The sequence below is a fragment of the Singulisphaera rosea genome (assembly GCF_054877945.1).
On sequence record NZ_JBTYIP020000006.1, the window covers coordinates 344,972 to 402,642 of the forward strand.

At 65.2% G+C, this 57,671-nt stretch carries 34 protein-coding genes and 1 riboswitch (2 of these 35 running past the window's edge); of the genes, 17 read left to right on the top strand and 17 right to left on the bottom strand.

Annotation, left to right across the window (positions count from 1 at the left end; translation table 11 throughout):
- Positions 1-344 carry the start of a serine/threonine-protein kinase gene (locus tag ACYOEI_RS14220; protein WP_462850164.1) on the bottom strand. 2,116 nt of this gene lie to the left of the window's left edge, so 344 of the gene's 2,460 nt are visible here — the first part of the coding sequence; the start codon lies at positions 342-344; its stop codon lies beyond the left edge, outside the window.
- Between the two features lie 968 nt (positions 345-1,312).
- On the opposite strand from ACYOEI_RS14220, the gene ACYOEI_RS14225 reads away from it, so the two are divergent.
- On the top strand, positions 1,313-1,897 hold the full coding sequence (locus ACYOEI_RS14225; RefSeq protein ID WP_462850165.1) for an RNA polymerase sigma factor: 585 nt from the start codon (positions 1,313-1,315) through the stop codon (positions 1,895-1,897).
- A gap of 146 nt (positions 1,898-2,043) precedes the next feature.
- Complete coding sequence (locus ACYOEI_RS14230) at positions 2,044-5,658, top strand: protein kinase domain-containing protein (protein WP_462850166.1); 3,615 nt, start codon at positions 2,044-2,046, stop codon at positions 5,656-5,658.
- A 111-nt stretch (positions 5,659-5,769) separates the two neighbouring features.
- Here ACYOEI_RS14230 and ACYOEI_RS14235 read toward each other — a convergent pair whose 3' ends face one another.
- The gene (locus ACYOEI_RS14235; RefSeq protein ID WP_462850167.1) at positions 5,770-7,284 is read right to left on the bottom strand and encodes a sulfatase; all 1,515 of its coding nucleotides are present in this window, start codon (positions 7,282-7,284) and stop codon (positions 5,770-5,772) included.
- Positions 7,285-7,640: 356 nt separating this feature from the next.
- Entirely contained in the window at positions 7,641-8,798 is a 1,158-nt protein-coding gene (locus ACYOEI_RS14240) for a DUF1559 family PulG-like putative transporter (protein WP_462850168.1), read from the bottom strand.
- 735 nt (positions 8,799-9,533) lie between these two features.
- On the opposite strand from ACYOEI_RS14240, the gene ACYOEI_RS14245 reads away from it, so the two are divergent.
- Entirely contained in the window at positions 9,534-10,043 is a 510-nt protein-coding gene (locus ACYOEI_RS14245) for a hypothetical protein (protein ID WP_462850169.1), read from the top strand.
- 180 nt (positions 10,044-10,223) lie between these two features.
- Positions 10,224-10,730 (top strand): hypothetical protein, encoded by a 507-nt coding sequence (locus ACYOEI_RS14250; protein ID WP_462850170.1) that lies wholly within the window; start codon positions 10,224-10,226, stop codon positions 10,728-10,730.
- A gap of 112 nt (positions 10,731-10,842) precedes the next feature.
- On the opposite strand, the gene ACYOEI_RS14255 is transcribed toward ACYOEI_RS14250, so the two are convergent.
- Both ACYOEI_RS14255 and ACYOEI_RS14260 read right to left on the bottom strand, forming a co-directional pair.
- Entirely contained in the window at positions 10,843-11,160 is a 318-nt protein-coding gene (locus ACYOEI_RS14255; RefSeq protein WP_462850171.1) for a hypothetical protein, read from the bottom strand.
- 364 nt (positions 11,161-11,524) lie between these two features.
- Entirely contained in the window at positions 11,525-11,671 is a 147-nt protein-coding gene (locus ACYOEI_RS14260; RefSeq protein WP_462850172.1) for a hypothetical protein, read from the bottom strand.
- 698 nt (positions 11,672-12,369) lie between these two features.
- Here ACYOEI_RS14260 and sctB point away from each other — a divergent pair.
- Positions 12,370-12,954 (top strand): type III secretion system translocon subunit SctB, encoded by a 585-nt coding sequence (gene sctB, locus ACYOEI_RS14265; RefSeq protein WP_462850173.1) that lies wholly within the window; start codon positions 12,370-12,372, stop codon positions 12,952-12,954.
- A gap of 144 nt (positions 12,955-13,098) precedes the next feature.
- Here sctB and ACYOEI_RS14270 read toward each other — a convergent pair whose 3' ends face one another.
- Entirely contained in the window at positions 13,099-13,419 is a 321-nt protein-coding gene (locus ACYOEI_RS14270) for a transcriptional regulator (RefSeq protein ID WP_462850174.1), read from the bottom strand.
- Positions 13,406-13,963: a hypothetical protein gene (locus tag ACYOEI_RS14275; RefSeq protein WP_462850175.1), complete on the bottom strand. Its 558-nt coding sequence runs from the start codon at positions 13,961-13,963 to the stop codon at positions 13,406-13,408. Before ACYOEI_RS14275 ends, ACYOEI_RS14270 begins: the two co-directional genes overlap by 14 nt.
- Before the next feature lie 540 nt (positions 13,964-14,503).
- Here ACYOEI_RS14275 and ACYOEI_RS14280 point away from each other — a divergent pair.
- The 3 genes from ACYOEI_RS14280 (at position 14,504) to ACYOEI_RS14290 (ending at position 17,702) form a co-directional block, all read left to right on the top strand.
- Positions 14,504-16,315, top strand: a complete 1,812-nt coding sequence (locus ACYOEI_RS14280) for a sialate O-acetylesterase (RefSeq protein ID WP_462850176.1) — start codon at positions 14,504-14,506, stop codon at positions 16,313-16,315.
- Positions 16,316-16,710: 395 nt separating this feature from the next.
- On the top strand, positions 16,711-17,160 hold the full coding sequence (locus tag ACYOEI_RS14285) for a hypothetical protein (RefSeq protein ID WP_462850177.1): 450 nt from the start codon (positions 16,711-16,713) through the stop codon (positions 17,158-17,160).
- A gap of 233 nt (positions 17,161-17,393) precedes the next feature.
- Positions 17,394-17,702: a hypothetical protein gene (locus ACYOEI_RS14290; RefSeq protein WP_462850178.1), complete on the top strand. Its 309-nt coding sequence runs from the start codon at positions 17,394-17,396 to the stop codon at positions 17,700-17,702.
- 479 nt (positions 17,703-18,181) lie between these two features.
- On the opposite strand, the gene ACYOEI_RS14295 is transcribed toward ACYOEI_RS14290, so the two are convergent.
- Together ACYOEI_RS14295 and ACYOEI_RS14300 are read right to left on the bottom strand one after the other, a co-directional pair.
- Positions 18,182-20,200, bottom strand: coding sequence for an amino acid permease (locus tag ACYOEI_RS14295; RefSeq protein ID WP_462850179.1), 2,019 nt, complete (start codon positions 20,198-20,200; stop codon positions 18,182-18,184).
- 126 nt (positions 20,201-20,326) lie between these two features.
- Positions 20,327-20,472, bottom strand: a riboswitch (cyclic di-AMP (ydaO/yuaA leader).
- A 112-nt stretch (positions 20,473-20,584) separates the two neighbouring features.
- A complete protein-coding gene (locus ACYOEI_RS14300) occupies positions 20,585-21,652 on the bottom strand; it encodes an isocitrate/isopropylmalate family dehydrogenase (RefSeq protein WP_462850180.1) in 1,068 nt (355 codons plus the stop codon).
- 324 nt (positions 21,653-21,976) lie between these two features.
- Here ACYOEI_RS14300 and ACYOEI_RS14305 point away from each other — a divergent pair, with 324 nt between their 5' ends.
- The 4 genes from ACYOEI_RS14305 to ACYOEI_RS14320 all read left to right on the top strand — a co-directional run bounded on the left by ACYOEI_RS14305 (position 21,977) and on the right by ACYOEI_RS14320 (position 26,817).
- The gene (locus ACYOEI_RS14305) at positions 21,977-22,561 is read left to right on the top strand and encodes a hypothetical protein (protein ID WP_462850181.1); all 585 of its coding nucleotides are present in this window, start codon (positions 21,977-21,979) and stop codon (positions 22,559-22,561) included.
- Positions 22,562-22,774: 213 nt separating this feature from the next.
- Complete coding sequence (locus tag ACYOEI_RS14310) at positions 22,775-23,791, top strand: diacylglycerol/lipid kinase family protein (protein ID WP_462850182.1); 1,017 nt, start codon at positions 22,775-22,777, stop codon at positions 23,789-23,791.
- 126 nt (positions 23,792-23,917) lie between these two features.
- Complete coding sequence (gene kdsA, locus ACYOEI_RS14315) at positions 23,918-24,760, top strand: 3-deoxy-8-phosphooctulonate synthase (protein ID WP_462850183.1); 843 nt, start codon at positions 23,918-23,920, stop codon at positions 24,758-24,760.
- 332 nt (positions 24,761-25,092) lie between these two features.
- Positions 25,093-26,817 carry a hypothetical protein gene (locus tag ACYOEI_RS14320; RefSeq protein WP_462850184.1) on the top strand — a complete coding sequence of 575 codons (1,725 nt, stop codon included), beginning with the start codon at positions 25,093-25,095 and terminating at the stop codon, positions 26,815-26,817.
- 309 nt (positions 26,818-27,126) lie between these two features.
- Here the strand turns inward: ACYOEI_RS14320 and ACYOEI_RS14325 are convergent, their stop codons facing one another.
- Positions 27,127-28,476: a DUF3386 family protein gene (locus ACYOEI_RS14325; RefSeq protein WP_462850185.1), complete on the bottom strand. Its 1,350-nt coding sequence runs from the start codon at positions 28,474-28,476 to the stop codon at positions 27,127-27,129.
- 95 nt (positions 28,477-28,571) lie between these two features.
- Positions 28,572-29,390, bottom strand: a complete 819-nt coding sequence (locus ACYOEI_RS14330) for a hypothetical protein (RefSeq protein ID WP_462850186.1) — start codon at positions 29,388-29,390, stop codon at positions 28,572-28,574.
- Between the two features lie 424 nt (positions 29,391-29,814).
- On the opposite strand from ACYOEI_RS14330, the gene ACYOEI_RS14335 reads away from it, so the two are divergent.
- Complete coding sequence (locus ACYOEI_RS14335; RefSeq protein ID WP_462850187.1) at positions 29,815-30,597, top strand: hypothetical protein; 783 nt, start codon at positions 29,815-29,817, stop codon at positions 30,595-30,597.
- 200 nt (positions 30,598-30,797) lie between these two features.
- Here the strand turns inward: ACYOEI_RS14335 and ACYOEI_RS14340 are convergent, their stop codons facing one another.
- Complete coding sequence (locus ACYOEI_RS14340; protein WP_462850188.1) at positions 30,798-31,886, bottom strand: hypothetical protein; 1,089 nt, start codon at positions 31,884-31,886, stop codon at positions 30,798-30,800.
- Positions 31,887-32,106: 220 nt separating this feature from the next.
- Here ACYOEI_RS14340 and ACYOEI_RS14345 point away from each other — a divergent pair, with 220 nt between their 5' ends.
- The 3 genes from ACYOEI_RS14345 (at position 32,107) to ACYOEI_RS14355 (ending at position 37,153) form a co-directional block, all read left to right on the top strand.
- A complete protein-coding gene (locus ACYOEI_RS14345) occupies positions 32,107-33,537 on the top strand; it encodes a leucine-rich repeat domain-containing protein (RefSeq protein WP_462850189.1) in 1,431 nt (476 codons plus the stop codon).
- A 122-nt stretch (positions 33,538-33,659) separates the two neighbouring features.
- Positions 33,660-35,786, top strand: coding sequence for an MGH1-like glycoside hydrolase domain-containing protein (locus tag ACYOEI_RS14350; RefSeq protein ID WP_462850190.1), 2,127 nt, complete (start codon positions 33,660-33,662; stop codon positions 35,784-35,786).
- An 818-nt stretch (positions 35,787-36,604) separates the two neighbouring features.
- Positions 36,605-37,153, top strand: a complete 549-nt coding sequence (locus tag ACYOEI_RS14355; RefSeq protein WP_462850191.1) for a hypothetical protein — start codon at positions 36,605-36,607, stop codon at positions 37,151-37,153.
- Between the two features lie 268 nt (positions 37,154-37,421).
- Here ACYOEI_RS14355 and ACYOEI_RS14360 read toward each other — a convergent pair whose 3' ends face one another.
- From ACYOEI_RS14360 to ACYOEI_RS14380, 5 genes are all read right to left on the bottom strand, one after another.
- Positions 37,422-38,909 (bottom strand): hypothetical protein, encoded by a 1,488-nt coding sequence (locus tag ACYOEI_RS14360; protein WP_462850192.1) that lies wholly within the window; start codon positions 38,907-38,909, stop codon positions 37,422-37,424.
- Between the two features lie 288 nt (positions 38,910-39,197).
- Positions 39,198-41,843 (bottom strand): VWA domain-containing protein, encoded by a 2,646-nt coding sequence (locus tag ACYOEI_RS14365; protein WP_462850193.1) that lies wholly within the window; start codon positions 41,841-41,843, stop codon positions 39,198-39,200.
- On the bottom strand, positions 41,843-43,747 hold the full coding sequence (locus ACYOEI_RS14370) for a VWA domain-containing protein (RefSeq protein ID WP_462850194.1): 1,905 nt from the start codon (positions 43,745-43,747) through the stop codon (positions 41,843-41,845). Before ACYOEI_RS14370 ends, ACYOEI_RS14365 begins: the two co-directional genes overlap by 1 nt.
- Positions 43,744-44,622, bottom strand: coding sequence for a DUF58 domain-containing protein (locus ACYOEI_RS14375; RefSeq protein ID WP_462850195.1), 879 nt, complete (start codon positions 44,620-44,622; stop codon positions 43,744-43,746). The genes ACYOEI_RS14370 and ACYOEI_RS14375 overlap by 4 nt, the downstream gene beginning before the upstream one ends.
- Positions 44,623-44,829: 207 nt before the next feature.
- Positions 44,830-45,837 carry an AAA family ATPase gene (locus tag ACYOEI_RS14380; protein WP_462850212.1) on the bottom strand — a complete coding sequence of 336 codons (1,008 nt, stop codon included), beginning with the start codon at positions 45,835-45,837 and terminating at the stop codon, positions 44,830-44,832.
- Between the two features lie 460 nt (positions 45,838-46,297).
- Between ACYOEI_RS14380 and ACYOEI_RS14385 the strand changes: the two genes are divergently transcribed.
- Positions 46,298-57,671 carry the 5' portion of a DUF1583 domain-containing protein gene (locus ACYOEI_RS14385; protein ID WP_462850196.1) on the top strand. The gene runs 302 nt beyond the window's last position, so the window shows 11,374 of its 11,676 coding nt (coding positions 1-11,374); the start codon lies at positions 46,298-46,300; its stop codon lies beyond the right edge, outside the window.

Below are 57,671 nucleotides of genomic sequence, written 5' to 3' on the forward strand. Positions count from 1 at the left end.
GCCACCTGTCCGCAAATCCTTAGTCGATCCTCCAGCGGCAGGAATCGCCAACGGGAAGCGAAGACCGACCCGTCCACTTCCTCCATGACGAGGAAACAGGTCCCTTCCGACTCGCCGAAGTCATACAGACGCACGATCTTGTCGTGAACCAGCCGGGCGAGAATCTGGGCCTCGAGGCGGAGTTTCTCGGCAACTTCCTCGTCGCCGCGATCCTTGAGCAGCTTGATCGCCACCGTTCGTCCAAGCACGCGGTCGGTGGCCCGGTAGACGGTCCCCATACCGCCTTGCCCAAGCTCCGTTTCCAGGACGAACCGCTCGTTGAGCGTTGCGCCGACACCGATCACTTGATTTCCCCCTCGGATGCAGAGAAGTCGTCAAGAGCCGAGTGGCGCCAAGATAACATCTGCACGATTCACATGCGAATAGAAAGGCCTTCTCGCACCGCCCCGAGCCTGGCGACGAGCCTGGATGTCGAATTCCAGGACGTTCCGAAGCAAGGTCGGCCGTTCCCCGGCCGGTACCCGAGTGAGGTAGGTCGTGATCGCCGGACGACCCTTCTGCCAGTCGGCAGTAAAGCTCACACAGACGGCCGTCGCCCGGTCGAGCGGAGTGGTCGTGGAGTCGCTAACCGCGGCAACATGCTCGATGATCGGGTCAATCCGGCGGTAAGCGATATCGAGAAGCCTCGACAGTCCTCAACCGGCAATCGGGCGAAATCTCGGTTTTTATAAAAAGAGATTCGGCTCAACAAATTCTTGAACGGGCGTTCCTGGCGCGGCTTGGCGAAAAAGAGCTGTCAATAAAGCTCGAAATCCCCGGCGTTTTCCGGGGTGATGGGGTTTGCAACACAAACCCACGACCCGGCGCACGCGAGAATTTCGAGAGAATCCCACGATACGAGCCCACCTGGGTTCTCGCAAGCGTCGCATCGATGGGGCACTTCATGAACCAACGAAGGCTCTGAAGTCGTCGTCGCGCGGTCGCCACTCATTCGGCGTCCTTGAGCCGTGCCTGGACCCACTCGGAGGCGGGCAGGGGTTGTCGAGATTAGTCGCGGGGCGGGAAGAGTCGTCTCCAGGGTCGCACGATCGGACCATCTCCGGCCGGGTCGGGGTCCAGCAGGGATCGACCGGGTGAGTACGCGCTACGGTCATCAAAGGATCGATTGAGTAATGATTCTTATGGGCCTAGTAACGTCAAGGTTTAAGATCAAGATTGCATTGTATGTCTTTTGTGTCCTGGATCGGGTAGTCTGCCAGGAAGACGTGATCGCGGCTTCCGTCCCATCGCGATTCAGACCTCGAGAGGGCGAATGGCCGAAACCTCAGCCACCTTGCTGGAACGCCTTCAAGATCGGTCCGACTTTGTCGCTTGGCAGAGGCTCGTTCACGTCTATTCCCCTTTGATAAGCAACTGGCTCCGCGCCCTCGCGGTCCCCGCCGTGGACGTCGACGACCTCACGCAGGAAGTTCTCGAGGTTCTCGTCCGCGAGGTATCTCGTTTCCGGCACAATGGGCGCACGGGAGCGTTCCGCGCCTGGCTGCGGACGATTGCGGTCAACTGCCTCCGACAGTCCTTGCGATCTCGACGTCCTCAGCTTACTGGGCCCGTCGGCTCTGGCATCAACCCGTGGCTGGATCAGCTAGAAGACCCCTCCAGCGACCTGAGCCGGCGCTGGGACCGAGAGCATGATGCGTTCGTCCTGCAACGCTTGCTCGACCTGATTGAACCCGACTTCCAACCGACCACCTGGCGTGCCTTTCGGATGCAGGTGATCGACGGTGCCTCGGCCGAGACCGCGGCGGCCGAATTGGGCCTGACCATAAACGCGGTCTTGATCGCGAAGTCTCGCGTGTTGAGTTGTTTGCGACGCAACGCCGAGGGGTTCGTCGACTGATTTCTCTCCCACCGTGAAAGGATCGCGGTCCCTCGCGCATTCTCTCATCGGAGGACGGAGCGAGGCACGCGCCCCGACTGTCGGCACAGCCTTGAAGACAGGATCGCTCGCGTGTGCTGCTTCTCCCGATGCACGGAGCCCTTCTCATGCCGGACGTCAAGTCGATGCACCCGCCTGCCGACCGCCTTTCGGCTTATGCGCAAGGCCGCCTCGATGAGCCGGAGATGAACGAGATCGAGGAGCATCTTTCCGGATGCGACTCGTGTTGCCTCTGGATTCGCGACCAGCCGGAGGACTCTCTGGTCGCGAAGCTCCGAGTCCGCGGCGCCACGACGGCCTCGGTTCCCGATCCGTCGGAAGGGTTGACAGTCGCTCCGACTCTGGGCTTTCACGTCCCGTCGTCGTTCGTGCTTGGTCGCTCCCCCGTTATCGCCTCTCACGACCAACCGTCGATGACCGGGATCCCCAAGGAGTTGTGCGACCATCCTCGCTATCGGGTCGTCGCCACTCTGGGGGCGGGGGGGATGGGCGTCGTCTACCGCGCCGAGCACAAATTGATGGACCGCCCAGTCGCCCTCAAGGTCATCCGTGGCGACCTGCTGGACAATGAGGCGCTGGTCGAGCGATTTCGCCGCGAGGTCAGGGCGGCCGCACGCCTGGTCTCGCACCCCAACGTCGTGGCCGCCTATGACGCCGAGCAAGCCGGGGAGACGCACATCCTGGTTATGGAGTTCGTCGAGGGGATCGACCTGGCTCGAATGGTCGATCGTCGCGGGCCTTTACCGGTCGGCGAGGCGTCCGAGTACGCTCGCCAGGCTGCACTCGGGCTTGGGCACGCCTTCGAGGACGGGATGGTCCACCGCGACATCAAACCGCAGAATCTGATGAGGACGACCCGCGGCCAGATCAAGATCCTCGATTTCGGCCTGGCCCGATTCGCCAGCGAGGTCGGTTCTCAAGCCGGGATGACCGTCGAGGGCATGATCCTGGGCTCGCCCGACTACATCGCCCCCGAGCAGATCGATGACCCGCATTCCGCCGACGTCCGGGCCGACATTTACAGCCTTGGCTGCACTCTCTATTTCCTCCTCGCTGGTCAGCCGCCCTTCCCCCAACGTCGCCTTGTCCAGAAGCTGGTGGCCCACGGGGAGAAGACGGCGAGACCGCTCACTGAGGTTCGCGACGACATGCCGCCGGAGCTCGCGCAGACCGTCGAGCGGATGATGGCCAAGGATCCTGGGCAACGGTTCCAGACTCCGGACGAGGTGGCCGTGGCGCTGGCTCCGTTCGCCGACGCCCAGGCGGCGCGAGCCGCCGCGATGGACCGCGAATCACCGGCGGACGCCTATGCGAGCACCCTGACCCTGGCACCCTCGCCGCTCGCCGAGATACGGGGCAATGCGGCGACGGCCACGCAAGAAGCCCTTCCCGGCGCCAGCCCGCGGTGGCCCTGGCTTTGGATCGCCGTGGTCCTGGCGATGCTGCCCATCCTGGGGGCAGCGTTCCAGGCGCTGGTCACCTACCGCATCCAGACGGAAACCGGCGAGTTGATCATCGCGTCCGATGATCCCGGCATCGCGGTGATGGTCACGCAAGGCGGCCGGCACGTCGCGATCATCGACCCCAAGACCAAGGGCCGAATCGAGCTGAAGGTGGGCCGCTACGACTTGGAGCTCGTCGACGGCCTCGATGGTCTCAAACTTTCGACCGATGCATTTACCCTCAAGCGAGGGGAAAAGACGGTCGTCACCGTGCGGCGCGAACCGCCGGTGTCGGCCCCGAAGCCGCGGCCGGAATCCGGCCTGCTCGCGGGCGCCGGCGCCGAGGAAGTCGGCGAGATCGCCCGGTTTGAAAGCCCGCATGACTTCGTCAATTTCCCGTTTCTGGTTCCCGACGGCCGCCACGTGCTCTACGCGACTTCCGGCGAGCTGCAGGATAATCAATGGCTCCCAGGCACGGACCCCGCCCTCTGGTTCGGCGACCTGGCCGATCCGAAGAACCCTCGCAAGTTCACGAGCCAAGCCCCGTTGAACGCCCTGGCGCTCTCGCGCGATGGCCGCGTCGCGCTCACGACCTCTTCTGACCAGAGCCTCCGGATCTGGGATGTCGAGACTGGAAAATCGCGGCGGGTCCGTCGCTCAGAGGTCAGTCTTGGCCAGGTCGCCTTCGCGCCCGATGAACACCATGCGGCCTACGTCCATGGCGACACAATCCGCTACTGCGACCTGGAGACGGGCGAGGAGTCGATGACGTTCCGGGGGCACTCCGGCGGGATTCGGTCCTTTGCGTTCTGCCCGGACGGCCGTTGGCTCGTGTCCGGAGGAGTTGACGACCACACGATCCGCGTCTGGAACGTGAAGACCGGGGAGGAAGTCCGAAAGATGAAGCATGGGCACGGCGTGATGGCCGTTGCCGCCTTTCCGGACAGCCGCCGAGTGCTGACGGCCAGTTGGGACGAGACAATCGGCGTCTGGGATTTGGAGACAGGCCAGCAGCTCCGGCGGATCTGCGGTGTTGCGGATAACTTCGGTGCCCGTGTCGCCATCGCGCCCGACGGTCGTCGCGCCTTGTTCGGGACCGAGCATGATCATGCGGTGCGACTCTGGGACCTGGAGACGGGTGAGGAGATCGAGCGCTTCGACGGACACACCGGTGATCCCTGGCACGTTTCCTTCGCGCCCGACGGCCGACGTGCCGTCTCCGGCTCCTCGGACAAGACGGCCCGCGTCTGGGCGTTACCGCCGGGACGGCCGCCCGGCCAAGAGCCTCCCCTCCTCGAGGTTGCCCATTTCCTTGGCCATGAGGATGTCGTTGAAACCGTGGTGGTCTCCCCGGACGGCCGACGCATCCTGTCCGGCTCCTTCGACAATACGATGATCCTCTGGGATCGAGAGAGCGCGCAACCGATCCGTCGTTTCCGCGAGCTTGGCGGGCAAGTCTACGGCGTTGCAATCTCGCCCGATGGCCGTCGGGCCCTCTCCGGAGGCAGCGACAATCTCCTCCGGCTCTGGGACCTCGATTCGGGTGAACTGGTCCGCAAGTTCACGGGTCATGCCGAGGCGATCCTGGCCGTGGCCTTCAGCCCCGATGGCCGGCTGGCCTATTCCACGAGTGGTGGACCGAACCCCTGGACCGACGGCTCGGACTCAGTCGTCCGGGTCTGGGACCTGGAGACTGGGGACCAAATCCGGGGGTTGGGAGGTCACAAAGGCCGGGTCGGCGGCCTGGACGTTTCCATCCACGGCCACCGGCTGCTCACCGGCGGTGACAAGACGTTGATTCTCTGGGACACCGACCTCAACGGCACCAAGGAATCTCGCCGATTCCAAGGGGACCAGGCCGTGATCGCCAATGTGGCCTTCCTGTCGGATGGTCGCCGAGCCGTCTCGGCCTGTTACGATCGGACGATCCGGCTCTGGGATCTTGAGGCGGGAACCGAGCTCAAGTGCTTCCGCGGGCACACGGACGAGGTCACCTGGGTGGCCGCCTCGCCCGATGGCCGCCGGCTGCTCTCGTCGGACTACCGAGGGCGAGATTTACGCCTCTGGGACGTCGAGTCCGGCAAGATGATCCGTCGGATCAACTGGAAGAACTCGCCTCCGACCCGCGGGACCTTCACCCCCGACGGCCGGCATGCCGTTTGGGCCGGGGGGGACGGAGTCATCAGGATGTATCGACTCCCGACAACCGATCCGGACAAGACCGGGCAGCCCGCGGCCCGGCCCGGCGAGACGGATGAAACTCGATCGATGGGTCGCTAACCTTTTTGTCGAAATTGTTTATTTTATGATTATTTAAATAAATCATGAAAGAGGAGATTCTGAAAGGGAAGCGCCGGGGCTCGCGGCCGGCGCTCCTTGGTTTTGGTGGGCTCAGGGATTCGTCAGGTTCGGCGACCACAACGGCCCGGGGCGAATCTCGGGCGTGCGGCCGGAGGGAGGGAACGTGGACTTCACGGCGGCGCGGAGTTGCTGCGAGAGCGTCTCAACCGTGGTCGCGTGCTCCGGCTTTTCGGCGAGATTCGTCAGCTCGCGCGGGTCGGCGTCGTGGTCGTACAACTCGCGGCCGTTGCGCCCCTCGTCCCATTCGGTGTAGCGCCATCGAGGTGTCCGGAGACTGTAGCCGAAGTAGCGACTGCTCGGGGGCTGGCCTCCAGCCTGTCCTCCGCCCGGGCCGGCCCCGCCTCGCGAGACCTGGGTGAGAGCCGAGCCTCGCCCTACGGTGTCGGGATCCTTGAGAATCGGCACGAGGCTCTGGCCCTGGAGGTTCGTGGGGTGCTCGACGCCGCACAACTCCGCGAGGGTCGGGTAGAGATCGACGTGAGAGACGGGAGTCTTCGCGGCCCGGCCCTTGGTCGCCAGGCCTGGTGCGGCGATCAAGAGCGGTACGCGGGCACTCTCCTCGAACAAGCTCATCTTCTGCCAGAGCCCATGCTCGCCCACGTGATAGCCATGGTCGCTGGTGAACACGATGATCGTGTTCTCGGCGAGCCCGAGGCGATCCAGTGCGTCGATCACGCGACCAACCTGGGCGTCCATGAAGCTGATGCTGGCGTTGTAGCCTTGCCGGGCTTCACGGCGCTTCGCGTCATCGAGGTTGTTGTCCCGCCTGGCGCTGAGGAGGGCAGGGGCGGGGATGTCGGCCTGGTCCTCTTTCACTCCCTGGACGACGGGCATCGTCGACTCGGGATGGAGGTCGAAGTACGCCTTCGGCGCGACGTAAGGCGTGTGCGGGCGGAAGAAGCCCACGGCGAGGAAGAACGGACGATCCTTCCGCCGGGCGAACCGTTCGAGGACCCATTCGGCGTCCTCGGCCATGAGGCCGTCGGTGTGGTCGCGGTCCCCCTTCGGCGAGGCGTACCAACTGAGCGTCGCCCCGAACTCGCCGGGCCTCAGTGAGACGATCCGAGGCTCCTCCTCGAGCCGGTCGACACCCGCCGGGTTCAACTCCAACTCCCAGCTCCCGGGGTCGTCGTGGCCGTTCGTGCCGACCGACATGGGGACGTTGTAGTGGAAGAGCTTGCCGATCCGCCCGGCGAAGTAACCGGCGTTGCGGAACGCCTGGGGCAAACTTCGTTGCGACGGGATCGTCTGCCGGAAGACCTGCCCGTTCGTCAAGATGCCCGTGCTGTTGGGATAGAGCCCGGTAAGCATTGAATTCCGGCTCGGCCCGCACAGCGGGAACGCACAGTACGCGCGGTCGAACCGCACGCTCCTGGCCGCGAGCCTGTCGAGGTTCGGTGTCTTCGCCAGCGGGTCGCCGTAACAGCCGAGCAAGTTGTTGAGGTCGTCGGAGATGAGGAACAGGACGTTCGGTCGCTGATCCGCTCCGGCCGCGGGAGCCGTCGACAGGCATAGCAGTAATAGCAAGGACCAACATCGTCGCATCGAACGAGGACTCCGAATAGCGGCTGACTCCGGGAGCGGGCGCGTCAGGAGCGACCACCCATCCTACGGGATTTCGATCCCGGGTCCGCACACACTTACCCCTATACCGGACAAGACGCATGGACGAGTCGGCCCAGAAGGACCGGGTTCCAGAGCCTGCTGGGGACGCTGTCCCGAAACCCGGTTATTCTTCAAAACCGGGTTTCTGACCCGCTCGATGGCGAAATCCCTTCGCGAGAAGTTGTCGCCAATCCCATAGAAACCCGGTACATCAGAAAAACCCGGGTTTCGGGGCACGGTTCTCGGGACAGACTGTTCAGGCAGGATTCATCCCGGTTCCCCGCTGGGATCGCCCTTCAAAAAGAGTCGGCGCTAATCACCTCGCCGCCGGCCCTGGTGCCGAGGGCCCAGTAGGTCCGGAGGTCGACCGTGCTCTTGATGAAGCGAACGCTGCCATCGGCGAAGGTGAAATTGGAGCCACCCGGATGGTTACTCGTCGAGTTGACAAACCCCGCGAGTCCCCAGGTGAACAGGGGGTCTCCCTGGCACGAGTTGAAGGCGTATTGCCGACTGTTGGGCGGGGTGATCGTGTTGAAGAGCGTTGTGCCCAGGTAGCCGGCCATCCAGGTGGCTCCGCTGTAACTGGCTCCGACCCGTACGTCGGTCGTGCCCGCATTGGCCTGGGCGTACGCGCCGCAAGCCGCCAGGGCCTGGACGACCTGCGGGTAAAGCGGGCTGGCGTCGGCCGAGACCACGCCGCTGACCTCGGGCACGCCCCCGAAGCTCGCCCGGCGCGTATCGGTGACCGCCGGCCCGACGGCTCCGATCAGATGCTCGGAGTAAGCGATGGTGTTGGACGTGCCGTCGGTCACGCTCGCCGCGTTGGTGGCGCGGGAGCCGTGCTGGATCGGGTCGTCAAAATGGAAGAGGCCCGTCGACTGTCGGATCGACACCGTTTGATTCACCGCCCCAACCGCCTCGACGGTCGTCCCCGTGCTGCCGACGTAGTTGCAGTCGAAGTCCATTCGGATATTGGTCAGGGTCGTGGGGGAGAGGCCGTCGGAGGGGCAGATGAATGAGGTCAATCGCGTGTAGAGAATCGTGGAATTGGTCCAGTACGCCAGGTTCAGGGCTTGAGCCGGGGCGAAGTTGAAGTTGATCGCGTTGTAGACCGTCTGCTGCTCCAGGTAGCCGAGGACTTGTGCATGGGCACTCCACGGGTTGCCCCCGTAGTTGGCACCCGGGGTCGTCTTCGCCCAGGACTGGGCGATGGGAAACGAGCCGTACGCCGAGTTGTAGTTATGCAGGGCGAGACCAAGCTGCTTCAGATTGTTCACGCATTGGATCCGTCGCGCGGCTTCACGCGCCGACTGCACCGCCGGCAGTAAGAGCCCGATCAGTACCGCAATGATCGCGATCACGACCAAAAGCTCGATCAGCGTGAACCCCTCGCGGCGCCGGCGGCGGAAGGGTGCGGCTGGCCTCGGCCTGCCGCCATGATGCAACGTCGACATTGAGAAAGACTCCAATCCAATCCGGGAGCCTCCGGCTAGTGCGGTCGGCAAAACCCGGCGATCGTCTCAACATGTCTCTCGTTGTCGAGTCGGCAGTACCCAGGCGTGGAGGCGGGCGGCCCTCTCCTCGCAGCCCCATTCTCTACAGGGTCGAACTCTCCCGTCAATATGGATATCGACTTTGTCGATCGATTTAATCAAGAAAAGGGTCTGTTTACTGAAGAATCTGCGAGGGACCACGTGGAAGAGTGGGACGGAGGAGATGCAACGAGGATGATTTCACAAGCTTTCCGCTGACAAGAGTTTGCGAGGCTCAGAGGGCACCAAGTGCTTGGACCTCCTTGGAAGTGGGCAGGTGTTGACAGGATGATGGGTCGTGGGGCGGAAAGAGCCGTCCCAAGCGTCGCACCACGTCCCCATTGGAGGATCTCCGGCGACGTCGGGGCCCTAGCGGGCGAGAGCAGAGATACGATTATCCATGGTGGTGAAGGAGGCGGTAGAGCCGGAGAAGATCTGGCGAGTTCCTTGATGCATCGATCGGACCGGTCCTTGCGGCCTAGTTCGGGGTCCCCAACAGGAAGGCGCGTGGGACGCGGCGATTGACGTAAAGAGACCGACTCGGAATTGGATATGGCCACGATAGCTGTGACTTTTTGTTGCGAGCCATAGATGATAGAGTTGGCCTGGATGAAGTCTCTTGAGCCTGAAAGTAACCGATGCAAGAAGGCAAGATACATGACTGTCCAGATCTCTGACAAACTGATGAACCTGTATTCGAGAGTCAATACAGACGGCTTGCGATTGTACGGTGTCATCCGCGGAGATCCACGCGATCCGTCAGATGGTTGGGGTGATGGCCCGGCATTCGCGGCAAAGCCGACACCACCAAATGAATCGGTGCTTTGCACGGGACTTTGGCGTCGATATGTGGCGACTTTCGTTCTGGAACGCGATGGTCGACTAAAGTTGGCGACCTTTGAATACTTGATAAGTGTCCGCGAATGGCAGAGGGAAGAGATTGATGAGTTGCTAGAAGGTGACTTCTGGATGGTTATGCGGCCGCATTTCAATGCGGACCGGATCTATATCCCTTTCCGTGAGAGCGTAGTCATCGAAGATCGAGACAGGTGGCTCACCGAAGAGCCTTATCTTGTGCGGAAGCATCGGCGTCTGGAGCGACGTCGCCAAAGGACTGCCAGACGCTTGAAGGAGGACCAGGAGGAGACCGGAGGACCAGAGACGTAGGGAGAGACACAGTGATACCAACGGGTGACGGTCGGATCCACCAGATGAGCACGCGCCATCGTCATCGGAAGGGCCTCCTGGACTGTTCTTCGGAACACTAACCACGCAGAAGCGAACCGTCAAATGATACGGATACTCGTTAGCGTTAGATTGCTGGTGCGGCGGTGGAAGGAGACGGCTGTGCCGACGGCTGGCGTAAGAGCGTTCTTTCGTGGCATTAAGCGGAGCGTAATCGCCGCAGCCGTCCTGTTGGCCTGGGACGGGGCGATGTTCGGAACATACCTTATGGCATCGGTCTTCTGCCCGATTTGGTTCCTTGTCAGTCTCCTGAAGAACGCGAACGAACGCCCTGGTTGGGGGCTTGCGCTGGTGAGGATCGGAATTCCCGCCTTTACCTTTGGGCTCTTGTGGGCCAACAGCGCCGTTCAGTTCGGAGTCGCCGAGTCGAACTCTCGACGAGTCATATTGGCTTGTGAGGAGTATCATGCCGCTAACGGCCGATTCCCCGAGAAGCTCGATGAACTCGTGCCTCAGTACATGAAATTTATCCCACGTGCGAAGTATTGCATGGCAGGCCACTTCGCATATCACAACTTTGGAGAGGCCAAGCTCTATTGGGTGGTTGTTCCGCCGCACCTCCGGAAAATTTACAACCTCGAGAGACGGAGTTGGAGCTACCTCGATTAGAGGCCCAACCAATCAAACCTCATTAGAGTGGTCGTTAGCCGGAGAGGAACTGCTTCGTGTGGTTAGGTGGCCCTCGTCCGCTGAATACACTGTATTCGGTCGCACGATCCTGTCACGGGACGATGGGGATTGCAGCCTCCTTCAGATAGCCATTGAGAAGTTCCTGTGGGTCCTTGTTCGTAACGATGTCCGTTACCTCATCGCCCTGAAAGACCTTGATCCAGGAGCACTGAAAACAGATGACATAGTCGACGGCCTTTCCGTCCCTTTCCGCCCGAAGCGCGTGCCGCGGCCAGAAGCAACGAGCAAAGCCGTGGTCGAGGTCCTGCGTACTTCGTCTCAGCGCTTGAATGACCTCCGATCGGCGTTCTGCAGACGCGATTTCTACCTTGCCGAGGACTGGGTAGCCGTGGAACGTTTCGACTTTCATCGGACGCTCTCGGGCTGAGTCATCCAGAGTGCCATCGATCGAGTAGAGAACAACCTTGCGAGCTGACGCCAGAGTTTTCAAAAAGATCGGCATGTCATCGAGGTTTGCCAAGGACGTTACCCGGCCATCCCCACCCTTATGAGAGTAGGAAATTCGTGGGCTCGTGTCGCCTGGTGTTATCGAAGAGGGCGCCTCGCCACCACATCCCGCTAGGCTTCCAAATAGAATTACGAGAGACGCTTGCCGGGTGTTGGCCATGTTAAGTTGCCGTCTGGTGTCTGGAAACTTGGGTGTCGTCACGCCCGACCAACCATCGATTGTACCAGAAACCGTCGTGACGACCCGGATCCACCGGAGCGCAAAGTTAGGCGCCCGGCCCGGCGACGCCGATGCCGCTACTCTCGCATTCCAGGACGAAGCGACCACCAGGGGCAACGACCAGCATCTCCCCGGTCGCGTAGTTCATCTCGGTGACGGGGATGGCCTGGCCCTCGATGGGGCCGATAGCCACACCTATGCCGCCTTCAGGGTATGCCAGTTCAATGCTTCGAGCAACGCGCTCCCAAGGTCTGAGTCGAGAACACGCCGCGCCCCGAGTGGGTGATGACGAGCAGGAAGTCACCGCTGAGATCGAAGCCTTCGGCAACTAGCCCCCCAATGTGAAGATAGCGTTCCATCAACATCCCTTCGACGACACCTAAGGAATCCCTGCAAACATCGTGGCTACTTCACGTGCGTATCCGAAGCCGCCGGAGGCGGACTTGCCGGCGGGCTTCGCGGAGGCACTCGACGCTACCACATTACAAGCCTGGCTTGATGCATCTGACTCGATGACTCCTCGGCTCGCCCTATCGTCAGGCCAGTACCGACCCGCTCCCGTCGCGCCTGCCGAACGACCTCGACCTTCTGGGCAGACGACGACCAGACTGATGAAAACGTCCTCGCGACTTACTTTAATTCTGCTGAGGTGCCAGAATTCGCTATCGGTCCGCACCTAGCCTACCCCAAGTCTCGTATTCCGCTCGGCCGTAATCAGGGTCGACCGTCCGTCGACACCCATGGTCACCAGTCACGCCGATTCTTTCAACCGACGTGGGCCGGAGGAGAAAGGTTGGGATTTCTTGACGTTGCAGGTCCGCGACCTATGATCCGTCAGAGTCCTCAAACGGCCGCGATATGACAGCATGGATGCGTGTCGACGATGGAGCCATGCCCGCCATGCCGATCCGCCGCTCTTCCTGCCTGACTCCGAGCGTCGAAAACATCGAACCTCGCCTGGCTCCGAGCGGCGTGAGCGGCCCAATCCTGGAATCGCTTGCAACGGACCGGTCCGCCTTACTCGAAGACGTCTACGCGATCATGGTGCTTTTCCACCAGGTAGCGCAGTCGCAAAGAGCAACGGCTCGCGAGGCCCGCGAAATAGCGAGGGAAGCTCAGAACAACGCGATCGATCAGCAAGTTGCCAAAATGCGGGAGGCTGCGAACTTGTCGCTCGCCTCAGGGATCGTTTCGGGGGTAACTCCCATCGCCAGCGGCATGGTGAACATCCGGCACTCTGCCCAACTGATTCGAACCGAGCACCTAAAGCACACTCCCCCGATTGAGTTCGACTACGCCTTGGCCCAGCTGGATCACCACATGGGGAAGACAAGCCGGGACCTCTCGAAGGTCGAGCCTCGAGCCTTACCGAACTTGACGCAGAACATGGAGGCGACGATGCAAGAGGTGAGAGACCGCATGGCTCAACTGGTCGCGGCCCAAAGGGCAACGCTGGAAACCATTACGAGAGGGTGACCCTAGCGGGTGTGAGCCCGGCAAGATCGACTTGCCGCCATTCCCACAAATTCACTTCTCGACTCCTGATAGGCTCATCCGAGCCTCTCATGTGCCCCGAAGAATGCGAGCAGCCATACAGAAAGCGGCAGCGGTCGAGTGCATTCAGCCCTCTCCGGAGGCACGCCCCATCGCGTCCAAGAGCTGCTGAAGGGTGTCGAGATAGCCGGCGAGGGCCTCTCTTCCCTTCTTGGTTAGAAGGTAGGTCGTTCTCGGGCGACGGCCGACGAAGGACTTCTCGGCCCTGACGTATTCCGCTTCTTCCAGCTTTTGGAGTTGCAGTCCCAGGCTCCCATCGGCCACGCCCAACCTCTTCTTCAGGGCGGTGAAGTCGTGAGGGCCATCGAGCTGGAGTGCCGTCAGCACACCCAGTCGCAAGGGGCCGTGAACGGTGGTATCGATCCCATTGAAGTCAATCGGTTGCATGGCTCCCCACCGCCTCCCGCAGTTGCGCCGACTGGATCGCGACGCCCGCGAGGTAACCCATGGCCATCAGGCCATGGGCGACGGGATAGCTGAAATGCCAGTCGAGGATCGGGAGCAGCATCCCGGCAAGCAGGGTCGAGAGGGCAAGGCCAAGGCAGTAGTACCGCTGCCTGCTCTTGAGAGCGGAACGGACAAGGATCAAGGAGAAGCTGAGGAGCAGACCGACGCTGCACGCATGCAGTGCGGCCGTCCGTGACGTCGCTATGGAGTGGCCGGCAATGCCCGCGATCAGATACCCCGATGCGGCGACCCACACGACGCCGTAGATGCTGATCGATACCGCGACTTGGGTCACGACCTCGTGGTCGAGGGCAGGAACGCGGCGGGATCGCAGGAACAACCCGACCAGGACCGGTACCATGACCGCAGCGGGCAAGGCCAGTTGCACCAAGTCCCGTTCGATGAGCAGGCTGACGACCGCCGCAACGGTCGCCGTGGTCGTCAGGAGGATGCCCACAGCCAACGTCCCCCTACCGAAGGGCATGTGCAGCCCCATCGCGCTCCGAATCACAGCGAGATCATCTCTGAGGCGACCGACTTCGTCGTCCGGCATGACTTGCCCCCAATGCGAACCTCGTTACTCAAATTTGTTGAGGACTCAACGTTCTTGAGTATAGGGCCTGCCATGGGGTTGTCAAGAGTGTCTCGTTGCGGCTTCAACCGAGCCGAACTGCGTCTAGGCGACCGACGGGCCGGTGGGGGGCACAGGAACGGAAAGTCAGGCCGTCATCGAGCAGATCACTACTGGTCTTCTATTCTGGTTGTGATGTATTCATGTGGGGTCAGAACTAGTTTCTAGTTTTTTCGGGGTGACATCCGGCTGAAACTCCAGGGATCACAATTAGTACAGCGGTCGAAAAGAAGGAGAGGTGTTGACCCCAAACGGCGTTTGCGAGCGGATCGAAGCCCTTTCACCCTCTCGGCGCTCGCCTTAGGATGAGGGGCGAGCGGTTTGAGCCGCAGGCGCCGGTGCCCCGAGCCCGGCCCGTGAGATGGAGAGCCTCCCAAAGGAGACGCAACCTCGATGATTTTCCGCCTTTCCACACGCCTCCGGCATGCGACCACGGCGCTCTTGCTGGGATCGGGCATCGTCCTTTCGTCGTCGCTCTTCTCGGCGATCGTCGAATCGAGGGCGATGGGTCAGGAACCTGCCAAGGAGAAGGAGGCTGAGCCGAAGAAGGACGAGCCCAAGCCCAAGGAGGAGCCGAAGCCCGAGGCTCCGAAGCCGAAGGAGGAGGAGCCGAAGCCCGAGGCTCCGAAGCCGAAGGAGGAGGAGCCGAAGCCCGAGGCTCCGAAGCCAAAGGAGGAGGCCAAGCCCAAGAAGACCACTCCCATTCAGGAGCCGGTCGCTGGGCGGGTCTACCAGCAGAACGATGAGGGACGGGCGGACATCGAGGTCGTCCTGGGAGAAGGGATCAATCCCGAGTCGGTCGTCAGCGTCACGCTCAGTACGGTCGGCAACAGGGGCGGGTTCCCTTCGCCGAACCCGGGGCTGGTTGGGGTCACGTATCGGGACGGTAAGCTTCGCAACGTCCCGACGGGTGGGCCTTACTCGGTCAACATCGTCCTGAAGAACGATAAGTCGGCCGGAGCCTTCGCCGGAGGGGCTTCCATGACGATGGGGGTCGCGCCGGTCTTCGTCGGGGACCTCTGGATCCTGGCGGGCCAGTCGAACATGGAAGGGGTCGGGGATCTGATCGACGTCACGCCCCCGTCCGACCGCGTGCAGCTCCTGGGGATGGACGGCGTGTGGGGGAAGGCCGAGGAGCCGCTCCACTGGCTGGTCGACTCGCCGGACCTGGTCCACTCGGGGAACCCGGACGACCGGGCGTCACGCTCGGTGTCGTTCCACAAGACTCGGACGAAGGGGGCGGGCCTTGGGTTGCCGTTCGGGGTGGCGCTGGCGTCGGCGACGAACATCCCGATCGGGCTCGTCGCCTGTGCTCACGGCGGGACGAGCATGGAGCAGTGGAACCCGGCGAAGAAGGGGGAGGGGGGGAGTAGCCTTTACGGCTCGATGCTCCGCCAGGTCAAGCTCGCCGGAGGGAAGGCCCGAGGGGTCCTCTGGTATCAGGGCGAGAGCGACGCCATGGGGGGCGCGGCGGCCGTGTATCCCAAGGTCTTCGCCGACTTCATCGCCGCCGTCCGCGAGGACCTCGGCCAGCCCGACCTCCCGTTCTACCTCGTGCAGATCGGCCGATTCGTCAACGGCAATGACCCGAAGGGCTGGAACGCCGTCCAGGACGCCGAGCGCCAGATCCCGGACCGCGTGGCGAACACGGCGGTCGTCGCCGCCGTCGACCTCGAGCTCGACGACCTGATCCACGTCGGCACGCCCGGCCTGAAGCGGCTCGGAAACCGCCTCGCGCAGATCGCCCTCCGCGAGATCTACGGCCAGGTTGGCGCCACCACCCCCACCTTCGACCGGGTGAACAAGCGGGGGGAAAGCTCCCTGGTGATCAAGTTCAAGGGGGTCAATCGCGCCCCGGCCCGACCCGGAATGGGGATGGGGATGGCTGGTCGTGGGCAGGGCCGAATCGTCGACGGCTCGATCGGCCTCGGGCAGGCCCCCGGGCAACCGCTCCAGGGGCTCCACCCGGCCCGGCACATCGCGGGCTTCTCGATCCGCAAGGAGGACGGGAGCGAGATCCCGCTCATCTTCGACGCGGCCGTCGGACTGTCGAACGACACCGTGGTCCTCAAGCTGACCGGCAAGGTCCCGCCCGGGGCCCAACTCTGGTACGGCCACGGGCTCGACCCGTTCTGCAACCTGACCGACGCGCTGGATATGGCCGTCCCCGTGTTCGGCCCGATCCCGCTCGACGACCTCAAGTGAAGTCAGTGACCGGATTCGGTTCGTCGCAAATGGCCCGGGCAGCCCCCATCTGGGTTGTCCGGGCGGCCATCTTTGTCGAAGCGCGGGTTCAGGGATCTTGCTTACGAGTCTGTCTGGATCGATTGTCATCAATGACCCGACACTGGGCTAAACTAAGGAGAGTGAAGCTTGTCCGCAGATGACGCAGATCGTCGCAGATGGAATTGAAGATATTCGACATTCTAATCTGCGTCTATCTGTGTCATCTGCGGATAGGCTCGCCGCCTTTTCTCCTGGGCCCATCCTTGGCTGATCTTGGCTCAATGTCGTGCCATCGTTATTCGTCAAGGTTGCGACCGCGGATTGTGATCGGAAAAATGGGATGACGTTTAAAATTAACAGATGTCGAGACGGCGATGGCTCCCGCGGGACAGCGTGATTTCAGCGCCGGACGCCTGACCCGGCATGCGCTGGAACGGTTCGTCGAGCGGTTCGGGGTCGAGCCGGGCGACGCCGAGCGTGATTTGCGTGCGGCCTTGAGTCGGACGCGACGGCTTGGCCGCAATGCCCGGAACGACGCGGTGGCCCTGCTGGCGTTGCATCGAGGACGGCCTTTCGTGGCGATCGCCCAGGGCTCGACGTGCCTGACCGTCCTGACCTGGCCGCAATTCGCCCCGCACCTTGGCGAATTCGGCCGACCCCGTCTCCCTCGGAAGTGGGGGCGACTCCTCCGACGCCTCGGTGCCCCCGAACTCGAAAAAACGACGGAGATAGGGAATTCTGAAGGGAATCTGGAAGAGTGGGCTGATGAGAAAAAATACGGAGGGTACGCTGAAGACGATGCGGACGATGTTCGATACCCATAGTACCGGGCGTCGCCCCGCCTGAGGATGGCGCGGGGGCGGCTATCACGATCGCCGGCTCGGTGTAAGTCGTGCTAAGACAAAGAATTCGGACGTAGCTTCACGGAGTATACCGTGAATCTTTATTTTTTCTAACGTCTTTGGGAAAACATATCCTATAGTAGTGGGTGACACACCCCAAATCGGCGACAACATCCAGGACAGGAGGTCCTTCCGGAAAGGAGCAAGTCCTCGCGATGCGAAAGCTATGGGTTCAGCGTGTCTTCGTCGGGCTGATCCTGGCCTTCCCTCTCCTCATGAGCGGGACTTGGACGCAGTCTCTGGGGCAAACTTCGGCGTTCCTGCCGATGATTCCCGCGGTGCTGGCGGTCGAGATGTTCCTCGTCGGTGGGCTGGTCCTCGGTCTGAGAGAGCGGCGCCGCTTGTTCGCGAACCTCGAGCTGGTCCGGGCAGGGATGGACAAATCGGCCCGGCGTCCTTCGGGGGCCTTGGTCGGCCCGATTGGAGTCGGGAAATCGCCCGCCTACCAGACGATCAAGCGTTGAGAACCTCGGGACTTGATCACGACGGCCCTGCCCGTGGCGGTCTTCCGCTCGGGTGGGGCTTGTTTCGTTGATGCCCATACCTCAGGCGCGATTCGTTGAGGGCGCGACAACGTCAACGCGTTCCTTGTTTGTTCGAGTCGAGGCGCGGTTCAGGGCACAGACCCTTCGAGTGGGATCTCTTTGATACAGGCTCGAAGCGCCAGCGAGTGAATCTTCCCTGATTTTCTTGCGACGAGATTCACTCGCTGGCGCTTCGGGCTTGTAAGATGTCGTGCGGCGGGCACTGTCTTGGTGGATGCAACCCGAGCGTGATCCGATCTAAGCGGCGAGCACGCCGAACTCGAACCATCCACTCCCACCTTCGCTCCACTCACTCATCGATTTCTCGCCCGAGCGGGCGACATTTTCGCCGAGAGATGTTTCGAGGTCATGGTGCAACCTCGCCCGGAACACGGCCGGGCGAAGTCGTCACGCATGGGTCAGGCGTGGATCAGGAGATCGATGTTCTCGGGGAGTTGTTCGGCGACGGCCTGGATGACGTCTCCCTTCATGGCCTTCCAGAGGGTTCCGCGTCGGGTCGTGCCGAGTAGTAGCAGGTCGGCGCCGTGGGTGACGGCCATGTCGAGGATGGCGTCGGGGATGTCTCGCGCGACCCCGTAGAGGAGCCGGAGCGGGACGCCGACGGTCTTCGCGTTTTCGCGGAGCCGGTCGAAGAGCGCCAGGGCCTGCTCGTCTTCGTCGAGCTTGGGTGGGGTCGTGGGGCCCATTGGCGTCACCGCGAGGTGGCGGATGAACAGGATGTCGAGCTCGGCCTGCCGGTTCTTGCATTCCTTGAGGGCGAATTCGATCAGCCTCGGGTTCCCCTGGGTGGCGACCATGATCCGTTCCTTCGCGGTATAGGCGCCGGCCTGGATCATCAGGGGGCGTTTCGGGGCGGTCGGGGCCGAGTGCTCGGCGGCGATGAGCGCGGCGCGGTAAGACTGGGTGCGGTAGCTCGCGTAGCCGGTGGTGGTGGCCACCCCGAGCATGAGCAAGAAGCCGAAGTCGGCCATCCGGATGACGACCGGGCCCGCCCCCGGGATTTCGTGGCGGTAGAGGACCTGCGTCGATTCGCCGAGGGTCAGCGAGAGGCCCAACTCGACGATCACCGCGGCGACTGCGAATGCGAGGTAGGCGTTGCGCGTCGACTTGGCGATCGGCACGGCGCGGTTGGTCACGACCGTGGCGATTCTGGCGGCGAGCCCCGTGACCAGCACGAGGAGTGCGAAGCTTCGGGCGTGCGGCTTGACGATGCAGATCGTGATCCCGATGCAGATCATGATGACCGTTAGGCTCATCATGAACACTCGTTCCCAAGTCTTGAGGGCGAGCTCCTTGTTCGTCGAGGTCGTCGCGAGGTTGATCGAGATCGCGCCGACGACGCCGATGGCGTACAGGCCGGAGAGCTTCTCAACGTTGGGAAAGAGCAGGACCACCAGCGCCGGGATGGCCGTCCCGACGACCAGGGGGAGGATCGGCATCCCGTAGCGGTTCAGGCCGCCGAAGGCCTTCGGTAGCTCCTTGTCGCGTGAGAGCATGAACTGGATCGAGACGACGCCGACGAGCGCGGTGTTCACCGCCGAGAAGAGCAGGATCGCGAAGACGATCGAGCTGACGGCGGCGAAGATCGGCCCGACGTATCGTGCGGCGATCACCTTGAGCATGTCGCCGGTGTGGAGGAGGTCGCCGGTCGGGCCGCGTTCGTAGAGGACCGAGTCGGGGAGGGCGTTCATTGCCGCCGCGAGGATCAGGTTCAGGATCACGATCTCGGTGAGGACCGGCAGGATCGCCCGCCTTGCGGTCTTCTCCACCGGCTGGACCATGATCCCGGTCATGTTGGCGACTGCCTCGACCCCTGAGAGGGCGAGGACAATCTCGGTGAAGCCGACCCAGGAGGTCCACATCCCCTTGTTGAACGGCGACTCGACCCGCATCTGCGAGACGTGCGGCAGACAGGCGATGCCGATGATGAGCGTCAGGATGATCGTCGCGACCGCCACGAGCATGGCGATCGTCCCGGTCTTGGTCGGGCCGAACTGGTTCAGCAGGCCGATGACGATGATCGTGAGGGCCGCGAAGACGGCGTCGAGCGGAAAGCCGAGGAACCTCAACTCGTGGACGCCGAGGTAGTGGAACCCGTCGAGGCACGACATCGAGGCCGTGACGACGTAGTCGGCGCAGAGGAGCAGTCCCCCGATCACGGCCAGGAGCTGCGACCGACGCTGCGCCGACGAGTAGACGCCGCCGCCGTCGGGGAAGAGGCGGCAGATGATCTCGTAGCTCCAACCGACGCCGATCATCAACGCGCACATCGCGACGATGTGCCAGAACGACGACCGTCCGGTGAAGGCGAACGCAAGTCCGAGGACGTAGAGTCGGCTGGTGCCCCAGTCGCCGAAGAGCATCGGCCCGGCGTGATACCAGTGCAATTCGCGCGGACGTTCCCCAGTGGTCAACATGTCGACCGTCATTTCCTTCCCGAGCATCGAGCGAACCGGATTCGGTTCGTACCGGGGAGTCTTCAGAGTGCAAGTGGGGCCGGCTTGACGAAGCCGGGAATCGCCGACCGAGAGATCGGCCGGCGGGAAAGTCCCCTCGGACGCCTACGAGGTTAGCTGTCGGGCTCGGAGCCGGAGGTGCCCCGTCGCGAGAGTCATGCCGCGATTCGCCCCAATAATTGAGTGGTTCCCCCGTTCCCCCGAATGTCGGTGGGATTCGGCGCTAGCACGGATCAGGTCCCCCGGGAACAAAAGCGAGGTGAATTAAAAGCAACCTCGATGCCAACGTCAAGAGACGCCGCGAGGCTACCTCGATCTTGTAGATTCGCTTGTTTATCGGAATCGTCACGGAGTTTGGGGGGGAGAAACTCCGTCCTCCGAGCTGGCGGGGGCGGACCGCTTCGCGATCTCGGCGGCCACGGCGGCGGTGAACGAATCGGTCGACTCCTGGCCTCCGAGGTCTCGGGTGCAGACCCCATCGCGGAGCAGGTCGAGGGTCGCCGTCCGGACGGTTCGGCCGAGGTCGGTCTCGCCGACCTGGTAGAGGAGCATCGAGAGCGCGAGGAAGATCGCCGTCGGGTTCGCGAGGTTTTTGCCGGCGATGTCGGGGGCGGTGCCGTGGGCGGCGTCGAAGAGGGCGACTCGGACGACCGCCGCGGGGTCGAACGCGAGGTTCGCGCTCGCGCCGATGCCGAGCGAGCCGGCGAGGCCGCAGGCCATGTCGGAGAGGAAGTCGCCGTACTCGTTCAGGACGAGCACGATCTGGAACTTCTCCGGCACCATGATCACCTTGCCGAGCAGGGCGTCGAAGAGCTCGGTGTTGTGCGGGACCTCGGGGAACTGACCGGCGACTTCTTTGACGACGCTCTCGAAGAGGCCGTCGGTCGCCTTCTGGATCGTGTATTTCGACGCGCTCGTGACCCGCTTGTTGCCCGTGCGCCGCGCGAGGGTGAACGCGTAGCGGGCGGCCTCGCGGACGGGACGCTTCTCGACGATGCGCAGGCTGACGGCACCGTCGTCGCCGATCAGGCGGCCGGGGTCGTCGTAGGTGCCGCCCGTGGCGATTCGGACGATGTCCAGGTCGAGCTCGCGTCGGAAGTTGGTCGGGACGCCGGGGATGGTATAGACGGGGCGATGGATCACCGAGAGGTCGAGGCGACGCCTGAGCACGGCGTTCGGGCTTTCTTCGGCCGTGACGGTCGGGTGCTTGAGCGCGACGAGAGTTGTGCCGACCTTCTCGACGGCCTCGTCATAGACCGCCCTGCCGCGGGCTCTCCGGTTCTCGAGGGACAGGTCGACGGGGATGAATTCGAGGCGGATCGGGAGCGAATCGGCCAGGGTGTGGATCGCCTTCGACAGCTCCGGGCCAATCCCGTCGCCCAGCAATTCGGTGACCTGATACGTCGGACGCATGGTACAGAAGGGCCTTTCACGCTCAGTCCGCTTACCGCCATCAAGTCAAAGGAGATGGCCGACGGGACCTTCCGGGATATGGGAGGGTCCTTGATTGTAGGGATCCCCCCCGAAGGCCGTCAAACGTGCCTCGCTCGTCGGAATCGGTCCGATCCGTCGCCAAACCGTTCCACTCGCTTGGCGGCTCGCCATTTCGCGAGTTATATTGGGATATCCTGCGCCGACGCGCGTCCGGTCGGTTTTCGATCTCCCCGACTCGAATCGCCGTCTCGCCGGAGCGGCGTGAGGGTGTTCCCCCGATTTCCCGCCCGCAGGAGAGCTCCGATGTCCACCGCCGGGAAAGTTTTGGTCGTCCTGGTTCTGCTGGTCTTGCCCATCTGGATCATCCTCGTCGCTTCCGTGGCCAACCTCAATACCGAGTGGACCATGGCGCTTAAGAAGCTCGAGGGCAACATCAAGACGCTCGAAAAGCAGGTTGCCGATAACGAGGCGATGAGCCATGGATTGAAGGACCAGATCGCCTTGGCCCAGTCGACGGCCGAGACGAATCATGTGGTGATCCGCTCGAAGCTCGCGGAGATCGAGCGTGCCCGGGCCGAGACGACCCAGATCAAGACCGCCGTCGACGTCCAACTCGACACGCTGAAGGCCGCCCTCGCCAGCGCGGAGTCGACCCGCGAGCATCGCAAGACCGAGGCCCAGGAAGAAGAGAAGGCCAAGGGAGCCGCCCTCGCCGACGTCGAGAGGCTCAAAGGCGAGACGAACCAACTGATGGATCAACTCTCCAAGCTCCGCGAGGAGTTCAAGAGCACCCTCGATGCGAACCGCAAGCTGGTCGAACGCCTGCTCCGGGGTGGCTCTACCCCCCCGGCTCGCTCGGCCTCGCTCCTCAGCCCTGTGACGCGCTGAGCGGATCATCCGGGAGCTGTCAATCAAAGAGGCCCCGCGTCATTCGGCGCGGGGTTTTGCTTGCGCCCTGATGTGTTCGGAGGGCGTTCCACCATATCTTGCGAATCTCTTCATCAAATTTTTACTGGCATTGACGCGATTCTGAGGATCGTGCCAGAATGCACGATCCTCCGCGTGCGGATACATCTTTGACACTTGTCCAAAGGTTCCAGGATGACCGAGGGTTCCGGAAGACGATGGAGAGCCGGCTGGATCGGATCCCGGGCATCCGCCCCGTCGCCAACCCCCTCGAAGATCCCCACGCTCGAACAACCCTGGGTCGGGATTGCGGCCAACCCGGGCTCCGGTCGTGGAAAAGGAAAACGACGCGTGGAACGCCTCGTCCACGAGCTCGAGCGTCGGGGGCTGGAGGCTCGCGTCGCCTGGAGCCTGGACGAACGGGCGGCCCTGGTCGACGAGTCTTCTCGAGATCCGAGGTGCCGTTGCCTGGTTGCCGCCGGGGGCGACGGCACCGTCGCGGCCCTGGTCAATGAGCACCCGAAGGTCCCGATCACGGTCCTCCCCGCGGGGACCGAAAACCTGTTCGCCCGCCATTTCGGGTTGAACGGGACGCCTGCGCACCTGGCCGCGACCATCGCGGAAGGGAAGGTCGCCCGGATCGACCTGGGCGACACCGGGACTCGGCGATTCACCCTGATGGCGGGGATCGGGTTCGATGCCGATGTCGTCACGAGGCACCACCTGACCCGGATCGGTCAGGCGGGGGTGCCTCGGCCGACGAATCGGAGCGCCTATGTCGAGTCGGTCCTCCGTTCGAGCTTTTCCTATCGGTTCCCGTCCCTGACCCTCTCGATCGCCGATCCGGGGGCCGAGGAGACGCTGGTCGGGGCCACCGCCTTCCTCTTCAACCTGCCCCGATACGCTCTAGGATTGCCATTTGCCCCTTCGGCGAAGGGGGACGACGGCTGGCTCGACCTTGTCGTCTTCCGCGACGCCGGCCCGTTGCGATCGCTCCACTACCTCTGGATGGTCGTCCGCGGCCTCCACCTCGATCGTCCCGGCATCTACCATCGCAAGGTCCGCCGCGTGGAGATTTCCTCGGCCGAGCGAGTCCCGGTCCAGCTCGACGGGGATCCCGGAGGATACGTCGCGTCGCCGTCCCGGCCCGAAGGGACCTGGACGATCGAGGTCCTACCTCGCGCGATCGACGTCATGGTGCCCTGCGCCTGAGCCGGCTCGATGCGGTTCGGGTCGTCAGCCCTGTCGCCCTGCGATAAGATCGGGCCGGGCGATTGCGGAGGGGCGACGCGTCTTGTCTCGTCCTCCTCCCCCCCAAGGAAGGGAAGGGACTAGAGCATGGCCGTGTTGAACCCCGTTTCCATCGGGCCGACGACGATCGGCCGAGGACGCCCGCTGGCCTTGATCTGCGGCCCTTGCGTCATGGAGCCGAACGACCTCACCCTGGTCATCGCGCGTCGACTCGCCGAGATCAGTGCCGAGCTGGGGGTCCCCCTGGTCTTCAAGGCGTCCTTCGACAAGGCTAACCGCACGTCGAAGTCGAGCTTCCGGGGCCCTGGGCTCGAGGAAGGGCTGAGAGTCTTCGAGCGGGTCAAGGCCGAGACCGGCCTGCCGGTGACGACCGACGTCCACGAGAGCCACCAGGCGGCGCCGATCGCCGAGGTCGTCGATCTTTTGCAGATCCCCGCCTTCCTCGCGAGGCAGACCGACCTCCTCGAGGCGGCGGCGGCGACCGGGCGGCCTCTGAACGTGAAGAAGGGGCAGTTCATGGCCCCCTGGGACATGTCGAATGTGGTCGCCAAGGTCGCTTCCCAGAGCGACGCGGGGATCCTCCTCACCGAGCGTGGGACGACGTTCGGCTACGGCCGGCTCGTCAACGACTTCCGGGCAATCCCCCTGATGCAGGCGACGGGCGCCCCCGTCGTCTTCGACGCCACCCACTCGGTCCAACTCCCGAGCGCCGGCGCCGGGGGCACCGTGACCTCCGGCGAACGCGAGATGGTCCCGTATCTGACCAAGGCGGCCGTGGCTACCGGCTGCGACGCCCTCTTCCTGGAAGTCCACCCCCGCCCCGACGAAGCCCTCTCCGACGGCCCGAACGCCCTCCGGCTCGACGACCTCCCCGGCTTGCTCCGCACCTGCCTCCGCATCCGGGAGGCGATCGAAACCTCGGGTTGCTGAACCCCGCACCGCATCCCGCCCCCGCAACTGGCCGACGTCCCGGGTGATCGCCCGGGGACGTCCCGCTTCGCTTTCTTCCTGGGCCGATCGAACCGACGCGTCCTTCGGAGCGTATCTCAGGAAAAATGACCGCCGAGACCGGCAATGGCCTCGCCGCGCCCGGCCCCAATTCGCAGAATAGGGGGGTCGGAAATTCCGCGGTGTCCTCGAGATCCATCCTCGAACCTCCTTCTTTTCTTCACCCATCGTCGCGGGCCAGGCGGAGGCGTCGTCCACTGTTGAACGACGGCCTTGGATTCCCTCTCTCCGACGGATTATCAGGAGTTGCCCCTTTGAAACGGCGCGTCCGTCCTTGGAGTCTGCTCTTTGGCCTCGCCTCGACGCTGGCCGGCTGCAACTATGCGCCCACCACGCCGCCCCCTCGGGCCATCACCCCAACGACCGGATCCTCTTCGAGCGTCGGAGAGACTTCGGACGAAGGACTGACGGCCTCCTACTCGTCCGGCGCGGGCGAGTCGGATTCGCAGATGAAGCCGGTCATCATCAAGAGTGTGATCAACCTCATCCAGACGGCTGCCCTGAAGCCCGGCGGCGATAACTTCAAACAAGCGACCGGCAAGCTCAATAACTATTTCGAGGGGACACCGCCGCAGGACTACTTGCTCAAGCCGGCCTCTCGCGAGTTCCTCGCCAAGCAGTTGTCACCCGACGCGCTGAAGGGCTTCGAAAGCCAGTCGTTCGAGATGCCGGATGCCCGGCATCTCGAGGACTGCATGCTGTACCACGGCATCGCCATCCGGATCGGCGGCAACGGCGACGACTTGACCAGGGTCCGCCGCGTGTTCGACTGGACCGTCCGCCAGGTCCAGCTCATCCCGCCCAATTCGCTGGCCGTCCCCGGGATCGGCCAGGCGCAGGCCCGGCCTTATGACGTCCTCTTGCGCGGGCTGGCGACCGAGGCGGGAGGATACTGGTCGGAGCGGGGCTGGCTCTTCATGTCCCTCTGCCGGCAGTTGGGCATCGATGTGGGCCTGATCACCTATACGCCCGCCGACGAGAAAGAGCCGATCCCCTGGATCTGCGGCGTCTTGATCGAACAGAAGATCTACCTCTTCGATGCCCGGATCGGCCTCGCGATCCCCAAGGCCGACGGCACGGGCGTCGCCACGCTCGACGAAGCCCTCGCCGATCCTCGCGTGCTCAACCGGCTCGACCTGCCGGGCCAGTCGCCCTACCGCGTCACCCGAGAGCTCCTGAACGGGAGCCCGAGCAAGATCGGCATCGCGATCGACTCGAGCCCGGGCTACCTCTCTCCCCGGATGTACCTGCTCCAGGAGAGCCTGGTCGGCAAGAATCGGACGGTCCTCTTCCGCGACGCGGCCGAGCAGCGCGACCAGTTCGTCAAGGCCCTCGGTGCGCATGCGGGCGACGTCGTCCTCTGGCCCATGCCGATCACGGTCCTCAACCGCCTCTTCACCGACGCCCGCTTCGTCCAGGCGACCCAGGTGGCGCTCCACCTCTACGACTCGAAGTATCCGCTGCTCTACGCCCGGATCAAGCAGTTGCGCGGCGAGATGTCCGAGGCCGTCAACGACTACATGACCTTCCGGATCGACGAGAGCCCGCTCCAGATGGACGGGGTCACGAAGATCACCCCCGAGGAGCAGGAAGCCCTCCACCACCACGCCACCTACTTCCTGGCGCTCTGCCACCTCGAGCAGAACAACACCAAGCAGGCGTCGTTCTTCTTCGGTGAGACCTTGCGCTTCCTCCACGCCCCCGGCCCCGGGCAAACGTATTACAATATGTTCCGCTGGGGGGCGTCGACCAACCTCGCCTTCCTCCACGAGGCCAAGGGCGAGCTGTCGCAGGCGATCGCCTACTACTCCGAGTACAACCCCACCCCCCAATATCACGGCAATCTCGTGCTCGCCCGGGAGTTGGTCTGGCAGAACCCGACCGCCCGACCTCCCGTCCCCCTGCCTCCTCCCCCGGCGGCCTCCGCCTCCGAACCCGCCCCGGTCCAACTGCCGACGGGCCCCATGAACCCGTTCTGAAGCCGGAATGGGGAGACCCGGGCTCTTTCGGAGGGTTCGGGTGTCCCCTTACAAGCCCGAATCGCCAGCGAGTGAATCCTCTTCGATTCGATGCGAGAGGGTTCACTCGCTCGCGCTTCGGGCCCGCATCAGCGAGAGGCGTCTCGATCGGAACCACCCTTGACTCGCCCATCCCCCCGTAGGCGGGGCACTCCTGCCCCGCCTTTACTGCTCAAGCCGAGTCGAGAGCCGCGGGGCAAGAGTGCCCCACCCACCGAGGAGGATGGTTGGGGACGACGAGTGTCTTGCGGATCTTATGTCGAAGGGTAATTACTTCGACTCGAGCGGCGAAGACTCCGAGAGTGTGACCGTGCGGACGGAGAGGCCCGCGTCGGAGGTGATCGTCGACGTGTGCGAGGTCGGGAGATCCCAATTGCCGACGCGTTGCCAACGTTCCTGGATCGTCTCGACGTGGTCGAGCTTGCCTGACTTCGTGTCCCAGTACTGGACCGAGTAGCTCCTCGGCAGGTATTGCCCGTCTCGGTTGCGTTCGTTGTCGATGACGGTGATGGTCACGTTCCGGTCGCCGATCTGGCGGTTGACCACCATGATCTGCTGGTCCTTGATCCGGTAGCTCGAGGCGAACCGGCCACCCTCGAAGGCCAAAAGGCGTCCGAGGGGGTGTGCGTCCTCGTCGTCGGCGAAGCGGAGCACGGGCTTCGGGGTCGAGGGGTCGACAGGCTCGGGAAGCCTGTGCATCGCGATCGAGCGGAGCTGGTCCTCGAGCCAGGGGCGCGCGACGGGGTCGTCCACCTGGACGTCGACGGAACCATCGGCCCGGACGGTCGCCTTGCCCGAGTAGGCTCGGCCGTCGACTTCGCCGGCAACCTGCGAGGTGAAGCCGGGGAAGTCCTTCCACTGGACCCGAGCGGACAGGGCGTCCTCGAACAGGGAGACGGCCTCGGGGTCGACCTTCGGCCGTTCGAGCGGCCAGGCGAAGGCGATCGTGGCGAACTCGCGGATGACCTCGTAGGACTTGCCCCCGAGCTCGCCGGCCTGCTTCACCGTGCGGTCGGTATAGACCGAGTACCGGCTGGGGGAGGGGGGTGTCCAGGTCGTGGTGCCGTCGTCCCCGGTGGTGAGCTTCGTCTCCGTGAGGTCGGAGTCGACCGCGTGCAGCATCGCCTTCGGGAGGGGTTTGCCCTCCTGGAGGACGAGGAGTTGGATGCGTCCCTGCTCGAGCTTCGCCACGATCTCAAGCGGGATCTCCGGCCGGGGGACGAATTGGTTCAAATCCTCGGCGCGTCCCGCGATCGCCTTGGGGTAGTGGCGGAGGAGGAACGGGGTCTCGTTCGGGCGGGCCAGGACCCCATACTCGCAGGCACCGATCACCGAGACGCTCCCCGAGGCCGGGACCAGGGCGCGGAGCCGGTCGGTGCCTTGTCGGACCTGGAGGGGCTCGAATTTGCCGGGCGTGGATTGGGCCCAGAGCTTCGTGCCGGCGATCTTGGCGACGAATCGGGGGTCGCCGGCCTCGGCCAGCTCGCTGAAGAACACTTCGGCCGACCGGCCCGACTCCGCCATCGGGCTGATCTTGATGAACAGGAAGTGGGCCTTCGCTTCATTACTCGACAGCCCGATGACGACCAGGGACAGCACGAGCCAACGGCGGAGAGTCATGGGACGGAATCCTCCTCGCGGGGGGGGCTTTGGGACGCGTTGCCGCCGGTCCGTTTTAGCACCGCGCGAGGAGGTTTGGAAAGGCTCGCGACGATTCAAATGGCCTTTGTGGTCGGAGTCCAGGCCAGTTGCTCCGCGAGGTCGAAGGTCGCCTGGCCGATCCGTTCGCCCTCGGAGTCGAAGACCGTGACCTTGATCACGCGCCCGGGGAACCTCGCCCGGGCGTCGGCGAGGATGTGCTTGACCACCGGCAGGACACGATCCGACGCCACGCCGCTCGGCACGCTGAACCAGAGCCTCCCGTGGTGCTCGAGGTCCGCCTGGATGTTCTGCAAGAGGATCTCGCTGTGCAGGTTGATCGCCTCCGCGAACGTGACGTCGGACTCCGTCGCCCCCGACCTGGCCAGGGGGCTGGTCGTCCCGGAGGGCACGGAGGGGCCGTCGTTGGGGGGAGTCGTCGTCTCTGGGATGATCCGATGGCGGATGCCGTGCCAGGGGCGGTAGTGTGCCTGGAGGATCGGCTCGTTCGACGGCCCGAGCAGGGTGAGGACGATCCTCCGGTCGGGGAAGCAGCGCGAGGATCCGTCCAATAAGTCCTTACAGAGCCCGAGGGCATCCTCGGGCTCGACCTTCGAGTCCAGCACGACCCGGAGCCGGCCTTGCGTCTCGAGTTCGACGTCGGCCTTCCGGATGAGCTTGCTCGGATGTTTTCGGAGTCGGAGCGTGAAGTCGCGGTCGCGGTCCGTCTCCCCGGTGGACCCCGATGGGTCGACCTCGGGGGCGGCCCCATCCTCCGAGGGATCGGCGGAGTACCAGGATTGGGCCTCGAGCGGAGAGGGCTTCGCCGCGATCGAATCGCAGCCGAAGGACGCGAAGAGAAGTGACCCCGCGGCGAGCATCCACAGGCGGTTCATGGGTAAACTCCTCGACGGTCGGCACGGGCTGCCCCATTTGGAGGCTCGTGACGACGAGCGGGCGGTATTCCGTGCGACTCATAGGTTGTGCATGAAAATCGGCCGATGATTTCGGGCGTTCGGCTTTCGCCGAGCGGTTCGGGCGGGAGTCCGGCCTCGGTGATGAAACCGACGACGGCCGGCCTCGCCCTTATCGCAGGGCCTGGGGCGTGGATTCGTCCGCCGGATCTTATTGAAAAATTGTAAGAATGTGGATCCCGCGAAGATGGGATCGGCGCGGTGTCCGATCGGGACTGACCCGATGCACGCCCATGGACACCTGTGGTAAACTCGGAAACATCTTTCGCGGGGGCTATCAATCAGGACGCCGAGCCGGGCCGCTTGTGACGCGCGGGAAGGGTTCGTCGCCGAAGACGGGGGCGGGATGAACATGCCTGAAGGAGATCAAGGGAAGGGGCCGCTGCGTTCGGGCGCCAACCCCGCCGTCGCCGACCGCGGCCGCCTCTCGAATCGGGCGGACGCCGATCCGGGAGCATACGGGTGGGTGATCGAGACGGTGATCAGCCCGTTCCACTGCCTCTATCAGGACGCGCTCCAGTTCCACACGCAGAGCCAGCTCCGGCTGGCCCGTTCCGAGAGCGAGGCGAGTCGCCTGGCCCGAGGGGCGCTCCTCCTTTACGTCGCCAGCGCCGAGGCCTTGGTGCACCAGGCGGCCGTGGAATTGGGCCGGCCCGAGCTGACCGCGATGATCGCCGACTCCGAACGCCCCTTGCCGCTCGTCGACGCCTGGCGACTCCTCCCCGCGATCATCGCCGACGGCCCCACCGGCTCCTTCGACCCCGACCTCCCCCCCTGGCCGCAATTTACCGAGCTGCTGGAGTTGCGGACCTCCTGGACCTACCCCGGCGTCGCCGCCTCGCGACGCGCGTACTACCGGTCGCCCCAACGCGACGCCGCCTACGAGCCGCTCGAGTCCCACCTCATCCCGCCCGGCCTGGCCATCTCCCCCGCAGGCTTGAACTACCCGAAGACCGGCCTCCCCCGCGACCCCTACGCCCTCCGCCCTCGCCACCTCGACACCGCCCGAGGCGTCCTCGACGCCGCCATCGAGGCCCTCGACCGCCGCCTCGGCGGCGCCCTCACCCGCGATCAACGCCACCGCAAAGAGCCCGTCCGCGTCGTCTATCCTCCGAACCAGCGAGGCTGATCAACGGGGAAGCGGAATGAAAGCTTCACCATAAAGGCATGTTCCTGAAGGAAGGCATTTCGCTCGTTGAGCCTCGATCCCGAAACCCGATATTTTCTTAAACATCGGGTTTCTGAGGAAGTCAGCAACGACATTCCAGGAGGGGGCGTCGGCGTTGACGGCGTCAGAAGGGTTTCGGAAGCATTCTTCCCCCTCATTCGTCAGGGCAGAACTCGATCGAGGAGGCGCTGAACGAACGGGGGGACGGCGTCGGGGACGACCACGCCCGCGGGCCCGTAAGGATAGGATCCCGGTGGGCGGATGACCCGCATGGGGACGCCGTTGACGAAGCCCATCGGAGGCAAGGGGCCGCGGTATCGCCCGCCTCTTGGGACGATCACGAGGGGAGGCGCCACACCCGGGTCGTCGGGTGACGTCCGAGGGGCCCCTTCGGCTTCGGAGAGCAAGTCGCGAGGAGGAACCCCGGCGCGGTCATCCGGCAGCGGGTCGAGGTCCGTGGGCGGGAGGTCCGCGTCGGCGTCAGGACGGGCGGGCCCTTGCCGACCAGCCAGGTCCATGTCCGACTCACGAGTCCAGTAACCTGCGCGATATCCCCAACCGCCCGAGCGTCGGACCCAACGGGCCGGGACCCAGTCCCAGCCGTCCTGCACGCGAGCCCAGAAGGAGGATTTCCAGACGAGGCCGTTGCCGTCGACCGCATAATGGCCGGCGACGAGGAAGTAATCCGGGCCGGGCGCCGGTCCCGGGACATCTTCGGGGTGCTCGGCCGGCGGGCCGGCCTTCCGCCAATCGAGGCGACCGACCGTCGAGGACACCTGGCGACGTCCCCATGAGCCGGGGACGCGATACCAGCCGACCGCGTCGCGCATCCAACGCCCCCCGACCCAGATCGAGTCCCGGGGCGGGACTTGCCAGACCCCTCCAACCCAGACGAAGTCGTTCCTGGGCTGATCCCAGGACCAGTATCCCGGGACCCACGCCGCTCGAGGATCCGGCGAGTCCTCCGTCGGACGCTCGTCGGGAGGAGGCGGGGGCGACATCGGGGCCCGCATCGCTCGGGCCCGGGTCGTGGGAGGCAGGAACGCCTCGTGCGAAAGCTCGGCCTTCGACTCGTTCCCCTCCGGATGGGGGCGGGGCGGTTGCGGCGGTTCCGGCTGGGTGATCGGTGCTTCCAGCGGCGGGGGGTCGTCAAGCCCCGCCTGCGCCGACGCCAAGGGGCTCCAAAGGCCAGCCCCGGACGCCAGGAAGACGAAGCCAGGGGTCAACCATTGGCGGTGTAAGGTCGCCATGTGTCTTGCTCCAGGTGCCGAGGGTCGAGGAGTTCTCCTGAGACAACTCCCCCAGGAGTTATCCTCGCACAAACCGGACCAATCGGCATGACTTGAGGGCCGCACGGCTCAGGAGTCCTCGCCGGGCCCGTCTCTCTCGCCTTGACGGAAGGAGGGCCTTGAGCGGATAGTCATGACAGGGCAACGGCACGCCACTTCCACAAGTCAGGAAGTTACTCGAATGACGGCCCGCCTCCCGAAACCCGCCAGGGCGCGTCGCTTCGCGGTCAGCGTGCGGCGCCTCGCCCTGATCGTCCTGCTCGTGGCCCTGGTCATGGGCTTCTTCGTCAATCGCACGCAGCGCCGGGAGCGCGCCATCGCGGACATCCAGTCGTCGGGAGGCCAGGTCAGCTACGCATCGTCAGCCACGACGATCCAGCCGCCCGGCTACTGGTCGCGTGCCCGAGCCTGGCTGGATAGTCGCCTCGCCCGATTCTCCCCTCCGGATATCGAAGGGGCCGACTTCACCGGGTCGACGTCGTTGAGTCCGCAGAAACTCGCCTCCCTCGGCTCGCTCCGCAGCCTCACGACGCTCTCCCTCGAAAGCTCGTCGGTTTCCGATGCCGACCTTTCCGTCCTTTCCTCCCTCGACCGCCTCCGCATGTTGAACCTCGCCAACACCGAGGTCGGCGACGAGGGCCTGGCCCACCTCGAGTCCCTCTCCTCCCTCCAGGATCTCGACCTCTCCAACACCGAGATCACCGACGAAGGACTCGCCCACCTGGCCTCGCTGCCCCAACTCCGGCGACTGGCCCTGTCCGACACGGGCATCACCGACGCGGGGCTTTCCCACCTGAAACGCCTGACGAACCTCCAGACCCTCGAACTTGCCCACACCCGGATCCAGGGCAAGGGCTTCGCCCACCTCGAGTCCCTTCGTCAAATCCAATCCCTCGACCTTTCACGCACTCCCTTAACCGACGCAGGCCTCGCCTTCCTCTCCAATCGAATTGCCCTCACCACCTTGAATCTTGAAGCGACGTCAATCAGCGACGTCGGCCTCGCCAGCCTCTCCGGCCTCACCCGACTCCAGACCTTGAGCCTCGCCAAGACCAAGATCGGCCGGACGGCCCTCGCCCCCCTCCGCCGGCTGACCCTCCTCACCGCCCTCGACCTCCACCAGACGGCCGTCGACGACAAGGGCCTCTCATCCCTCGCCGCCCTTATTCAACTCGCCGACCTCGACCTCGGCGGCACCCGAGTTCGAGGCGCCGGCCTCGCCGACTTGAAAGCGATGAGCAAGCTGGCGACGCTGAACCTCGACAACACTCTTGTGGACGATGCCGGCCTCTCCCACCTGCCCGCCCTCGGCGGGCTGACCACGCTCAGCCTGCGCCGGACCCAGGTCGGCGACTCGGGGGCCTATGCCCTCACCAAACTCCCCGCCCTCGCCACGCTCAACCTCAACGGGTCCAACCTCAGCGACGCGGGCTTCACCCTCCTGGCCGCCATCCCCACGCTCCAGTTCCTGGACGTCTCCGGAACACAGGTCCAAAGCTCCTCGGCAAAGAGATTGGGGCGAAGCCGGCCCACCTTGACGGTCGTTAGGCCGTTCGATGCCTTGAATGCCAGTGTGAACGACGCCACACACTCGCCGAAGCAAGGTCATTGAGTGAAAATTATTAATTAGTGAACATTAGGTTATTTGAAAATCTGTCGAAATGGCATTGGTTTGCCGGGTGTGCTTGCCGTCGATCACAAGCGAAATCGCCGGGCACCGAACTGGAGTGACCTATGAGATCGAACGCGAGCCGCATCACCCTGCCAATGTCCGCAGTTCTCCTACTCGTCACGCCGATGGCGTTGCCGGGACTCGTTTCCGGGCAGGACGTGCCGGCCGACCCCTTTGCGCTCGACGGCGCCCGAAACATCCTTCAAGAAGGGCATTTCGGGATTGTCAACGGCAAGCTCGCGGTGAGTATTCCCTATCGCCAAGTCTCGAGAGTGCGGGGCTTGTGGGCTCCTCCGTACGTGAGCTCGGATTTCGAGCTCGAGGTTAAAGTGCTGGGACAGCCAGTAACGACGGATCGTTACACCTGGCATCCGTTCCTGGTCGAGCGGTCGGGGATGGTGGAGGGGATCGCCGTGGAGACGGAGACCGCGCTCATCCCCGGCGGCCGTTCGGGGGTCATGGAGATCACGCTGATCAATCGCGGTAACGCCCCGCGCACGATCCCCGTTGCGATCACCGTCTCCGGCACACTGGATTCGGCTGACAAGGAAACCGCGCACGGGGCCTCGGGGTGGCTGTTCGCCGCGCCGGAGAGCCGGACGGCCACCACCCGGAAGGTCGAGGGGGGCTCGCTCGTGCTGGAGCAGGGGGGGCTTTCAGTGGTGGTTCGCGCGAGTCAGGGCATCGACTGGCCGGCCGGCACCGGCTCGATGATCGTCCCGCCCTCCGGACGATTGAAACTTCACGTCGCATTTGCGATGGGCCCTTCGGCCGAAGCCAAGGCGGCTTGCGACGAGATCGCCTCCGCGGCCGAACGGGCGTTGGAGGCGACACGCACCGCCTATGCCGATCGGCTGGCCGGGCTGTTCGCCAAGCTGCCCCGGTTGCGATCGAGCAGCCAGGCTCTTGATCAGTTCTACAACCGGTCGCTGGTCCCGCTGCTGATGAACCGATGGGACGTCGCCGAGTTCGCGCTGCACCCTTACTACGCGACCGGGAGCGTCAACGGCGGATGCGTCGGCAATTACCTCTGGGACTTCGGAGGCAATTGGGAGATCTTTCCCCTTTATGACCCCGAGGCCACGAAATCCCACATCAAACAATTCCTGGCTGTTGACATTACCAAGCACTTCGCATTCGAACCCATCACGGGGAAGGCGTGGGGACCGTGGTACCCGGTCAACCAGGAGAAGATCGTCGGTCTGATCTACTTTTACGTGAAACACACCGGGGATCTGGCTTTCTTGAAAGAAGTTGTGGATGGAAAGACGATCCTGGACCACGCGGTCGCCAACGCACTGTTCGGCGACGACCCTGGAAAGCCGGTCCGTCTGATCGACTACGGGCCGTCGAACAGCCACCTCGAGTTGCGGCGCGGGATCCCGTACAACCACGTCATGCCCGACCTGAACGGCAGGCGGTACGACAGCTACGTGCGGGCGGCCGAGTTGGCGGAGCTCGCGGGGACACCCATGCCGCCACTTCGCGAACGCGCCAGCGCGCTCAAGGCTGTCTTGAAGCAGCAGCTTTGGGACCAGAAAGCGAAATGGTTCGCGTTCCAGGACGACAAGGGGCGTAAGGACCTTCGATACACGGTGCAGGTCTTCAAGCTCTTCAGCAGCGAAGTGCTCGACGCCGAACAGGAAGCCGGCTTGCTCACCCACCTCCGGGACGAGCGCGAGTTCATGGCCGAATATGGCCTGGAGAGCATGGCCAAGACCGACCTCGCCTACGACCCGGTCGATTACGACAACGGGGGCGGCGGCTGCTTCACCGCATTCCCGGCGCAGGTCGCCGAGCGGCTCTATAAGGCGGGCCACCCTCGGGAGTCCTCGGACATCCTGAAACGCATCCTGTGGTGGGGCGAGCGCACGCCGTACTGGGGCGATTCCTTCGCGGCGAACGAGATCCAATACCGCCGGGATACCCCCTTGCAATGCACCATCGACGCCGCCGCGGCCGCGCAGTGCATCATCTTCGGCATGTTCGGCGTCCGGGCCGAATTCAACGGCGACTTGCGCATCAACCCGACCCCGGCCTCCTTCGCACCGAAAATGGAACTGAATGGCCTGCGACTCCGAGGACACGTGCTCGATATTCGCGTCGATGGCGGGACGTACGAGATTCAGGAAGGCCCGCGTCGGACTCGACAAGCCGTCGGGCAGCCGACGATCCTTCGCTCGCGGTAGGCAAATAGGTTTTCTCGGGACTTTGCGCCGCCTTAGCCCGACACGAGAAGGCACGTGCGGTCAGTTCGCCGATGACTCATTCGTCAGATCGGTGCGCGATGCTCAGCACGCGCATCGCGGCCCGAGGTCAGGACTGTTGCCGAAGCTCGTGGAAATCCAGGCAGTTCGAGTCTGTTTTACTGTAAAAGGTTAAGACTTGATATCGCCCACGTGGAAGGACGAATTCGGCCCGTCCGACCAGCCAACTGCCATGTCGATCGCCGGAGTCCATGAGGAGGACGTTACCACCAGCGTGCCGCCAAGCCAACTCGCTTTCCGGGACTGAGCAACCTCGGACCTCCTCGAAGTAATCGAGCAGTTCCGTCTCCGACTCGGCAAAGATCCATCCCAGCAGAAAGTGCTGGCCTTGGACCGTCCGGTAGTACGCGACCTGGGTGTCGCCGCCCCTGAGGACCGACGCCTGCCCTTGGCCGACTGGGATGACGCCGATCCTCGCGATGAAGCTTGTTCGCCGGGCCCACCTTTACGCGGGGCTCTCCATGACCCCGTGGGTGTTCCTTATATGGGATCATCGCGTTCCTGTTCAACCATCTCGAGGCCTTCCCGGACACGAAGCTGATCCACTTCGGCCCGATCGAGTGGGCGGGGACTTCGCTCGAGAAACGCCTTCGGCCCGAGGAACTGGCTTCGCGGGTGGTGGCGGCGCTGAATGCGGCGGCCAAGTTGGAGGCCGGGGGTATCGCCTCACGGCGAAGCCGGAGGCTCGTTTCGGGCGGGAGTTCTTTGCCACGGTCCGGGCGGTCGGGCAGGAGCAGGTCGTGCGGATCGACCTCGAGACGGGGGAGGGGACGGTACGGTCGCAGCCGAAGCCCGCCACGGCGGTCCCGCCATTCGTGGCCAAGGCGGGGGTCAAGCTGAGCCCCGCGCCGATGGAGCCGGTGACTCGGGCATTGCCGACGTTGTTGGATCGGCTGAAGATCCCGGGCGATCGCGTGGTGGAGCGGACGACGGCCCCGGACCTGTCGTTCCTGATGGAAGGGCAGGGGAAGACCTGGAGAGTGACGTACAACGCACAGACGGGGCGCGTCTCGGGACGGGCCGAGGAGGAGCCGGGGGCGCTGTCGGCGCGCGGGTATTTGCTCCGGCTCCACCTAGCCCACCACTATCCCTCGGCCATCGACGCACGATGGTTCTGGGCGATTGGGGTCGACGCGATGTTCCTCTCGATGGTCGGCTGGGGGAGCACCGGGTTTTTGTTGTGGTGGCAGATGAAGAACGTGCGCAAGGTCGGCGTGGTCGTGCTCATCTTCAGCGTCCTGACCGCCGCGGCCGTCGCGATCGGGATGCATCGCATCCTTGCCGGGTGACCATGCTATGAAAGTATCGGCTGGATCGATGGATTTTTTAGCCACGGATTGAACACGGATGAAACACGGATAAGAAGAAGAAAATAGCTATCAGCAGATGACGAAGATAGGTATAAATTGAAAATAAAGTCAATCTCAATCTGCGTCATCTGTTGATAAATCTGCCTTTTCTTATCCGTGTTTCATCCGTGTTCAATCCGTGGCTAAAAAATGGGCCGCGGGCTCGTGGTGAGCTCGCGGCCCTTGGAAGTTCACCCTGACTGGTTGGTTACTGGGCGGGAGGTGTCGAGGGTTTGGCGTCGGACTTCTCGGCCTCGTCGCCTTGGGGGCGGATCAGCTCGAAGTAGCGGCGGATGGTCTGGCGGTGGCCGAGGGGGATGGGCTCGCTGTTGAGGGCGGCCTCGGTGCGCTGGCGGTACTTCTGGTAGAGCTCGCGGTACTGGCGTCCGGCGGCCTGGCGGCCTTCGGGGGAGTGGGTGGTCTCGGTCTCGGAGGGGCCTTCGCCCATCTGGCCCTTGACCGTGTCTTGCTTGCGGCCGGCGCCGAGGGTGGTCTTCTCGCCGTCGACATTGCCGCTCGTGGCCATGCCCCAGTTGCTCGACGGGTTCGTCGACTTCTTGCGGAGCAGGCCCGTCAGGGTCGAGTTCTTCTGGCAGTTCCCCTTGCATTCCGAGAGGCTCTGGGCCTGCCGCTTCAACAAGTCGTTGATCTGCTTGCGACGCCCGTGGGCGCGGGCGAGCTTGCCGAGCTTCTTGAGGGCGGATTGGGCCGAGTGGCTGTCGTCGAGGGATTCGGCCAGCTCGGAAGTGGATTCGGAGAGGTCGCCGAGGCCGGCCTCGCCCGACGCCTGGGAGGCCTTCTTCAACTGCTCCTTGAGGGCCTTGGCCTCTTTGCGCTCGAAGTTGGGCTCGGCCTGTTCGAGGGCCTCGGCGGCCTTGGCGTACTTGTCTTGCTGGAGCGCGTTGCCGGCGGACTCCAGGGCCTGGGTCGAGGCCATGGCTTCGCCCAGGGTCTTCATCTGCGAGTCGACGAGGCCGACGTTGTACATGGCCTGCTGCTCGGCGATGGCGGTCTGCATCTCCGAGAGCTTGGCGAGCGCCTCGCGGACGTCGACGCCCGGTTGCTTCATCTCCTCGATCTTCTGCTGGAGCTGCTTGACGAGCTTCTCGAGGTCCTTGTCCTTGTGCGTCTCGGCGGCCTTCTCGAGCTCTTCGAGGCTGATGAGGGCGTCGTCGGCCGCGGCGACCACGGACTCGAGGGGGGTGACGGGACGGGCCTCGGCCTTCGGGCGGGGCCAGAGGATGAGGGCCAGGGCCAGGACGCAGGCGGCGGAGGCCCAGGGCAGGAGGGCGGGGGCCCGCAACGGGACCACGCGACGCGGGTCGACGACTTCGAGGTGCTGCTCGGCGTCGGCCAACTGGAGCTGGTGCAGCGCGGTGGACCCGGGCCGATCGATGAACTCGAGGGCCGTGACGACCCGGTCCTTCAACGAGTAGCGGCGGTCGACGGCCGAGGCCGCCAGGCTCCAGCTTCGGCCTCGGAGAAGCCCGAGGATGGCCCCGGCCAAAGGCCCGGCCGCCAGCAGCGAGAGCGACCAGATCGGCGAGAGCGGGTCGGTCCCCTTCAATCGCAGGGCCCCGAGTCCGATACCTAACAGAGAGCTCACGAACAAACCTAAGGCGGTCCAACGCAGCACCAGGAGGCGACTCTGCCTCCGGCGCACCGGCTCGAGGGTCTCGAAGATCCGCTTGTCCATCGTCGAATCCCCTTCCGACAGAAACCACCGCCATGACACCGCGGTCACGACGATTGTACGATTAAAAAGCTGTTCCGAAACCCGATTTTTTCTTCAAAACCGGGCTTCTGTGAGGAGACGGTGACATCCCATGAAGGGGTTGTCGCCGTCGAGTGGGTCAGAAACCCGGTGTTTGCAACAACATCGAGTTCTCTGGGAGAAGACGGCGACATCCCGCAAGGGGTTGTCTCCGTCGAGTGGGTCAGAAACCCGATTTTGAAGAAAAAATCAGGTTTCGGGGGACATACGTTAAATCGATCGGGCGATCACTCCGGGGCGACGGCTTCGGGGTGCGAGCAAGGTGAAGTCGATACGCCTCAGGGCGACGTCGAACACGAACAGGACGGCGGCCGCCGCGACGAGGTAGGGCCAGAGCGGCGTGGCCCGTGGCACCGAACGCGTGGGAGGGGCGAAGACGGTCTCGGGCGCCGGGTCGAAGCGGCCTCCCGTGACCTGGGCGACCGACTGCAAGAGGTCACGATTTATGGGTTTCAACCGGAGCTCGTCGGGGTAGCCGACCGCCAGGCCTCGGGATTGCTGGCCGAGGACCTGGCCGTTGAGGGTTTGCGAGAACATGAGCTGATACGAACCCGCCTGCGTCGTGTCGAACTCGGCCTGGTAGCGGCCGGGGGCCGACTGCTCCATCGGGAGCTTCTTCGTCCCGAGCCGGGGGTCGACCAGGGTGAGCTCGGTCGTGGCCCGGTTGAGGAACTTCCCGGTCGGGTCGATCGCGTCGAGCGAGACCGAGGCCTTCCGGCCGTTCCGCGCGACCTGGACGACGGTCCCCTTGGTCTCCGACTTGCGCTGGGCGTGGCGGGCGACCTGGGCCCAGAACTGGCCGAACTGGGGCCAGTTCAGCCATTCGGCGGCCCAGCGGGCCTTGGCGTCGGAGGTGAAGGCCACGCTCATGCCGAGGCCGTAGCGCCACCAGGCCAGCAGGGGGTCGCCGGCCTCGGTGGCCAGGATGACCTCGGAGGTCGCCTTGGGCCGGGTGACGACATAGCCGAGCAAGAACGGGACGTCGTCGAGGCCGACCTCGGAGAGGACCTGCGTGGGCCGGACCAGCGTCGGGGTGAAGGGCTGTTCGTTGATGGCCGACTTGCTGGCGGTGACGGTCTCCTTGGCGAAGATCTGGGGCACCTGGCCCGGGTCCTCGGCGACGTAGTAGCGGCCGTTGCCGATCCGGGCGATCTCCTCGAGGACGTCCTGGGCGGCGTCGCTCCCCATCGCCACGGTGGAGACCGTGATCCGGTCGGCCGCCATCGCCTGCGCGATCCCTTCGAAGTCGCCGGGCGCCGAGATGCCGTCGGTCAGGATGATCATGTGCTTGAGCTTGGCGACGGCCCCCTTGAGGACCTCGTAGGCCTCCTCCATCGCCGGTGCCATGACGGTGCCTCCCCCGGCCTCGAGCGAGGCGATCCGGTCGAGCACGAATCCCTTGTCGGTGCAGGGGTGGAGCTCCGAGACCCAGAAGTTTTCCCCCTCGAACGCCAGGACCCCGACCTGGTCGGCCGGGCCGAGCAACTCGACGGCGGCGCGGGCCGCCTCCTTGGCCATCTCGATCTTCTCGCCCCCCATCGAGCCCGACTTGTCGACGACCAGCATCATCGCCAGGCTGGGCTTCTCCTTCTCCTTCTCGAAGTCGCTCCGGACCGGCAGGATCTCTTCGAGGGTCGTCTTGTAGTAGCCGCCGAGCCCGAAGGATTGGTCGCCGCCGAGCATGATCAGGCCGCCGCCGAGGTCCTTGACGTAGGTCCGCGCAACCTCCATCTGGAGGCGAGTCAGCGAGGTGGCCGGGACATTCGAGAGGATCAGCAGATCATAATTCTGGAGCTCGGCGAGGTTGTCGGGGGCGCCTCGGGGGGGGCGGACGTCGACTTGCATGTTCTGCTCTTCGAGGGCCCAGGTCAGGTGCTTGACCTGCTCGAGGTCGCTCTCGACCAGGAGGACGCGGGGCTTGCCGGCCGTGAAGACCAGGCCGAAGTCGCTGTTGTTGTCGAGCAGCGTGTCGCGATAGCCGCGGAGTCGGGCGGTGATCGGGGTGAGGCCGCCTTGCTCGATCGCCTGTTTGAGCGTGACCCGGTTCTCGCCCGCCTTGAGCTTGACCTTCTGGTCGGCCACCTTGACGTCGCCCCGGTAGATCTCGACCTGACCGGCGTCGTCGGCGTGGTTGGCGTCGATGACGACCTCGACGTTGAATGGCTCGCCCTGCTGGACCTGGGGCGGGGCATTCACCGCCGAGAGCTGGACCTCGGGATCCTTGCGGGCGGGCAGGGGGACGGTCGAGACCTCGACCTTCCCCTGGAGCGCCGCGGCGGCCTTGAGGGCCTCGCCGGAGGTGGCGTTCCCGTCCGAGACGAGCACGACCTTGGGGACGTAGAACGGGGGGACCGCGGCGGCGGCGACCTCGAGCGCGGCGGCGATATCCGTCCCCTTCGCGTCGAGCCCGGTCGGCTCGGCCTTTTGATCGGCGATAGGCTGTCCCGGCGACGATGTTTGAGACGTTGTCGTGGCGGGGCTCGACGCCGTGCCGAGGCGGACCTCGCCCGGTTCGGAGGCGAACGGCAGGATCGCGTACCGGTTCCCCCCGACCCCGAGCACGGCGCGGGCGACGTAGTCGTCGGCCGCCTTCTTGGCCTCGTCGCCGATGCTCAGGCTGCGGTCGACGGCGAAGACCACGAACTGCTCGCGAGTCGGCCGGAGCAGGTTCAGGCCCGCGAGGGCGAGGATCAGGAGGACCGCGATCGACGCCCGGAGCGCGAGCGACGTGATCATCTGACGCCGGGAGAAGTCGACCAGGCTGTGCCGGAAGTAATAGACGAGCACGAGCAACGCGGCGAGGCCGAGGAGCCACCACGGGCGGGTCAATTCGAGGAACTGCGAGGGCAAGCCCATCAGTCGATCCACCTTCGCTGATAGAGGAACCACTCCCAGCACGTCAGCATCCAGGCCGCGGCGACGAGGTAATACCAGATCGGCCTCGCGCCGATCGCGGAGGAGGCCCTCGAAGTCCGCTCGGGCAGGCCGGGCCCCGGGCGGAGGTCGCTCTCGCGGCGGTTGGCGAGGTTGCAGGCGAGCTCGGCGATCACGGGAGAGTTGTCGGCTGGTCCGGCCTTGGGTGCCTTCGCGTTCTCCTTCTGCTTCGAGGCCGGCGGCTTGCGGACGACGCTCCAGACGCCGCAGCGGTCGAGCGGGCCGACGGTCGCCTTCGTAACTTTTGGCGGGAGCGGCCGATCCTGTCCGTCGGGGCCTCGGAGCACGCGGACGACCTCCGCGTCCGACTCGGCCGGCAGCTCGACCTCGGGCACCGCGCCCGCGGGGAGGGCCTCGCGGAGCTCCCCTTTGGTCCCGGCGAACCAGCCGAGCAGGTTGGTCATCATGATCGGGAATGCGGTCTGGAGCGGCAGGTCCCCCTTTTCGAGGTTGACCGTGAGAACCGCGACCTTCCCCTCGGGCCTATCGATCACGGCGTAGATCGGGTCGCCGGTCGCCGAGTCGATGAGGATCTGGGCGGGGACCTTGAAGGCCAGCTTCCGAGCCTCGGGCATGAGAACGTTGTCGAGCCGCACGTGGGCCAGGAGCGGGGAGTCCTTCGCCTGGTTGGCGACCACGGGGTTCTGGACCGGGGCCTCGACCTGCCAGAGCGAGGTCGGGTCCTCGGGGTCGATGACCAGGACCGGGCCGGCGGGCAACTCCGCCGGGACCTTGCGGTGGAAGACGGTGACGCCGCGGCGTTCTTGGGCTTTCGGCTTCGAAGCCGAAGGCTTGGCGACCTCCAACTGGACCAGGGGGATGGCCTCGAAGACTTTCTCCAGGAAGAGGTTCCCCTCGGTCACGAGCGAGACGGGTTGCGGGTCGCGGTGCGGGAGGATGGCCTGGGCGACGTTGTCGACGAGCAGGGCATCGTCCCGGTCGATCCGGGCGCGGAGCTTTCCCCCTTCGGCCGAGGTCTTGTCGAAGACCTGCGTGGTCGACTCGCCGGGCTTGAGCTTGAGCGGGACGACGTCGATCGGGCTGTCGTCCAGGTCGATCTCGAGCCGGCACTCGACCGGCTCGTCCGACGCGTTGGAGACCTCGGCGAGGATCTCGTAGCCGATCGGGTCGAGGAGGCTGCGCCTGGCTTGCAGGCGGGTGATCCCGACATTCCCGGTCGCCTTGCCGACGCTGACCAACTGGACGTCGGGCTGCTTCACCAGGCCCGCGGCCCCATCGAAGCCGCAATCGGTCAGGACGATGAGTTTATGAGACTTGTCCGTCGCCGAGACGAGGCGTCGGGCGAGCGCGACGGACTCGGAAACCCGGGTCGGGCCGTCGGTGACGGGGATCGACTCGAGGGCTTCGCGGAGGGTCCGCTGGTGGTCGGTCAGGCCGCAATAGACCCGCGGCTGCACGCCCGCGGCGACGATGGCCAGCTCGTCGCCGAGCCTCATCCCGTCGATGACCCTCGTCCCTTCGGCCTTCGCCGCGTCGAGCCGGCTCGGCGAGACGTCGGTCGCGTTCATGCTGGCGGAGTTGTCGACGATGAGGACCATCCGGCGCGCCCGGGCCTGCTGCCAACGAAAGATCGGGTCGGCCAGGGCGAAGACCAGGAGTGCGAGGAAGGCCAGTTGGAGCAGGAGGGAGATCAGGTGCCGGAGCCGCTGCCAGATCGACCTCGGCTTCTTCTCCTCGAAGATCTGCCGCCAGAAGATCAAGGTCGAGACGGGGACGCGACGGAGCCGGATCTTCAGGATGTAGAAGATCACGATCGGGATCGCCAACGTGGCGAGGAGGAACGCGGTCGGGTTGACCAGGCTCATGTCAGGGCCCCCGCCTCGCGCATCATCCGGAGGATTAATTCATCGAAGGGGATGTCGGTCGTCGAACGCGTCCCCCCGACTCCGTATGTGGAGCAGTATTTACGGACCGATTCGAGGAAGGCGTCGAAGATCTGGCGATACTGCCTGAGGTTCCGCTCGGTGATGGTGACCTTCTCGATCGCCTGGCTCTCGACGTCGAGCAACTCGACGTCCCCTTTGAGCCCGGGGTCGGCCTCGCGACGGTCGTAAACCTGGACGACGTGGGGCTCGTAGCGGTGGTGCCTGAGCACGTCCAGGCCGCGTTGGTAGCCGAGCGGGTCGAAGAGGTCGCTGAGGACCACGGCCAACCCCCGGCGCTGGGAGCGGTGGATGAAGTTCTCGGCGGCCCTGGCGAGGTTCGTCTGGCCGTCCCGGACCTCGAGATTCTCGAGGAACTTGAGCAGGGAGAGGATCCGCCCTTTGCCGCGAGTCAGGGGGAAGTCGGCGACGATCTCGCCCGCGAAGGCGACGACGGCGACCCGGTCGAGGTCGGCGAGCGCGATGTAGGCGAGCGCGGCGGCGACCTGCCGGGCGTAGTCGAACTTCGAGGGGGAGCCGAAATCCATGCTCCGGGAACAGTCGAGGAGAATGTAGACGTGAAGGTCTTCTTCTTCCTGGAATCGTTTCAGGAGCAGCTCGTCGTGCCGGGCGAAGACGTTCCAGTCGAGGTAGCGGAAGTCGTCGCCGGGGGTGTATTCGCGGTGGTCGGCGAACTCGATGCCGCCGCCGAGTTGCATCGTCCGCCGCTGGGCGAGGAGCTGCCCGCGGAAGACCCGCTTGGAGACGAGCGAGAGGTACTCGAGCTTCTTCAGGAACCCGGAGTCGAACAAGGGCATGGATCGGGTACCAGGGAGTGTCGAGTCGAGCCGGGGAGGTTTGGGGATCCGGCCTTGGACGTCTTTCGGATCCCATTCCGAAACCTGTTTTTTCCTTAAAAAACGGGTTTCTAAGGGGAGAGGGCGTCGGCGTCCCGCCTGGGGCTGGCCATGTCGAACGCATCAGAAACCCGTTTTCTAAGAAAAAACAGGTTCCGGGGCACAGACTCAGACGGTCATGGCTGGGGCTTCGACGGACTCGAGGATGTTCTCGATGATGTCGTCGGCCTGGACGTTCTCGGCCTGGCCCTCGAAGTTGAGGATCAGGCGATGGCGGAGGGCCGGGAGGGCGGCCTCGCGGATGTCTTCGCGGGCGACGTGGAAGCGGTGGTCGAGGATCGCCCGGATCTTGGCCGCGAGGATCAGGGCTTGCGCGCCTCTCGGGCTCGAGCCATACCGGACGAATCGCCTGGTCATCTCGGTCGCCTGCTCGCTCTCGGGGTGCGTGCTCATGACCACCGCGATCGCGTACTTGCGGAGCTCCGAGGCGATCGGGATCTTCCTCGACAGTTGCGAGAGCTCCACGATCCGATGGCCGTCGAAGACCGGCCGGGCGCGGGCGTCGGCCGACTCGGTCGTGCGGTCGAGGATCAGTTCGAGTTCCTCGGCGCTCGGGAAGGTGACGAGGAGTTTGAAGAAGAACCGGTCGAGCTGGGCCTCGGGGAGCGGGTAGGTCCCTTCCATCTCGAGCGGGTTCTGCGTCGCCATGACGAAGAACGGTCGGGTCAGAATGTGGGTCTTGCCGGCGACCGTGACTGATCGCTCCTGCATGGCTTCGAGCAAGGCCGATTGTGTCTTGGGGGTGGCACGGTTGATTTCGTCGGCGAGCACGAAGTTGGAGAAGATCGGCCCGTGCTGGAACTCGAACTTGCGCCCTCCTTCGGGCGACTCGAGCATCACGTTCGTGCCGATCACGTCGGCCGGCATCAGGTCGGGCGTGAACTGGATGCGCTGGAACTTGAGGTGGAGGGCGTCGGCCAGGGTCCGGACGAGGAGGGTTTTGCCGAGTCCGGGGACCCCTTCCAAAAGGACGTGCCCCCCGGCGATCAGGGCCGTCAAGGTGCCGTCGACGATCTCCTCGTGGCCGACGATGACGCGGCGGATCTCGCGGCGCAAGGCCTCGAAGTCGGTGCGGAACTGCTCGAGCTGCTTCACCTCGTCCGGGGTCTCGGTCATCGGCCAGGCCTCTCGGGGGAGTCGAACGCGAGTCGGGATCGCTCGCGGGTCGATGGTCGCATCGTCGCTCGGCATCCGCCTTCCGTTGAGAACAGCGTCAGTCGTCGTCCGGAAGGGCCGCAAAAACGAAACGTCAATGGCGGAAAGCCTTGTGGATTCCGGCGATATTATGCGGGTGTGGTTGTCTGGGCAGTCTGGAGTTGTGCCCAGGCCACGGCCGCTCGCCGGTGCCGCCTTGTCGAGATCTCGACCGCGACTTTCACAGGCTAACCCGAAAAGATTCGTACCGCAATCGAAAACCTGCGACATTTGAAATAGGGAGATCGTTCTCGGACTTGTTGAATGGTTTGACGAACGATTTCGGGGCGGCTATCCTGCTGATTCCGGACGCTCTCGGCCGTCCGCCACCCTCGAGCCTGCGAAGTGGATTCGCGCACATCTCGACGAGAGGGCTATCAGCATGTCGCATTGGTGTGTCTCGCCCCGACTTCTCCTCGCGAGCCTCTTATTCATGATCTTGCCCGCCTCTTCGGTCTTCGCGCAGCGGCCTGCGCCGAAGCGGGCCCCGGCGAACGACGCGGAAGGGGAAGACCGTCGCGATGCACTCGCGATGGAGCGGTTCCTCACGCTCCTCGAGAAGAACCCCCGGCGAGGGACGGCGCTCGACAAGGTTTTCGGCTATCACGTCGAGCGGGGCACGCTCGATTTATTTATTAAGAAGTATGAAGATCGCGTTACCAAGGATGCGAAGGACGGGGTCGGCTGGCTCGTCCTCGGGCTCCTGGAATCGCAGCGAGGCCGGGACGCCGCGGCGGTCGCCGCGTTCCGACGCGCCGAGGAGGCCCGCCCCGACGACCCGATGCCCTCGTATTACCTGGGGCAGGCGCTCGTCCTCGTCGGCCAGCCCGATGACGCGGCGGTGGCGTTCGAACGGTCGATCGAGCGGAAGCCGAAGCGGAACGACTTGCTCGAGATCTTCCAGGCGCTCGGCCGGGTGTATCAGCGGGCGCAGAAGACCAAGGAGGCGCTGGCGGTCTGGGGCCGCCTCGAGGCGCTCTTCCCCGCCGACCCTCGGGTCCGCGAGCAGATCGCCTCGGCCCTCGCCGAAGAAGGGCAGGCCGAGCAGGCCTTGCCGCGTTACGAGGCCCTGGCCGGTTCGAGCAAGGACCCGTTCCGACAGGCCCAACTCGCGATGACCGCGGCCGACCTCAAGGTCCGCCTGGGACGGTCCGAGCCCGCGCTCCGCGACTTCGAGTCGCTCCTGTCCAAGCTTCGCCCCGACAGTTGGCTCTATCGCGAAGTCCGGCGCAAGATCGACGAGGTCTTCCTCCGGAACGACGACCAGGCGGGCCTCGCCGCCTACTACGAGCGCTGGATCCGGAAGAATCCCGAGGACGTCGAGGCCCTCGTCCGCCTCGGCAAGGCCCTGGCGGCCCAGGGGAGGCTCGGCGAGGCACGCGGTTGGTACGAGAAGGCGATCAAGCTCGCCCCCTCGCGTCGTGAGCTTCGGCTCGCGCTCATCGGCCAGCTCGTCCAGGACCAGAAGTTCGCCGACGCGGCCGCCCAGTACGAGGCGATGGACAAGGCCGAGCCGAACAACCCCGACACCCTGAGGGACTGGGGTGGATTGCTCCTGCGCGACACCGCGAAGGCCGAGGCCACTCGCAAGGCCGACGCCGCGGTCGTCTGGCGGAGGCTCCTCGAGGCCAGGCCCAAGGACCCCGTGATCGTCGCCCAGGTCGCCGACCTGTTTCGACAGGCGGAGCTGGTCGACGGAGCACTCGAGCTTTATCGCAAGGCCATCGAGCTCGCCCCGGCCGACCCGCAGTACCGCGAGTATCTCGGTGAGTATCTCCATGCGCTGAAGCGTTCCGACGAGGCCCTCGCGACCTGGCGCAAGATCGCCGAAGGGCCGAACCGCAACGCCAAGAACCTGGTGCGTTTGGCCGAGGTCCTCGCCGGGTTCGGCTACCTCACGCAGGCGATCCCGCCGATGACCGAGGCGATCCCGCTCGACGGCGACGACTTCGCCCTGCGGTCCAAGTTCGCCGAGATGCTCCACCGGTCTGAACGGTACGACGAGGCCAGGGCGCAGCTCGACGTCGCCGAGAGGCTGGCCGACAACGACGAAGAGAGGTCGGCGGCCCTCGAGGCCCAGGTCAAGAACGACCTCGCCGGTGCCAAGGTCGCGGCACGGGTCGAGGAACTCCGCAAGGAGCTCGACGCGGAGAAGCCGGCCCCCGATCGCCTGGGCCGCCTGGCCCGCTACCTCGAGGCCGACGGCAAGCTCCCCGAGGCGAACGTCGCGGTGAATCGGGCGATCGAGGTCGATCCCCGATCGGTCCGGGCATGGGCCCTGGCGGCCCGGCTCCGCGAGTCGGCCGGGCAACTCGGCGACGCGGCCGACGCGTTCCGCAAGCTCGCGGACCTCGACCGCCGCAACCGCTCCGAGTACCTGACCGGAGTCGCCAAGCTCGAGGCGAGGCTCGGGCGGGTCGACCAGGCCCTCAAGGCCGGCCGCGACCTCATCGCCGCGGCACCCGGGAACCCCGAGCACTACGAGTTCTACGCCGGGCTTTGCCTCCAGCTCGGGCGCAACGACGAGGGACTCGACGCCCTGCGCCGGGCCGTGCGGATCAACCCCAACGAGCCCAAGGTCATCCTCACCCTGGCCGAGAATCTCGCCGGCCAGTTCCGCACCGAAGAGGCGATCGAAATCTACTGGCGCGCCTTCGAGAAGACCGAAGACCTCGACGGGAAGATCGGCGTGGTGCCCCGCCTGACCGACCTCTATCTCCAGCGCAACCAGTTCGACCGGCTCCTCGCCCGGCTCCAACGCGAGCAAGGAGAAGCCCAGGACCAACGGCTCCAGCGCGAGCTGGCGATCTGCCTGGCCCAGGCATACGCAAGCTCGGGCGACCTCGGCATGGCCCGCTCCGAGCTCGAACGGCTCCTGGCGAGCAATACGCGCGATACGCAGTTGCTCAAGCAATTGTCGAAGCTCGCGGAGGAGGAGGGGGACCTCGAAGGGGCGGCGAAGTACCAGAAGCAGTTCGTCGAGCTCGCGCCGAGCGACGAGGAGTCGGCCCGCCTGGCGTACCTCTACGTCCGCTTCGGCGACATCGAGGAGGCCCAGGGGCTCTGGACGCGCATGGCCTCCGGGCAAAATGAGCCCCATCGCGTTCTCCAGGCGATCGACAGCCTCTTGGGCAACGACCAGGCGAAGGCGGTCCTCGAGATCACCGAGGCGATGGTCCGCAAGGATCCGCACGACTGGGAGGCCCTCTATCGAGAAGGAGAGGCCCTGGCCAAGCTCGAGAAGCCCGACGACGCGTCGACTCGATTCCGGGCCCTGCTCGAGCTCCGCACCGACGACGACGACTCGAGCGCGATCGTCAAGGCCCGCAAACGCGATCCGAAGCTCAAGGCGGCAGGCGCCCGCCCCTCGCGGTTCGGACCGATGCAGTCGACGCCGCTCCAGGATCGGATCAACGCCGTCTCGCAGATCCGGATGGCCACGGGCCTCGAGACTCGCCCCTACTACTCCTCGAGCCGGACCCAGGCCTCGGCCTGGGCCCCTCCCGACTTCGGGCAGGCCCGGATGGCGGCCCTCGGCTGGCTCTCGAGCCTCGCCGGCAAGAAGGGGAAGGCGGCGGAGGACAAGGTCCTGGCCGAGATCCGCACGGCCAGGGACAAGCCCCCCCGCGACCCCCGGACGTTCTGGGATTGGTACTACCTCTGCGCGATGCGGAACGAGAACCGCGACGCCTACGAGGCCGCCCGTGCCCTGAGCCACGAGGCCGCCTCGGACCCGACGGCCCTCTGGGTCTACCTGACGTCGCTCGGGGCCCGGCAGTTCGGCTCGGGGAATCAGTATTACGTCGCCCCGGGGACCGAGGACAAGGACGGGACCCCGGCGCTGGCACCCGAAGAGGTCGCCCACGTCCTGGCGTGCTACGACGGCCTGCGCAAGCGGAGGCCCGACCTGGTGCAGGGGGCCGTCATCAGCAACGTCGCGGTCGAGCTGAAACGAGCCAAGCGGGCCGGCGACGGCGACCGCCTCTATCGCGAGTCGATCGAGTCGGCCGACCAGATCGGCCAGATCGCGTCCATCTTCGGGCTCGCCGGGCAGCGCGGGGATGTCGACGGCCTGCTCCGACTCTTCGACAAGTACGACCGGCTCCAGGCCGCCCAGTCGTCGGGCGTCTACTCGTCGGGCAACTTCTATTTCGAGGGGCCGGCGAACTCGATGGGGCAGGCGATGAGCGTCCGGGCGACGGCGAAGGCGTACGGCGACGTCCTCCGGCTCCTCGACCACTACCTGGCCTCGGCGCGGCGGAAGCACGAGATGCAGCCCCAGTACGGTCGCGCCTCGCGCTTCGGGAACCGTTATTCCCCGGGCTCGACTCCTTATTACAGCATCTGGCTCGGCTCCAAATCGAACTACGTCCAGCTCCCATTCCCGTTGCCGAATGAGTATTACGACACCGGGGCGATCACCTTGCTCCGGACGGCGTATGAACTCTACAAGCGCGACGACCTGGCCAGCGACCTCAATAACCATTTCCGAGAGCAGGCCGAGGCCGCCCCGACGGCGGCCGACGCGACCTACCCGAGGCTGGCGCTCAGCTACCTGGCCTGGTGGGACGACGACAAGGACGCCGCGATCGCGGAGTTCACCAAGGTCGCCGAGGCGTCCAAGGTCGAGTCCGACCTCAGGCTCGTGCTGGCCGAGCTCCTCGAGAAGCGGGGAGACGCGGCCGACGCCCTCGCCATGGTCGACACGGTCAAGCCCCTCGACAACGCCACGATGCAGCGCCGGGAGGAGCAGGCCCTGCGGCTCGCGGTCCTGACGGGCAGCCTCGAACGCGCCCGGAACGCCGCCGAGCGTCTGTTCGGGCTCCGACTCGACACCGACACCCAGGTCCGGCTCGCTAGCCAGATGAACCAGCTCGGGATGCACGACCTGGCCGAGTCCGTCCTCGCCCGCGCCCGACGCCGCGCGGGCGGCAAGGCCTCGGCCCTCGTCGGCCTGATGCTCCAGTACCAGCGGCAGGACAAGGCGGACACGGCGATCCAGGTCGCGCTCCAGATCCTCCGGAGCACCTCCGGCGTCCGTAATAGTAATCCTTACGTCTACAATTCCGACGATCCCGACGCGGCCCGGACCTCGGCCGTCCAGGTCCTCGCCCGGTCGGGGCGGCTCAAGTCGATGATCGAACGGGTCAACGAGCAGCTCGTCCGCGCGCCGAACGCGATCCAGCTCCACCAGGCCCTGGCCGACTACTACAAGGCCGACGGCCAGCGTGACAAGGCCCGCGCCGAGCTGACGACGATCGCGAAGCTCCGCCCCGACGACGCCAACTTGCGATACCAGATCGCGACCCAGTTCGTCCAGGACAACCAGCCGGCCGAGGCGATCGAGCACTACAAGGCCGCGCTCAAGAAGGAACCGGGGCTGTTCGCGAGGAACTATTACCAGATCCAGAACGCCTTCCAGCAGGCGAACCGGATCGAAGACCTCGTCACGTTGCTCGAGGAGCTCGACGTCAAGTCGCTCGGCCAGTCCTACTATGTCACGAACCTGATCCAGTACGTGATGAACAACGAGCGGCTGCGTGACAGGGCCATGAGCCTGTTCCGCAAGGCCTGGGACGCCTTCCCCCAGGAACGCATGGAACTGATCACCTACATCCGCCGCGACGAGTTCTGGCAGCTCCCCGAGACCTACACCTACGCCCGGCAAGCAATCCTCCCCGAGCCCGGGTCCTTCGTCGCCGTGAACCAGTGGTCGACCTTCCAGAACCTCGTCTCCTATGGCGCCGACGGCCGGATGAACGGCGTGGTCTCTCGGATCCTCGACCTGGCCGCCAGCCAGGGCAAGCTTGACGAGCTCGCCGGCGAAGTCGACGCCGCCCGGGCCAAGCTGCCGGGCTGGGAGGCGGGCAAGGCCATCTCCGCCTTGATCGACTGCCGGGTCGGCAAGTTCGACGAGGCCCGAAAACTCGTGGGGGAGCTGCTCAAGCACTTCAAGGAGACCGAGGCGTCGATGCCGATCGCGCTCGGGATCATCGGCGGCGAGCTCGAGAACTACGGCCCGACGCGAGACCTGGCGACGGCCGTCTACGAAGGATGCCTGACCGAACGCAGCGACGACCCCTACGCCTTCCTTCGTTTTGACAGCAGCCCCGTGAAGCGGCTGGTCCGCATCTACGAGAAGGAAGGGCGCAAGGAGGACGCCCGGCGGACCTTGCTCTCGTTCGCGAAACCGAGGCTATATGATGGGTATAATGAAGACTATGTTCAACAGATGAGGATGCAAGGGCTGGCCTCCGCCGCCGGGGAGCTCGTCTCTCTCGGCGACACGGCCGGGGCCATCCCCCTCTTCAGCGAGTCGATCGCCCTCGGCGAATCGATGGGGGCCGACGCCCCCAACTACATCGGCAACCGCGAGGAGATCGTCGTCCAGGCCCGCGAAGGGTTGACCAGGGCGCTGCAAGCGTTGGAAGGCGACCAGCTCGTGGAGACCGTCGGGCGTCTGCTCAAGCCGACACTTGCCGGCGACTCGGCCCCGAAGGCGGGGGAGACTTCCCCCTCGAAAACGAAAGCCACTCCTCGCGACCAGGCCGTCGACCTGGTCCTCCTGGTCCATCCCCGAGACCTCGACAAGTCCGCCGTCAAGAGCCTGTTCGCCGAGTCGATCGTCGCCTGTGCCCGAGTCCCCGAACGGCTCGCGCCGATCGAAGCGACGTTGAAGTCGTTGCGTGAGCGATATCCCGAAGATTTCTCGGTGGCGATCGCTTCGGCCCTCGCCGCGATCGCGGGGGGGGACCACGATCGGATCCTCGCCTCCCTCAAGGGCCTGGACGTGCTGGTCGAGAGCAAGCCGCTCGACCCGCTCCCGGCCGGGGCGCGGGCGAATGCCCGGCAGCGGCTCGAGGCGGCGCGACAGATCCCGCTCTGGCTCGTCGCCAGGGCCGCCGGAGACCGAGACTCGGCCCGTGAGTCGATCGATCGATACACGGCCCGTGCCGTCGAGGCTGCCCGCCGGCAGGCCGACCACCGCTGGTTCTTCGCGATCCTCCGCGAGCAGGGGCAACGGGCCCTCGACCATGGCGACAAGAAAGGGGCCGAGGCGGCCTGGGCGCGGATGCTCGACGTGATCCTCGCCCGCGAGGTCGGTACGAAGAAAAGAGCCGTCCCGGTGCCCGCGAACCCGGCTCCTGTCCCTGCCCCCGCCCCCGCCCCCGCCCCGGCCCCGGCCTCGACGAAGGCCGTGATCCGCCGTACCTCGTTCCAAGCCCCGGCCGCGGTCATGGAAACCCCTGCGACCGGCGTCGTCGTTGGTCCGGCGACGGTCAAGGACGCTCGGTCGGCGAACGTGCCGATCCTCACGCTCGACCGCTTCGAGCAGGCCATGCAGATCGCGAAGCTCGCCGCCGAACACGGGCTGTCCGAGCTCAGCCTCCGCGCCGTCCGCGAGGCGCTCGAAGGGGGGCCGCCCGTGCCCAACATGACCAACCAGGAGAATACCCGGGTCGTCCGGAGGGTGGGGGGTGACAACGAGCCCATCGATGCGATCACTCCGCGAGTCATCGCACAACTCGTCGAGATCGAAGGGGTCTGGCGTCGCCACAAAGCGCCGGACGACCTCGTCTATCAGACGCTCCGCGACGTCGCGATGCCTTCGGGCCGCCCGGCGGAGGTCTTCGTGTATGCCCAGCCCCTGAACGCGGGGACGGTCCACAACCCGAGGAGCCTCGGCGAGATGCTCGCCGCCTGGGCGGTCCGGGCGGGCAAGGCGGACGATCTCCACCAGGCGATCGATCGTCGCCGGGGCCAGCCGATGGCCGCCCTGCCCGCCACGGTCCTGGCCGTTCAATTGGAGCTCGCGCTCGGGAATGTCGCGGAGACGAACGCCTCCCTGAAAGCCCTCGGCGAACGGCTGACGCAAAACCTCCTGCGACCCTCGGCGGAGTTCGCCTGCCACGCGGCGCTGCCGGCCTTATCGCGTTCCGAAACGTCCGCGACGGCGATTGGCGTGCTCGACGTTGCCATGGAAGCGTTCCAGAACGTAACCAGTTCGAATGAACCTCTCCAGACGTTATTGACGCTCCTGGCCCGTCGGCAACTCGAGCGAGGGGATCTCGAAGGGGGGCGTAAGCGGCTCGGCGACTACCTGGATTCGATCGACCGATTTTATTCCCGCTATAACGGCGACTACCCCACCTACCAACGCAAGCTCGGGCTCCAGAGGGTCGCCTCCGAATACGCCCGCGCCGGCGTCTGGGGCGATGCGCTCGAATCGCTGGGGCGGTTCGTCGACGCCCCGGCCTACTCGGGGGGAGACCCTCCCTTGGGGAGTGTGCTGATCCAGCTCGATCAGCACCTCGCCCGCCAGCCTGCCAAGGTCCGATACGAGACGCTCAAGGGCTGGACGATGCCAACATCGACGCGGCGGGTCGTCCGGATGCTCGCGACCCTCGGTTCGAAGGATGAGCCGCCGGCCCTCTTCCTCGGGAAGTCGAATTCGCCGGCCAGCCCTCCGGCCTCGAGGGTCGACGAGGTCGTCAGCACTGCGTCGTCCCTGATCGAGGCGGCCCGCGAAATTGGGACGCTCGACGCCCTCGCGGCCGAATGCGCAACCGCCGTCCAGCAGAAAGTCGAGAACGCCGAGGGGCTGCAGATCCTGGTCGAGCTCCGTCGCGGCCAAGGGGCCGCCACGAAGCCGCAGATCGCGGCGAAGATCGATGCGTTGGTCAAGGAGCACGAGGCCAGGCAGGGGCCCAATGATGTGCCGCCCGCCCCGGGAATCGTCCGCGATCGCCCGAAACCGTTGACGTTCCACTGGACCGACTATGAAGTGGCCCACTCCCTGTTGGGATGCGAGGACCCCGAGTTGCGCGACCTCGGCCTTCGGCTTGCCGACGTCCTCGTCGTACGTGCGAGGCTGTCCTCAAACGTCATGGGCTTGCCCCAACTCCGCCGAAAGGTCGCGGCGGCCCGAGCGGCTCGCGAAGGGTCCAAGGCGATGTTGGCCCGGCTCGGCCTCGGATCGGGACATTGGCACCCGGCCAGTAGTCGCGCGGCCTTTTACTCGCCCTACAACGAAGTGGGGGCCTCTCCGCTGTGGATCGCCCACGGAGGGATGGTCGCCCATCTGGCCGGACCTGACAGCGATTTTCTCTTATTTGATTACCCGCTTGCGGGAACTTATGAGTTCTCGGTCGATGCCTATGCGGGCCCGATGGAGTCGCCCGGCGTTTCGTCGCAAGGCCTTATTCTCTCCTTCCTCCCGCAAACTGTGGGCCTCCGCGTTTTCCCCGTCAGCCATAACGAGACCGTGACCCCCGCGGGTCTGATCCGCCAGAACGACCTGAACACGCTCACGGTCCAGGTCGCGCCGGGGCGTACCCGTTACCTCGTCAACGGCCACCTCGCCTTCGAGGACGACGACCCGAGTCCGACCAGCCCCTGGGTCGGGCTGATGACGGCCGGCACGCAGCAATCGGTCTGGGATCATGTGTCGATCTCGGGAAACCCGACCATCCCTCGCGAGGTCCCGCTCAGCCACGGCTCCGCGCTCGAAGGGTGGGTTACCGCCTTCTACAACGAGACTCAACCGTTACGACTCACGAGCGGCGTGGACCCGTCGACGGCCCGGCTGGCCCTCCCCGGTCGACCGTCACGCTCGAGTATTCGGGCCAAGTCCGCCGTGAAGACCCCGATCAATCCCGACGACTACGACTGGTCGTCCGTGGACGGCGTCATCCGAGGCCGTCGATCGCTGGGGGCGGTCCGACCCAACGCGAGGATCTCCGTCGAAGGGGCCCCCTCGACCCAGAGCCGGCTCTACTATTTCCGGCCGCTCCGCGACGGGGACGTCCTCGAATATGAGTTCTACTATGAGCCCGACCAGGTCATTGGCCACCCGGCGATGGATCGGCTCGCCTTCCTGCTCGAGCCCGAGGGCGTGCGGCTGCACTGGATGACCATCGGCCTGGAGGACCCCTCGGGTGTCTCGGCCGACAACGTGGCGGACGAGCCCGAGAATCGCCGGGGCTCGGGCAAGCTCCCGCTGAAGGCCGGGGACTGGAACGCCTTGAAGATCGCCCTGGACGGCGACGCGGTCACGCTGAGTTTGAACGGGCAGGAAATCTACCGACGCGTCCTCGAGCCGACGAATAGCCGCCAGATCGGCGTCTATCATGACAAGGGCAAGACCTCGGTCCAGATCCGCAAGGTCGTCCTGCGCGGCCGTTGGCCCGAGACCTTGCCCGAGGACCGGCGCACGGACCTGGTCTCCTCCGGCTCGGCGGGGCAGGGAAGCGCGGCCGATCGCCGGGCCCGGTACGCCATCATCGGCGAGCCCTACCTGGGACTCGAGGTCGGCGAGATCCTCCGCAAGTCCCGAGGGCTCGAACCCGAGCCGCGCCTGGCGGTCCTCTCGGATTGGGTCCTCCCGAACGACGACCACCCGGTCTTCCGCCTCCAGGGTGAGTTCACCCCGACGAACCCCGCGCCGACCGGGAAGGACGCAGAGAAGTCGTCGAGCTCTGGCCGCATCCTAACCGGCGGTGAGCTCCGATCTCCGGCCATCGAACTGGTCGACGCGGCCTCGGCGCTCGGCAAGCTCGACGAGTTAGCCGCGAAGTTCGAGAAGGCCGATGCCCCGGGCGACGCCAACCGTCGGGGCAAGCTCGCATTGCTCGCGCTCGTCGCCATCGCCAAGGGGGACGACGCCAGGGCGGCGTCGATCCTCGTCGAACTCAGGCCGATGCTCGAGAAAGTCGTGCCCGACGACCCCGAATGGGTCCGATGGCCGGACCTGGTCGTCGCCAGTCGTGCCGTCGCTCGGCCCGCCTTGCGAGAACAGACGCTCGCGATGCTGGAGACGATGGCCGGCCAGGCCCAGAAGAAGTCGCCGAGGCCCCTGTGGGAACACCAGGTCAAGAACGTGCTCGCCAGGGGCCGGGCCTTGGCCTCGACCCCCGCGCCCGCGGTTGCGTTCGGGGCCGATCCCGGGATCCCGAACTGGGCGAGCGTGACCCAGGCCCGCGCGGAGACCCGGGGGACCGGCGAGCCGATCCCCTCGTGGAGTCTGCGCGACGGGGTGTTCACCCACGACCCCGGCCATGCCCATGACATGCTCTATCTCGGCGTCCCGCTCCGGGGCGATTTCCAGCTCGATTGCGAGTTGGCCCTGGCCCCCGGGCGCGAGATCCGCGCCTCGTACGGCGGAGTAATCGTCGGTCCCAAGAACGACCTGAAGCACCTCGAGCGGTCGCAGTACGGCCGCACGCTCCCCGACATCCTCCTCACACCTCCGCTCGAGAAGACCGGCGACTGGTACAAGTACCGCCTCACGGTCAAGGGGGGCCGGATGACCTCGTTCGTGAACGGCCGCCAGGTCTTCCAGTCGTCTTTGCCCGCCGAGTGCGACCCCTGGCTGGCATTCCACAGCCCCGCGAACGCGACCGGGGGCGCTCGAAATGTCGAGATCACGGGCCAGCCGACGATCCCCGACACGCTCCAGCTCTCGAGCCTCCCCGACCTGACCGGCTGGAGGGCCGACGAGTATGGAGAATTGGTCACGGGCGACAACCCCGACTGGGACAAGCGCGGCGACGAGATCTCCGGCAGGCATCGGGACGACACCCCCGGCAGCAAGCTCGAGAGCGTGCTCCGCTACCACCGGCCGATGCTCGAGGACGGTGAAATCGCCTACGAGTTCTACTACGAGCCATCCCAGACGATGACCCACCCTGCGATCGACCGCCTGGCATTCCTCCTCGAGCCCGATGGCGTCAAAGTCCACTGGCTGACCGACGCCC

Bases quoted from the DNA above. Each gene is read 5' to 3' on its own strand.
- ACYOEI_RS14225 (WP_462850165.1), top strand. From the start codon at position 1,313: ATGGCCGAAACCTCAGCCACCTTGCTGGAACGCCTTCAAGATCGGTCC.
- ACYOEI_RS14230 (WP_462850166.1), top strand. From the start codon at position 2,044: ATGCCGGACGTCAAGTCGATGCACCCGCCTGCCGACCGCCTTTCGGCT.
- ACYOEI_RS14235 (WP_462850167.1), bottom strand. From the start codon at position 7,284: ATGCGACGATGTTGGTCCTTGCTATTACTGCTATGCCTGTCGACGGCT.
- ACYOEI_RS14240 (WP_462850168.1), bottom strand. From the start codon at position 8,798: ATGTCGACGTTGCATCATGGCGGCAGGCCGAGGCCAGCCGCACCCTTC.
- ACYOEI_RS14245 (WP_462850169.1), top strand. From the start codon at position 9,534: ATGACTGTCCAGATCTCTGACAAACTGATGAACCTGTATTCGAGAGTC.
- ACYOEI_RS14255 (WP_462850171.1), bottom strand. From the start codon at position 11,160: ATGAAAGTCGAAACGTTCCACGGCTACCCAGTCCTCGGCAAGGTAGAA.
- sctB (WP_462850173.1), top strand. From the start codon at position 12,370: ATGCCCGCCATGCCGATCCGCCGCTCTTCCTGCCTGACTCCGAGCGTC.
- ACYOEI_RS14270 (WP_462850174.1), bottom strand. From the start codon at position 13,419: ATGCAACCGATTGACTTCAATGGGATCGATACCACCGTTCACGGCCCC.
- ACYOEI_RS14275 (WP_462850175.1), bottom strand. From the start codon at position 13,963: ATGCCCTTCGGTAGGGGGACGTTGGCTGTGGGCATCCTCCTGACGACC.
- ACYOEI_RS14280 (WP_462850176.1), top strand. From the start codon at position 14,504: ATGATTTTCCGCCTTTCCACACGCCTCCGGCATGCGACCACGGCGCTC.
- ACYOEI_RS14285 (WP_462850177.1), top strand. From the start codon at position 16,711: ATGGCTCCCGCGGGACAGCGTGATTTCAGCGCCGGACGCCTGACCCGG.
- ACYOEI_RS14290 (WP_462850178.1), top strand. From the start codon at position 17,394: ATGCGAAAGCTATGGGTTCAGCGTGTCTTCGTCGGGCTGATCCTGGCC.
- ACYOEI_RS14295 (WP_462850179.1), bottom strand. From the start codon at position 20,200: ATGTTGACCACTGGGGAACGTCCGCGCGAATTGCACTGGTATCACGCC.
- ACYOEI_RS14300 (WP_462850180.1), bottom strand. From the start codon at position 21,652: ATGCGTCCGACGTATCAGGTCACCGAATTGCTGGGCGACGGGATTGGC.
- ACYOEI_RS14305 (WP_462850181.1), top strand. From the start codon at position 21,977: ATGTCCACCGCCGGGAAAGTTTTGGTCGTCCTGGTTCTGCTGGTCTTG.
- ACYOEI_RS14310 (WP_462850182.1), top strand. From the start codon at position 22,775: ATGACCGAGGGTTCCGGAAGACGATGGAGAGCCGGCTGGATCGGATCC.
- kdsA (WP_462850183.1), top strand. From the start codon at position 23,918: ATGGCCGTGTTGAACCCCGTTTCCATCGGGCCGACGACGATCGGCCGA.
- ACYOEI_RS14325 (WP_462850185.1), bottom strand. From the start codon at position 28,476: ATGACTCTCCGCCGTTGGCTCGTGCTGTCCCTGGTCGTCATCGGGCTG.
- ACYOEI_RS14330 (WP_462850186.1), bottom strand. From the start codon at position 29,390: ATGAACCGCCTGTGGATGCTCGCCGCGGGGTCACTTCTCTTCGCGTCC.
- ACYOEI_RS14335 (WP_462850187.1), top strand. From the start codon at position 29,815: ATGAACATGCCTGAAGGAGATCAAGGGAAGGGGCCGCTGCGTTCGGGC.
- ACYOEI_RS14340 (WP_462850188.1), bottom strand. From the start codon at position 31,886: ATGGCGACCTTACACCGCCAATGGTTGACCCCTGGCTTCGTCTTCCTG.
- ACYOEI_RS14345 (WP_462850189.1), top strand. From the start codon at position 32,107: ATGACGGCCCGCCTCCCGAAACCCGCCAGGGCGCGTCGCTTCGCGGTC.
- ACYOEI_RS14350 (WP_462850190.1), top strand. From the start codon at position 33,660: ATGAGATCGAACGCGAGCCGCATCACCCTGCCAATGTCCGCAGTTCTC.
- ACYOEI_RS14360 (WP_462850192.1), bottom strand. From the start codon at position 38,909: ATGGACAAGCGGATCTTCGAGACCCTCGAGCCGGTGCGCCGGAGGCAG.
- ACYOEI_RS14365 (WP_462850193.1), bottom strand. From the start codon at position 41,843: ATGGGCTTGCCCTCGCAGTTCCTCGAATTGACCCGCCCGTGGTGGCTC.
- ACYOEI_RS14370 (WP_462850194.1), bottom strand. From the start codon at position 43,747: ATGAGCCTGGTCAACCCGACCGCGTTCCTCCTCGCCACGTTGGCGATC.
- ACYOEI_RS14375 (WP_462850195.1), bottom strand. From the start codon at position 44,622: ATGCCCTTGTTCGACTCCGGGTTCCTGAAGAAGCTCGAGTACCTCTCG.
- ACYOEI_RS14380 (WP_462850212.1), bottom strand. From the start codon at position 45,837: ATGACCGAGACCCCGGACGAGGTGAAGCAGCTCGAGCAGTTCCGCACC.